At 68.8% G+C, this 57267-nt stretch carries 48 protein-coding genes and 2 pseudogenes (1 of these 50 only partly in view); 21 read left to right on the top strand and 29 right to left on the bottom strand.

Annotated features, from left to right (window positions below):
* A protein-coding gene (locus MMB92_RS18765; protein WP_006498434.1) for a PLP-dependent aminotransferase family protein crosses the window boundary here: on the bottom strand, nt 1-1016 show its 5' portion. Its footprint begins 409 nt before the window's first position; only the first 1016 of its 1425 coding nucleotides appear in the window; the start codon lies at nt 1014-1016; its stop codon lies beyond the left edge, outside the window.
* A 565-nt stretch (nt 1017-1581) separates the two neighbouring features.
* Here MMB92_RS18765 and MMB92_RS18760 point away from each other — a divergent pair.
* A complete protein-coding gene (locus tag MMB92_RS18760; protein WP_062885695.1) occupies nt 1582-3756 on the top strand; it encodes a DUF4132 domain-containing protein in 2175 nt (724 codons plus the stop codon).
* A gap of 15 nt (nt 3757-3771) precedes the next feature.
* Here MMB92_RS18760 and MMB92_RS18755 read toward each other — a convergent pair whose 3' ends face one another.
* The 9 genes from MMB92_RS18755 to MMB92_RS18715 form a co-directional block, all read right to left on the bottom strand.
* Nucleotides 3772-4683 carry a hypothetical protein gene (locus MMB92_RS18755; RefSeq protein WP_062885696.1) on the bottom strand — a complete coding sequence of 304 codons (912 nt, stop codon included), beginning with the start codon at nt 4681-4683 and terminating at the stop codon, nt 3772-3774.
* 86 nt (nt 4684-4769) lie between these two features.
* Complete coding sequence (locus MMB92_RS18750; RefSeq protein ID WP_006498438.1) at nt 4770-5093, bottom strand: TfoX/Sxy family protein; 324 nt, start codon at nt 5091-5093, stop codon at nt 4770-4772.
* Between the two features lie 56 nt (nt 5094-5149).
* Nucleotides 5150-6886: a site-specific integrase gene (locus MMB92_RS18745; RefSeq protein WP_058903705.1), complete on the bottom strand. Its 1737-nt coding sequence runs from the start codon at nt 6884-6886 to the stop codon at nt 5150-5152.
* Nucleotides 6887-7014: 128 nt separating this feature from the next.
* Complete coding sequence (locus tag MMB92_RS18740) at nt 7015-8283, bottom strand: nitrate/nitrite transporter (RefSeq protein WP_034203675.1); 1269 nt, start codon at nt 8281-8283, stop codon at nt 7015-7017.
* A 15-nt stretch (nt 8284-8298) separates the two neighbouring features.
* On the bottom strand, nt 8299-9087 hold the full coding sequence (locus MMB92_RS18735) for a peptidylprolyl isomerase (protein ID WP_062885697.1): 789 nt from the start codon (nt 9085-9087) through the stop codon (nt 8299-8301).
* A 9-nt stretch (nt 9088-9096) separates the two neighbouring features.
* Nucleotides 9097-9780 (bottom strand): respiratory nitrate reductase subunit gamma, encoded by a 684-nt coding sequence (gene narI, locus MMB92_RS18730; RefSeq protein ID WP_058903707.1) that lies wholly within the window; start codon nt 9778-9780, stop codon nt 9097-9099.
* Nucleotides 9781-9804: 24 nt separating this feature from the next.
* A complete protein-coding gene (narJ, locus tag MMB92_RS18725) occupies nt 9805-10509 on the bottom strand; it encodes a nitrate reductase molybdenum cofactor assembly chaperone (protein WP_060266503.1) in 705 nt (234 codons plus the stop codon).
* Complete coding sequence (narH, locus tag MMB92_RS18720) at nt 10506-12035, bottom strand: nitrate reductase subunit beta (protein ID WP_034203679.1); 1530 nt, start codon at nt 12033-12035, stop codon at nt 10506-10508. The genes narJ and narH overlap by 4 nt, the downstream gene beginning before the upstream one ends.
* Nucleotides 12032-15802, bottom strand: coding sequence for a nitrate reductase subunit alpha (locus tag MMB92_RS18715; protein WP_277562859.1), 3771 nt, complete (start codon nt 15800-15802; stop codon nt 12032-12034). Before MMB92_RS18715 ends, narH begins: the two co-directional genes overlap by 4 nt.
* 436 nt (nt 15803-16238) lie before the next feature.
* Between MMB92_RS18715 and MMB92_RS18710 the strand changes: the two genes are divergently transcribed.
* A complete protein-coding gene (locus tag MMB92_RS18710) occupies nt 16239-17417 on the top strand; it encodes a tetratricopeptide repeat protein (protein WP_212137290.1) in 1179 nt (392 codons plus the stop codon).
* A gap of 83 nt (nt 17418-17500) precedes the next feature.
* Here the strand turns inward: MMB92_RS18710 and MMB92_RS18705 are convergent, their stop codons facing one another.
* Both MMB92_RS18705 and MMB92_RS18700 read right to left on the bottom strand, forming a co-directional pair.
* Nucleotides 17501-17692 (bottom strand): DUF2964 family protein, encoded by a 192-nt coding sequence (locus MMB92_RS18705; RefSeq protein WP_006498440.1) that lies wholly within the window; start codon nt 17690-17692, stop codon nt 17501-17503.
* 13 nt (nt 17693-17705) lie between these two features.
* A complete protein-coding gene (locus MMB92_RS18700) occupies nt 17706-18185 on the bottom strand; it encodes a universal stress protein (protein WP_277562858.1) in 480 nt (159 codons plus the stop codon).
* A 296-nt stretch (nt 18186-18481) separates the two neighbouring features.
* On the opposite strand from MMB92_RS18700, the gene MMB92_RS18695 reads away from it, so the two are divergent.
* The 4 genes from MMB92_RS18695 (at nt 18482) to MMB92_RS18680 (ending at nt 23690) form a co-directional block, all read left to right on the top strand.
* Nucleotides 18482-19243, top strand: coding sequence for a fumarylacetoacetate hydrolase family protein (locus tag MMB92_RS18695; RefSeq protein ID WP_034203682.1), 762 nt, complete (start codon nt 18482-18484; stop codon nt 19241-19243).
* Nucleotides 19244-19274: 31 nt separating this feature from the next.
* Nucleotides 19275-20687 (top strand): hypothetical protein, encoded by a 1413-nt coding sequence (locus tag MMB92_RS18690; RefSeq protein ID WP_048986216.1) that lies wholly within the window; start codon nt 19275-19277, stop codon nt 20685-20687.
* 119 nt (nt 20688-20806) lie between these two features.
* Nucleotides 20807-22975: a hypothetical protein gene (locus MMB92_RS18685; protein ID WP_212246772.1), complete on the top strand. Its 2169-nt coding sequence runs from the start codon at nt 20807-20809 to the stop codon at nt 22973-22975.
* 7 nt (nt 22976-22982) lie between these two features.
* Nucleotides 22983-23690 carry a DUF3142 domain-containing protein gene (locus tag MMB92_RS18680; protein ID WP_034203685.1) on the top strand — a complete coding sequence of 236 codons (708 nt, stop codon included), beginning with the start codon at nt 22983-22985 and terminating at the stop codon, nt 23688-23690.
* 42 nt (nt 23691-23732) lie between these two features.
* Here the strand turns inward: MMB92_RS18680 and MMB92_RS18675 are convergent, their stop codons facing one another.
* Both MMB92_RS18675 and MMB92_RS18670 read right to left on the bottom strand, forming a co-directional pair.
* Nucleotides 23733-24107: a gamma-glutamylcyclotransferase family protein gene (locus tag MMB92_RS18675; RefSeq protein ID WP_006498446.1), complete on the bottom strand. Its 375-nt coding sequence runs from the start codon at nt 24105-24107 to the stop codon at nt 23733-23735.
* A gap of 57 nt (nt 24108-24164) precedes the next feature.
* Complete coding sequence (locus tag MMB92_RS18670; protein ID WP_006498447.1) at nt 24165-24815, bottom strand: LysE family translocator; 651 nt, start codon at nt 24813-24815, stop codon at nt 24165-24167.
* 165 nt (nt 24816-24980) lie between these two features.
* Here MMB92_RS18670 and MMB92_RS18665 point away from each other — a divergent pair, with 165 nt between their 5' ends.
* The gene (locus MMB92_RS18665; RefSeq protein ID WP_060211109.1) at nt 24981-25901 is read left to right on the top strand and encodes a LysR substrate-binding domain-containing protein; all 921 of its coding nucleotides are present in this window, start codon (nt 24981-24983) and stop codon (nt 25899-25901) included.
* A gap of 96 nt (nt 25902-25997) precedes the next feature.
* On the opposite strand, the gene MMB92_RS18660 is transcribed toward MMB92_RS18665, so the two are convergent.
* Together MMB92_RS18660 and MMB92_RS18655 are read right to left on the bottom strand one after the other, a co-directional pair.
* Complete coding sequence (locus MMB92_RS18660) at nt 25998-26834, bottom strand: alpha/beta hydrolase (protein ID WP_006498449.1); 837 nt, start codon at nt 26832-26834, stop codon at nt 25998-26000.
* A gap of 144 nt (nt 26835-26978) precedes the next feature.
* On the bottom strand, nt 26979-27812 hold the full coding sequence (locus MMB92_RS18655; RefSeq protein ID WP_006498450.1) for an oxidoreductase: 834 nt from the start codon (nt 27810-27812) through the stop codon (nt 26979-26981).
* Nucleotides 27813-27906: 94 nt separating this feature from the next.
* Here MMB92_RS18655 and MMB92_RS18650 point away from each other — a divergent pair, with 94 nt between their 5' ends.
* Nucleotides 27907-28878, top strand: coding sequence for an AraC family transcriptional regulator (locus tag MMB92_RS18650; protein WP_043205938.1), 972 nt, complete (start codon nt 27907-27909; stop codon nt 28876-28878).
* 48 nt (nt 28879-28926) lie between these two features.
* Here the strand turns inward: MMB92_RS18650 and MMB92_RS18645 are convergent, their stop codons facing one another.
* Together MMB92_RS18645 and MMB92_RS18640 are read right to left on the bottom strand one after the other, a co-directional pair.
* A complete protein-coding gene (locus MMB92_RS18645) occupies nt 28927-30132 on the bottom strand; it encodes an MFS transporter (RefSeq protein WP_060266478.1) in 1206 nt (401 codons plus the stop codon).
* Nucleotides 30129-30494, bottom strand: coding sequence for a RidA family protein (locus tag MMB92_RS18640; RefSeq protein WP_006498454.1), 366 nt, complete (start codon nt 30492-30494; stop codon nt 30129-30131). Before MMB92_RS18640 ends, MMB92_RS18645 begins: the two co-directional genes overlap by 4 nt.
* A 133-nt stretch (nt 30495-30627) precedes the next feature.
* Between MMB92_RS18640 and MMB92_RS18635 the strand changes: the two genes are divergently transcribed.
* Together MMB92_RS18635 and MMB92_RS18630 are read left to right on the top strand one after the other, a co-directional pair.
* Complete coding sequence (locus tag MMB92_RS18635; RefSeq protein WP_006498455.1) at nt 30628-31446, top strand: helix-turn-helix domain-containing protein; 819 nt, start codon at nt 30628-30630, stop codon at nt 31444-31446.
* A gap of 16 nt (nt 31447-31462) precedes the next feature.
* Complete coding sequence (locus MMB92_RS18630) at nt 31463-32323, top strand: PhzF family phenazine biosynthesis protein (protein ID WP_058903711.1); 861 nt, start codon at nt 31463-31465, stop codon at nt 32321-32323.
* 27 nt (nt 32324-32350) lie between these two features.
* Here the strand turns inward: MMB92_RS18630 and MMB92_RS18625 are convergent, their stop codons facing one another.
* Nucleotides 32351-33514 (bottom strand): aldose epimerase family protein, encoded by a 1164-nt coding sequence (locus tag MMB92_RS18625; protein WP_048986086.1) that lies wholly within the window; start codon nt 33512-33514, stop codon nt 32351-32353.
* Nucleotides 33515-33615: 101 nt separating this feature from the next.
* Nucleotides 33616-34521 carry an AraC family transcriptional regulator gene (locus MMB92_RS18620; protein WP_058903713.1) on the bottom strand — a complete coding sequence of 302 codons (906 nt, stop codon included), beginning with the start codon at nt 34519-34521 and terminating at the stop codon, nt 33616-33618.
* Between the two features lie 121 nt (nt 34522-34642).
* On the opposite strand from MMB92_RS18620, the gene MMB92_RS18615 reads away from it, so the two are divergent.
* On the top strand, nt 34643-35551 hold the full coding sequence (locus MMB92_RS18615; protein WP_006498460.1) for a LysR family transcriptional regulator: 909 nt from the start codon (nt 34643-34645) through the stop codon (nt 35549-35551).
* Between the two features lie 47 nt (nt 35552-35598).
* On the opposite strand, the gene MMB92_RS18610 is transcribed toward MMB92_RS18615, so the two are convergent.
* The 5 genes and pseudogenes from MMB92_RS18610 to MMB92_RS18590 all read right to left on the bottom strand — a co-directional run bounded on the left by MMB92_RS18610 (nt 35599) and on the right by MMB92_RS18590 (nt 40851).
* Nucleotides 35599-37080: a mechanosensitive ion channel family protein gene (locus tag MMB92_RS18610; RefSeq protein WP_034204048.1), complete on the bottom strand. Its 1482-nt coding sequence runs from the start codon at nt 37078-37080 to the stop codon at nt 35599-35601.
* Nucleotides 37081-37191: 111 nt separating this feature from the next.
* Nucleotides 37192-37617, bottom strand: a complete 426-nt coding sequence (locus MMB92_RS18605) for a DoxX family protein (protein ID WP_060266515.1) — start codon at nt 37615-37617, stop codon at nt 37192-37194.
* Between the two features lie 230 nt (nt 37618-37847).
* Nucleotides 37848-39653: a winged helix-turn-helix domain-containing protein gene (locus tag MMB92_RS18600; RefSeq protein ID WP_059721766.1), complete on the bottom strand. Its 1806-nt coding sequence runs from the start codon at nt 39651-39653 to the stop codon at nt 37848-37850.
* 531 nt (nt 39654-40184) lie between these two features.
* Nucleotides 40185-40355 (bottom strand): annotated as a pseudogene (locus MMB92_RS18595) (alpha/beta hydrolase); the annotation flags it as partial.
* A 64-nt stretch (nt 40356-40419) separates the two neighbouring features.
* Nucleotides 40420-40851, bottom strand: coding sequence for a DUF3331 domain-containing protein (locus MMB92_RS18590; RefSeq protein WP_006498468.1), 432 nt, complete (start codon nt 40849-40851; stop codon nt 40420-40422).
* A gap of 366 nt (nt 40852-41217) precedes the next feature.
* Between MMB92_RS18590 and MMB92_RS18585 the strand changes: the two genes are divergently transcribed.
* A complete protein-coding gene (locus MMB92_RS18585) occupies nt 41218-42198 on the top strand; it encodes an alpha/beta hydrolase (RefSeq protein ID WP_077057074.1) in 981 nt (326 codons plus the stop codon).
* Between the two features lie 91 nt (nt 42199-42289).
* Here the strand turns inward: MMB92_RS18585 and MMB92_RS18580 are convergent, their stop codons facing one another.
* Nucleotides 42290-43870: an MFS transporter gene (locus MMB92_RS18580; RefSeq protein WP_084752746.1), complete on the bottom strand. Its 1581-nt coding sequence runs from the start codon at nt 43868-43870 to the stop codon at nt 42290-42292.
* 83 nt (nt 43871-43953) lie between these two features.
* On the opposite strand from MMB92_RS18580, the gene MMB92_RS18575 reads away from it, so the two are divergent.
* Both MMB92_RS18575 and MMB92_RS18570 read left to right on the top strand, forming a co-directional pair.
* Nucleotides 43954-44982 (top strand): HlyD family secretion protein, encoded by a 1029-nt coding sequence (locus MMB92_RS18575; RefSeq protein ID WP_277562857.1) that lies wholly within the window; start codon nt 43954-43956, stop codon nt 44980-44982.
* The gene (locus tag MMB92_RS18570) at nt 44979-46415 is read left to right on the top strand and encodes an efflux transporter outer membrane subunit (RefSeq protein ID WP_125333473.1); all 1437 of its coding nucleotides are present in this window, start codon (nt 44979-44981) and stop codon (nt 46413-46415) included. Before MMB92_RS18575 ends, MMB92_RS18570 begins: the two co-directional genes overlap by 4 nt.
* A gap of 25 nt (nt 46416-46440) precedes the next feature.
* On the opposite strand, the gene MMB92_RS18565 is transcribed toward MMB92_RS18570, so the two are convergent.
* Nucleotides 46441-47712 carry an NAD(P)/FAD-dependent oxidoreductase gene (locus MMB92_RS18565; protein ID WP_034203698.1) on the bottom strand — a complete coding sequence of 424 codons (1272 nt, stop codon included), beginning with the start codon at nt 47710-47712 and terminating at the stop codon, nt 46441-46443.
* 219 nt (nt 47713-47931) lie between these two features.
* Here MMB92_RS18565 and MMB92_RS18560 point away from each other — a divergent pair, with 219 nt between their 5' ends.
* The 7 genes from MMB92_RS18560 to MMB92_RS18530 all read left to right on the top strand — a co-directional run bounded on the left by MMB92_RS18560 (nt 47932) and on the right by MMB92_RS18530 (nt 56196).
* Nucleotides 47932-48204, top strand: a complete 273-nt coding sequence (locus MMB92_RS18560; protein WP_034204050.1) for a UBP-type zinc finger domain-containing protein — start codon at nt 47932-47934, stop codon at nt 48202-48204.
* 336 nt (nt 48205-48540) lie between these two features.
* Nucleotides 48541-49827, top strand: a complete 1287-nt coding sequence (locus tag MMB92_RS18555) for a cytochrome c (RefSeq protein ID WP_277562856.1) — start codon at nt 48541-48543, stop codon at nt 49825-49827.
* A complete protein-coding gene (locus MMB92_RS18550; RefSeq protein WP_277562855.1) occupies nt 49824-50324 on the top strand; it encodes a (2Fe-2S)-binding protein in 501 nt (166 codons plus the stop codon). The genes MMB92_RS18555 and MMB92_RS18550 overlap by 4 nt, the downstream gene beginning before the upstream one ends.
* Nucleotides 50324-52585, top strand: coding sequence for a molybdopterin cofactor-binding domain-containing protein (locus tag MMB92_RS18545; RefSeq protein WP_062885708.1), 2262 nt, complete (start codon nt 50324-50326; stop codon nt 52583-52585). The genes MMB92_RS18550 and MMB92_RS18545 overlap by 1 nt, the downstream gene beginning before the upstream one ends.
* 103 nt (nt 52586-52688) lie before the next feature.
* Nucleotides 52689-53606: a LysR family transcriptional regulator gene (locus MMB92_RS18540; RefSeq protein WP_006481367.1), complete on the top strand. Its 918-nt coding sequence runs from the start codon at nt 52689-52691 to the stop codon at nt 53604-53606.
* A gap of 181 nt (nt 53607-53787) precedes the next feature.
* Nucleotides 53788-55005 (top strand): MFS transporter, encoded by a 1218-nt coding sequence (locus tag MMB92_RS18535; RefSeq protein WP_277562854.1) that lies wholly within the window; start codon nt 53788-53790, stop codon nt 55003-55005.
* Nucleotides 55006-55083: 78 nt separating this feature from the next.
* Entirely contained in the window at nt 55084-56196 is a 1113-nt protein-coding gene (locus MMB92_RS18530) for an alkene reductase (RefSeq protein ID WP_034203702.1), read from the top strand.
* 73 nt (nt 56197-56269) lie between these two features.
* Here the strand turns inward: MMB92_RS18530 and MMB92_RS18525 are convergent, their stop codons facing one another.
* On the bottom strand, nt 56270-56944 hold the full coding sequence (locus tag MMB92_RS18525; protein ID WP_058903721.1) for a hypothetical protein: 675 nt from the start codon (nt 56942-56944) through the stop codon (nt 56270-56272).
* 86 nt (nt 56945-57030) lie between these two features.
* A pseudogene (locus tag MMB92_RS18520) lies at nt 57031-57267 on the bottom strand (amidohydrolase); the annotation flags it as partial.

Genomic DNA, 57267 nt, shown 5'->3' with positions numbered 1-57267 from the left:
TTCTCGACCTGATCGCGATAGCGGCCCGGTAGCGCCCAGCCGATCCGGTATGCAGCCGTCAGGCTCTTCGAGAACGACGAACAATGCAGCACGATCCCGGTCCGGTCGTAGGACTTCAGCGAACTCGGATGCGTATCGCCGAAATACAGTTCGTTATACACACCGTTCTCGATGATCGGCATCCCTGACTTGGTTGCGAACTCAACCAGTTCGCGCTTGCGCTCGTCCGGCATCTGGAAACCCAGCGGGTTCTGGAAGTTCGGCATCACCATGCACGCGGCGATCGGCTGCGACTTCGCGATCGCGGCCAGCGCAGCGATGTCGATCCCGTATTCCGGATGCGTGGCCACCTCGATCGCCTTCATCCCCATCCGTTCGATCGCGTGCAGCATCGCGTAGAACGTCGGCGATTCCACCGCGATCGTGTCCCCCGGCTTCGCGACCGCCTGCAGGCACAGGTTGATCGCCTCCGTCGCGCCGACCGTCACGATGATCTCGTTCGGGTCCACCGACATCCCGTTTTCCAGGTAGCGGCGCGCGATCTGCCGGATCAGCCTCGGATGGCCCGGCGGCAGCCCGTCGGTCACGCCCCACAGCGACTTGTCGCGGCCGGCCGCGTACGCGTAGCGGTTCAGCTTCTCGAACGGAAACAGGCTCGGGTCCGGATACGGCGAGCCGAGCGGCACCGCGTCGTCCGTGCCGATCGAGCGCAGCGTCGACAGCACGAGCCGGCTCACGTCCACCGACGACGAGATCGCGATCGGCTTCGACGGCCGCAGCTCGCGCACCGGCGCGTGGCTGTCGTCGCGCCGCAGGTTCACGAAATAGCCCGACTGCGGCCGGCTTTCCAGCAGCCCGCGGCTTTCCAGCAGCAGATACGCATGCAGCACCGTCGTGATGCTGATCCGGTGCTGCTGGCTCGCCTGCCGCACCGACGGAATCCGGTCGCCGTGCCGGTACACGCCCTGGCGGATCAGGCGCTCGATATCGTCCGCGAGCTTTTCATAGAGTTTCATCGTGCGTCTCCCGCCGGCGCACGCCGCCCCGTCGCCCCACCGTGTGCGCCCGATACGCACGCGTTGCACGTGTTTCGCCCGCCGACCGGGCCGTCGTGATTCCTGATCTTTCCCTCCGGTTTTGCCTTTTCCATCGCACTGGCTCTCTCTTGAAGATGCGCCGCCAGGGGTCCGGACCAACTGGATCTGCGGCACTGTGCACTTGATGATCGGATCTTAAGAGAAGAACAGTTGGTGACGAGTACACACATCGAGCACGCGAACAAGAGTACAGTTCGGCGCGAATCGCGCATCGCGGGAAAACTGTACGTCTTATGAAATGGCCGGACGGTCGGTCGGCTGGCACGGCGCGGGTGAATCGGCCCGGGAGGCCCGCCGCACGGGCCTCCGCGCGCGCGGATCAATGGGGGTGCAATACTGTGCGCCCGCACGGTTTTTCACGATGAGAGCCAGACCATGCAGCACACGATCGAACCCGTAGCCGGCCTCGGCGGCGCGAGACGCGTCGCGCGACCGGCACAGAAGAAATCGCGCCAGAACGGTGCGGCCGACCGGGCACGTACGCATGGCTGATCGCGCCCTCGTAGCGCTACTCGTCGCGCGGCTGACCGACCCTGCCCCCCACGCGGGCGCCATCGACGAGCCGATCGACCTGTCGGCGCTCGACGCGCCTGCGCTAGGCACCGTGTGGCCGGCGCTGCGGCGCGTCGAGCACGAGATCCTCGTGCGCGACCAGGCGTTCGGCGACCCGCGCGCCGAATTCGCGCGCACGGTGCACCGGCAGATCGATGCGCTCGGCCTCGTGCCGCTCATCGACGCCGATGCGGCGCTCGAACTGTTCCGCGCCATTCCGGCCGGCGGGTGGAAACGCGCGCTCGAGGATCTGCCGTGCCTCGACGCGCTGCCGTCGCCCGCGCTGCAAGCCGAACTCGCGCGGATCGCCAGCGAACCGGAAGAAGGCGGATTGCGCGCGGCGTCGGCCTATGCCGCGTATGCGCTCGACTGGTTCGCGGGCCGCCGCGACTTCTCGGCGCGGCGCGCAGCCTGTGCGCAGGCGCTGGCCGATTCGCCGTTTCGCGTGCGCGAACTCGACGTGTTGCCCGAACTCGGAGCGGCCGCGCTACTCGCACTGGCTGCGACGAACGACGGCTATTTCGCGCCGAAGCGGCTGTGGCTCGACCTCAGCGATCCGGCCGTGACGCTCGCGGAAGAAGCCGCGTACGTCGCGTTCGCGCGCGACGCGCTGACCGAAGCGGCGCGACAGGTCGCCGCGCTGCATGCCGGCGCCGTGCCATACGAAGCCGATCGCGCGTTCACGACCGACGACGCGCAAGTGCTGTCCCGCGCCGCGCGCGTGGCCGCCTATCGCGACGAAGCATGGCTGCGCCCGCTGATCGGGCCGCTGCTGACGGGGGTATGCGTCGCGCCGACGGTCGCGAAAACCGCGCCGTCGCAATCGCTCGCCATCGCGCTCGGCCATGCGATCGAGACGATCCCGACGCCCGAGGGCGTGCGCGCGCTGCGCGACGCGCTGGCCGTCGTCCGTCACGCGGGCGTGCAGAAGAAACTCGCGCGCAACCTGAAGCCGGCCGAACGCGCACTCGGCGAGCGGCCGCGTACCGCGCTGCGGATGACGCTCGACGCGCAGCCCGACAAGAAGTCCCTCGCGATGCTCGCCACGTGCATGGAGACCGGCTTCTGGCAGCCGCTGACGCTCGGCCACGCCGAATGGCGCGAGCGGCTCGTCGATGCGCCGGCCGGCGCCGCGTTCTCGGCGCGGATGATCTGGCAGGCACGCCGTGGCGACGGCTCGACGCAATCGTTCACGCCCGATATCGCCAAGGGCAAGGTCGTACTGCGCGACGCGGCCGGCCGCGCATGCGAGATCGCCGACGACTGCGAGATCCGGCTATGGCACCCGTTGCTGGCCGACGCGGACGAGCGGCTCGCGTGGCAGCGCGCGATCGTCGGCCGGTCGCTGCGGCAACCGGTCAGGCAGGCGTTCCGCGAGTACTACGTGCCGAGCGACGACGACGCGTCGGCCAGCGATTCCGCGATGTTCGAAGGCCACGTGCTGTCGAGCCGGCCGCTGCTCGGCGTCGCACGCCGCGAAGGCTGGTCGATCCGTGCCTATGACGACGCGCTCGTCCGCGAATTCGGCGACGTGCGCGCGACCTTCCGCGTCGATGCGCGCCTCTATCCGGGTTCGGAAAGCCACGGTACGTCGCGCCGGCTGCACTTCGAACGCCGGCACGGCGCCCGCTGGCTGCCGCTGCCGATCGGCGAGATCGATCGGGTGGTGTTCTCGGAAGCGGCGCGCGCGGTCGACCTGCTCGTCAGCGTGTCCGCGTTCGCGCTCGACGACGATGCGACACGTGCGGCGACCGCTTCGCTCGCGGCGGACCCGGTCCGCCTGCGTGAGCTCGAAGCCGAACGCTGGCAGCGCCTGAACCGGTTGTCCGATCTGCCGCTGGGCGTGATGGCGCAGCATCGCAAACACGTGCTGTCGCTCGTGTTCGCCGAGCCGGTTGCGCAAGGAAAGATCACGATCGACGAACGCCACGTGCGCGTCGGCGCATGGTCGGTGCATTGCGCGACCGGCCGCGTGACGCGCGATGGCGAGCCGGTCGAACCGGCGATCGCGCCACCGCCGTCGCCGCTGCGCTCGGTGCCGTGGCTGCCTTACGACGAAGCGCTGCTGCAGCGGATCGTCGACGTCGTCGCGGGGTTGCTCGATTGACGGCGATGCAGGCGCCTACCGCGCCGTCTGCTGCCGCTGCACCTCCTGCGCTTTCATCTGCAGATACGCGCCGCGCTCCACCTCGTGCAGTTGCTGCGGATACTGCTCGGTCGCGTCGAACCAGCGCGCGAGGCGCTGGTCGAGCGGCTTGTCGAGCGTCGCGAGATAGGTGTCGATCGCGAGGTAGTAACGCATCGTGTTGCGCTCCAGCAGCCCGCGCACGCCGCCGATGTACTGCGGCTGCGCGGCCGACGCGGCGCCGACGGTCGTGAACCCGACCTTGTCGCTGCCGACCGTCGCGAGGTAGGTCTTCATCGCCATCCGGCCGACCGTGCCGAACCCGTATGAATACGTGAGGTGCAGGAACGTGCGCGACGCGCCGACCGGCACGGCTTCGAGCGCGATCCGGTAATCTTTCGTGCCCATCGGGCCGCTGTCGGCGGTCAGGTCGACCTGGAAATAGTCGGGCGTCGCGGCCGCCACGCGATAGCGGAACTGCACGCGATAGGTATCCGGCAACTTTTGCTGGATCTTGCGGCCGAGGTTCACGTCGAGCACCGGGCCGTTGGCGCCGCTCGATGCGTGACAGTACTTGGTGTTCAGGTGCAGGATCAGCACCGCGCACCAGTTCGCGGGGCCTTGCGCGGGATCGTTGAGCTGGCCGTTCACGACCGCGAACGGATAATCGACGACCGCGTAGATGTCGCCCTTCAGCGACGACGACGCTTCCGACGATTCGAGGACCACGGGCCGGTGAAACGCGTTGTCCTTCAGTTGCGCGCCGAGGCTGCGGTAGCGGTCGAGCAGCGCGGCCGCGCCGTTCGCGCCCTCCGCGCCGAACGACAGCGCGCTCCAGCCTGCACACAGGGCTGCGACGAGCGCGCGCCAGGCACGGCGCGTGCCGCGCGAAGCTGCGGATGTCTCCATGTTGATACTCCCGGGCGCACGGTGGCCGCGCGCATGTGTCACAGAATACGCCTGCCGGCCGCGCGGCGTGGCAGGCGGCGCGATCGTCATCGGCTGCGCTTCACCGGCAGCGGCACTTGCGCGGCGGTGATCCGGATCAGCGTCGACAGCCATTCGCGATCGTCCCAGCGATCGCCAGCAATGACGAGATGCGGCTTCGCGCTCGGATACGGCGGGGCTTCGTCGCACACGCCGAGATACGCGCGGCCTTCAGGCGTCGGCTTGACGAACAGCCGGTCGTCGCAGACGAGCGCGACCATCCTGCCGTCGCAATAGATGCCGTATTCGCCGAACATCTTGCGCGCCGAGACCGTACCGGCCGCCGCGATCTGCTCGACGATGAAATCGACCGTGCTCTGGCTCGATGCCATCCGAATCTCCAGGACCGAAAAATCGTCTGACCTGCGTCGACGCCGCGCCGTTCAACTCATTTGTCGATACCGAACGCGCTCGACATCTGCCGCGCCCGCTTCACGTCGTCCCCATGCAGGTAGATCGACGTCGTCGAGATCGACGCATGCCGCAGGTTGTCGCGCACCGTCGTCAGCTCCGCGCCGCGCGCCAGCGCGTGCGTCGCATGCGTATGCCGCATCCAGTGCGGGCTTGCCTGGCGCAGCTTGTGCGCGAGCGCCGGGTGGTCGGCCTCGACGCGCTCGGCCGTCTGCGCGAAGAAACGCTGCATCACCTTCCACAGCCGCACGCTCGTGATCGCGGCCGCGTCGTCTTCCGCGAGGCTCGGAATCAGCGGCGTATCGGGCCGCCAGCGCGCCGGCGTGACCGGCAGACGGCGCGCGACCAGATAGCGATCGAGCGCCGTGCGCGCGAGCGGCGGCAGCGCGACGCGGGCGGCCTTGCTGCCCTTGCCGATCACCTTCAGCCACGCGTCGCCGTGCGCGTCCGTCTCGATGTCGCCGAGCGTCGCGCCGACCAGTTCGCTCGCGCGCAGCCCCGTCGCGTAGCCGAAATCGAGAATGAAGCGCAGCCGTTGCGCGGCGGCCGGCGTCCAGCCCGACTGCGGCGCGCCCTTGAGCGGGCGCGTCTGGAACTCGAGCCCGTCGGCGATCGTGCGGACCAGCAGCCACTCGCCTTCGGTGAACGCGTGCGACGTATCGAGTGCGGTCGCGCCGCGCGTGTCGCGCACCTTCACGCCGGCGAACGGATTCGCGAGCAGGTAGCGCTGTTCGATCAGCCAGCGGAACAGCGCGCCGAGCACCGACAGCGTGTACGCGGCCGAGCGCGCGGACAGCGCGCCCGAGAACGGCCGCCAGTCGGGCGCGCCGCGCGGCCGCACGGGCCCGACCCAGCGTTCGTGCGGCGTCGGCCGCCGGATGAACGCGCGATACGCGAGCGCGTCCTCGGTCGTCAGCGACGACAGCGCGCGGCCGCGTTCGACGATCGCCCACAGGATCAGCCGCTCGGCCTCCTTCCGGTACGCGCGCCGCGTCGCGGCCGATTCGTGCAGCGACAGCCACGCGTGCACGGCCGCGTAATCGTTGTCCGCGTCGAGCGTGCTGGTCGCGCGCGGCGCGCGGAACGTGCCGGCCGAGCCGTCGACTTCGTGCGGCAGCTTCAGATGCTCCCACGGCACGATGCTGCCGCGCGGCGTCGCGGCGATCAGCGCACGCGCGCGTTCGGTCAGGTCCGGATGCGCGGCGAAGAACGCCTCGACGCGCCGCGCGCTGGCCATGCCGAGGCCCGCGATCGCCCGCCACCACTGGCGCCGGCGCGGAATCCGCACCGTCAGGTCGGCGAGCGTCGCGATCCCGTGCGCACGCAATGCAACGACCGCGCGCGTCGGCAGCCACAGGCCGACGTTGTCGCTGATCTGCGGGACCGGCGCGCGCGCATGACGCAGCACGCCGATCGCGTCGGTTGCGGCTTTCGCCTCCCGTAAACGCTCACCGTCCGGATGGCCGAGCCGTGCCGCGAGATCGGCGCGGCCCACCTGCCGCGCGACGCGCACGAGGCGGCGGCGAATGGCGCCGATCACGCCGCGCGCCGACCGCCCGTCGCCGAGCCGGTCGGGCAGGTAGCGCTCGACGGCCTGGCGCACGGTCATGCCCGCGTACCACGCACGCAGGGCAGCCAGTTCGTCGGCATCGGGAAAGCCTGCGGGCGCAGGCGCGGAATCGGGGGAAAGCGGTGACGTGAGGCGCGGTTTCATGGGCGCCAGTTTGACAGAAGCGTGCGCGGCCGGATACGTCGCGCGCGCCATCCCGGACGGGACACTGCGCCAGCGCGCCCCGGCCCCTCCCGGCATCGCGCCAGCGCATCGGATCGGTCGAACCGACCTCAGCCCTTGACGACGGGCGTGCGTCGCACTTCCGACAGGTAGATCAGGATCAGCGACACCCACACGATCCCGTACAGGAACATGAAGCACGTCGTGCGCACGCGCAGCAGGTCGAGCAGCATGCCGAACAGGATCGGCAGCAGGAAGCCGCCGAGCCCGCCCGCGAGCCCGACGATGCCCGTGACGACGCCCATGTTGTCCGCGAAGTCGTCGGCGACGTACTTGAAGGTCGACGCCATCCCGAGCGCGAACACCGCGCCGAGCACGAAAGTCAGCGCGACGAAGCCCGCCGCCGGCATCGCGACGTTCAGCGTCGCGGTGCCGTCGATCGTGTGGATCACGAAGTCGGTCGCCGGATACGACAGCAGGAACAGCGCGATCCACGCGACCCACAGCCCCCACCACGTGACCGCATGCGCGCCGAAGCGGTCGGACAGCGCGCCGCCGAGCGCGCGCAGCACGGAGCCCGGCAGCGAGAAGCCGGCCGCGAACGCGGACGCCATCACGAGCGACATCCCGTATTCGCTCTTCAGGTACTGCGGGATCCACAGCGACAGCGCGGTGAAACCGCCGAACGTGATCGAGTAGTACTGGCAGAGCCGCCATACGCGCGGGTCGCGCAGCACCTTGAACGAATCGAGCATCGACCCGCCGCGCTTGCCCGCCCCCGGATCGGGCGCCGACGCGAACCAGAAGATCAGCGCGGTGACGAGCAGCGCGACCGCATAGATGCGCGGCACGACGCGCCAGCCGTACGCGTCGAGCAGCAGCGGCGTGACGAACAGGTTGACGGCCGCGCCGCATGTGCCCGCGCCGAACACGCCCATTGCGAGCCCGCGCCGCTGCGGCGGGAAAAAGCGCGCGACATACGGCGTGCCGACCGCGAACGACGCACCGACGCAGCCGAGAAACAGCCCGATCAGCAGGAACTGCCACAGCTGCGTCGCGTAGCTGACCACATAGACGGGCACCGCGCACACGACCAGCAGCACCGTCATCACGATGCGGCCGCCGAAGCGGTCGGTCCACGTGCCGAGCGGCAAGCGCATCAGCGCGCCGGTCAGCACCGGCGTCGACGTGAGCAGCCCGAACTCCGTGCTGTTCAGTCCGAGATCGGTGCGCAACTGCACGCCGAGCACGCCGAACATCATCCACACGACGAAACACACCATGAACGCGAGCGTGCTCGCGGCCAGCACCGACCACGCACGCAGCGGCACGGCCGGCGCGTTCACGACCGGCCCCGCATTACCTTGTTGAGTTGCCATATGCAAAACCCCGTTTCATTGGACCAGCGGCCCGTTCGCACCGTCGAATTCGATGCCTTCGACGCATGCGCCGCCCGCGAGAATCGCCACGTACTGCCGCATCGCCTGCCGCCGCACGCGCGCCGCCAGGTATGCGGCAATCTGGTCGGCGGCCGCTTCGAACGGCACCGCGTCGCCCGGCACGCGGCGCTCGATGCGCACGATGTGGAAGCCGAAGCGCGTGTTGACGAGTGTCGGCAGCACGCCGATGCCGTCGGTGTCGAACAGCGCCGCCTCGAGTTCCGGCACCGTGTCGCCGCGCAGCAGTTGCCCGAGGCTGCCGCCCATTTCCGCCGACGGGCAATTCGACGACGCGCGCGCGACCGCTTCGAACGTATCGGGAGCGGCCACCACGTCGGCGAGCGCCTGTTCCGCGCGCTGCCGCAGCGGCGCGAGCGGCATGCGATCCGTCATCGCGAACAGCACGTGGCTCGCATGGACGACGTCGTTGCGCCGAAAGCGCACCGGATGCCGCGCGTAATAGCGCTCGCACGCCGCGCGATCGGGATCGGGCACGTGCGTGAGCTCGCGTTCGAGCAATGCGTCGACGGCCGCATCGTCGAGCGGCGCACGTTCGTCGAGCAACGCGAGCGCCACCGCGCGCTGCCGCAGCAGTTCGCGTACCGCAAGCGCACGCCTCGCCGCATCGAGCGGATCGCGCGCGGCGCCGCGGTGCTCGGCTTCGGCAGCGATCGCCGCGGCGTCGATCCCGACGCCGTTGATCGTCAGCGGCGCCGTTGCGACTTCGGAGAGAACGTCGTTCATGCGGCCTCCTCAGCGCTTGCGCACGAGCTGGTAAGGACGGATCAGGTACGCGACCGACGCGATCCCGCTCCAGACGTGCACCATCCGTGTGAACGGCGACACGAGGAAGATCGTGAAGCCGAGCAGGATGTGCAGCCGGTACGTGAGCGGCACGCCGACGAGCAGGCTCGCGATGTCCGGGCGGAACGTGACGACGCCCTTCACGTAGTCGGTCAGCTGTTCGAACATCACGCCGTCCATGTGGCGCGTCGACAGCACGACCGTGCCGAGCCCGAGCGCGAGCTGCACCCACAGCATCAGCACGATCACGATGTCGGACGTGCGGCTGTTCCCGCGGACGCGCGGGTCGCCGAGGCGGCGCCCGATCAGGATCGTCAGCCCGATGATCGCCGCGACGCCGGCCGCGCCGCCCGCCACCATCGCGACCAACTGGTGCCCGGATGCCGACAGGAACGGCGACACGAGCCAGTGCGGCGCGAGGAAGCCGCCGAAGTGCCCGAGCACGACGACCAGCACGCCCCAGTGGAACAGGTTGCTGCCGAGCCGCAGCATGCCGTGGCGCAGCAGCTGCGACGAATCGCTTTTCCACGTGTACTGCTCGCGGTCGAAGCGGATCAGGCTGCCGACCAGCAGTACGGCGAGGCAGATGTACGGGTAGATCCCGAACAGGAACTGATGCAGGTAAGCGTTCATGTCTTTCCCCAGTTGGGCCCGCGCTTACGCGCCGCGGGCCGGCCGCTTGTCATGGAAGCGCACCGTCTGCTCCGCGCGCGCCGGTGTTGCCGCGCCGACGAAGCGCACGGCCTCGTCCGCATACGACGCGTCGAGCGCGCGGTAGTCGTCGGCGCTCGGCCGCTCGGCGGCCACGTCGTCGTCGGCCGCCTCCGGCGCGTCGGCGGGTGCGAGGCCGGCCATCGGCAGCAACGCCCCGACGACGAAGCTGTAGTGGCTGCCGCGCTGCGAAAGCTGCCCGGCCAGCGCACGCAGGATCTCGCCGGTTTCGGCGAGCAGCTTGCAGGCATCGGGTGCCGGCAGCCGCGACAGGTATTCGAGAAACACGGGCAGGTAGTCGGGCAGCTCGCCCGGGTTCAGGAACAGCCCGTGCCGCTCGTACATCTGCAGCAGGTCGACCATCGCCTGCCCGCGGTCGCGCGATTCGCCGTGCACGTGCTCGAACAGGTACAGCGACGTCGCGCGGCCGCGATCGAACAGCCCGACGTAGTTCTCCTGCAGCGTCAGCAGATCGCGCTCGCGCACGTACGCAAAAAACCGGTCGAGGCCCGCGCGCACCGCTTTCGGCAAACGCGAGCGCTCGCGCAGGTGCGTGTCGATCGAATCGAGCGCGGCGACCAGCGATTCGTCGGGATAGTCGAGCAGCGCGGCGAGCGCCGCATAGGTCGGATCGGATGCGGTGCTCGTCATCGGGAAGCCTCGTGAATCGGAATCGTCTTGTTGCCCTTCCTCGGGCCGAACAGGCTCGCGCCGGAACGGCCGTCCGAGCAGCCGTTGCCGAACGAGAAGCCGCACGACGCGCGCAGGTCGTACGCGTTCTCCGCGTATTCGCGGTGCGTGGTCGGGATCACGAAGCGATCCTCGTGGTTCGCGATCGCGAGATAGCGGTACATCTCCTCGACCTGCGCGAGCGACAGCCCAACCTGGTCGAGCACGCCGCGTGCGTCGACGCCGTCCACGTGGCGCGCGCGCATGAACGCGCGCATCGCGAGCAGCCGTTCGAGCGCGAGCTTCACGGGCGCCTCGTCGCCGGCCGTCAGCAGGTTCGCGAGATAACGCAGCGGAATGCGCAGCGATTCGACGTCCGGCAGGTAACCGTTCATGCCGAGATCGCCGCTGTTGGCCGCCGCGTTGATCGGCGACAGCGGCGGCACGTACCACACCATCGGCAGCGTCCGGTATTCCGGATGCAGCGGGAACGCGATCTTCCAGTCGATCGCCATCTTGTAGGTCGGCGAACGCCGCGCGGCCTCGATCCACGCGGCCGGCACGCCGTCGCGCTCGGCCTGCGCGATCACGGCCGGATCGTCCGGGTCGAGGAACAGCGACAGTTGCGCCTCGTACAGGTCCTTCTCGTTCTCCGCGCCGGCCGCGTCGCCGATCCGGTCCGCGTCGTACAGCAGCACGCCGAGATAGCGGATGCGGCCCACGCAGGTTTCCGAGCACACGGTCGGCTGGCCGGCCTCGATACGCGGATAGCAGAAGATGCACTTCTCGGCCTTGCCGCTCTGCCAGTTGTAGTAGATCTTCTTGTACGGGCAGCCCGACACGCACATGCGCCAGCCGCGGCACTTGTCCTGGTCGATCAGCACGATGCCGTCTTCCTCGCGCTTGTAGATCGAGCCCGACGGGCACGACGCGACGCACGCCGGGTTCAGGCAGTGCTCGCACAGGCGCGGCAGGTACATCATGAAGGTGTGCTCGAACTGCCCGTAGATGTCCTTCTGCACGTTCTCGAAGTTGGTGTCCTTCGCGCGCTTTTCGAACTCGCCGCCGAGGATTTCCTCCCAGTTCGGGCCCCACTCGATCTTCTCGAGCCGCTGGCCGCTGATCACGGAACGCGGCCGGGCAACCGGCATCGCACGCGTGTTGCCGGCTTCCTGCAGATGCGCGTAGTCGAACGTGAACGGCTCGTAGTAGTCGTCGATCTCGGGCAGATGCGGGTTCGCGAAGATCTGCGCGAGCAGCCGCCACTTGCTGCCCAGACGCGGCTCGATCTTGCCGTCGGCACGCCGCTGCCAGCCGCCGCGCCAGCGGTCCTGGTTCTCCCAGTCCTTCGGATAGCCGATGCCCGGCTTCGTTTCGACGTTGTTGAACCACGCGTATTCCATCCCTTCGCGGCTCGTCCATACGTTCTTGCAGGTCACCGAGCAGGTATGGCACCCGATGCACTTGTCGAGGTTCAGCACCATCGCGATCTGTGCGCGTATTTTCATGACGTTTCTCCGGCCCGTACTGCGTGCGTGGTGGGGTCGACCGCGGTCTCTTCGCCATCGAGCCAGTCGATCTTGCTCATCTTGCGCACGATCAGGAACTCGTCGCGATTCGAGCCGACCGTGCCGTAGTAGTTGAAGCCGTACGCGAGTTGCGCGTAGCCGCCGATCATGTGCGTCGGCTTCAACGCGATGCGCGTGACCGAGTTGTGGATGCCGCCGCGCGTGCCGGTGATCTCCGAGCCCGGCGCGTTCACGATCTTCTCCTGCGCGTGATACATCATCACCATCCCGGACGGAATCCGCTGGCTGACGACGGCCCGCGCGCACAACGCGCCGTTCGAGTTGTAGCACTCGATCCAGTCGTTATCGACCACGCCGATCGCTTTCGCGTCGTCCTCCGATATCCACACGATCGGGCCGCCGCGCGACAGCGTCAGCATCAACAGGTTATCGGTGTACGTGCTGTGAATGCCCCACTTCTGGTGCGGCGTCAGGAAATTCAGTACACGCTCGGGGTTGCCGTTCGAGCGCTTGCCGACCATGTGTTCGTAGCTGCCCGTATCGATCGGCGGCTTGTACGCACACAGCGATTCGCCGAACGCGCGCATCCACGCGTGATCCTGATAGAGCTGCTGGCGGCCGGTCATCGTGCGCCACGGCACGAGTTCGTGCACGTTCACGTAGCCGGCGTTGTACGACACATGCTCCGATTCGATCCCGCTCCACGTCGGCGACGAGATGATCTTGCGCGGCTGCGCCTGAATGTCGCGAAAGCGGATCTTCTCGTCCGCGCGCGCGGCGGCCAGGTGCGTGTGATCGATGCCGGTGATGCCGGACAGCGCACGCCATGCCTTCACCGCCACTTCGCCGTTGGTCTCGGGCGCGAGCGCGAGGATCACCTCGGCCGCATCGAGCGCCGTGTCGATGCGCGGACGCCCTTGCGCGGCGCCGTCGGCGACCGTGTAGTTGAGCTCGCCGAGCAGCTTCACTTCGTCCTGCGTGTTCCAGCCGATGCCCTTGCCGCCGTTGCCGAGCATGTCCATCAACGGCCCGAGCGACGTGAAGCGTGCATACGTATTCGGATAGTCGCGCTCGACGACGGTCACGTTCGGCATCGTGCGGCCCGGCACCGGTTCACATTCGCCGCGCTTCCAGTCCTGCACGTCGAACGGCTGCGCGAGTTCGCCCGGCGTATCGTGCGCGATCGGCGCGAGCACGACGTCGCGCTCGACGCCCAGATGCCCGTCGCACAGCTCGGAGAAGCGCTTCGCGATCCCCTTGAAGATCTCCCAGTCGCTCTTCGATTCCCATGCGGGGTCAACCGCCGCCGACAGCGGATGGATGAACGGGTGCATGTCGGACGTGTTCATGTCGTCCTTCTCGTACCAGGTCGCGGTCGGGAGCACGACGTCCGAATACATGCAGGTCGTCGACATCCGGAAGTCGAGCGTCACGAGCAGGTCGAGCTTGCCGCGCGGCGCTTCGTCGTGCCAAGTCACTTCCTCGGGGCGCCGGCCGCCGGTCGCACCGAGATCCTCGCCCTGCACGCCGTGGGTCGTGCCGAGCAGGTGCTTCAGGAAATACTCGTGACCCTTGCCCGACGAGCCGAGCAGGTTCGAGCGCCACACGAACAGGTTGCGCGGGAAATTGCCGGGCGCGTCGGGATCCTCGCTCGCCAGCTTCAGCGTGCCGGCCTTCAATTGCTGCGCGACGTCCGCGCCGGCGTGTGCGGGATCGGCAAGCGCCGCGCCGACCTTCAGCGGGTTCGTCGCGAGCTGCGGCGCGGACGGCAGCCAGCCCATCCGCTCCGCGCGCACGTTGTAGTCGATCGGCGCGCCGTGGAATTGCGACTTGTCCGCGAGCGGCGACAGCAGCGTGGCCGGGTCCATCGGGTCGTAGCGCCACTGGTCGGTATGCGCGTAGAAGAACGACGTCGCATTCATCTGGCGTGGCGGGCGGCTCCAGTCGAGCGCGCCCGACAACGCGGTCCAGCCCGTCTGCGGCCGCAGCTTTTCCTGGCCCACGTAGTGCGACCAGCCACCGCCCGGCTTGCCGATGCAGCCGCACATGATCAGCATGTTCATGATCGCGCGGTACGACATGTCCATGTGGAACCAGTGGTTGATCCCCGCGCCGATGATCACCATCGACTTGCCCTGCGTCTTGTGCGCGTTCTCCGCGAACTGCCGCGCGACCGAAATCACGTCCGCGCGCTTCACGCCGGTGATCGCTTCCTGCCAGGCCGGCGTGTACGGCAGGTCGTCGTCGTAGCTCGCAGCCACGTCGCGGCCGCCGAGCCCCTGGTCGAGCCCGTAGTTCGCGACGAACAGGTCGTAGACGGTCGCGACCAGCATCTCGCCGTTGCGCGTCGCGATGCGCCGCACGCCGATCCGGCGCGACAGCGCGGACGCGTGCTGCGTCGCGTTGAAGTGCGCGTGCGGCTGGTTGCCGAAATACGGGAACAGCACGTCGACCACGTCGTCGTGCGCGGCCGTGCACGACAGCCGCGGCGACAGCGCCGCGCCCTTCGACGTCTCGCCGCGCAGGTTCCACTTGCCCTTGTCGGCGTCGTCCTGCTGGCCCCAGCGGAAGCCGACCGAGCCGACCGGCACGACGAATTCGCCGTTCGCGTCGTCGATCATCACGGTCTTCCACTCCGGATGCGTGGCTTCGTCGAGCGCGTCGTCGAAGTCGGATGCGCGCACGAGGCGCTCCGGCACGTAGCCGTCGCCGTGCGGCACGAGGCGCACGAGGCACGGCATGTCGGTGTAGCGCTTGCAGTAGTCGGCGAAGTAGTCGCTTTTTCCTGCCAGATGAAATTCCTTCAGGATCACATGCCCCATCGCGAGCGCCAGCGCCGCATCGGTGCCCTGCTTCGGGTGCAGCCACAGGTCACCGAACTTCGCGCCTTCCGAGTAATCGGGGAACACCGACACGACCTTGGTGCCGCGATAGCGCGCCTCGACGAGGAAATGCGCGTCAGGCGTGCGCGTCTGCGGGACATTGGAGCCCCACATCATGATGAACGTCGAGTTGTACCAGTCGGCCGATTCCGGCACGTCGGTCTGCTCCCCCCAGGTCTGCGGCGACGCGGGCGGCAGGTCGCAGTACCAGTCGTAGAAGCTCAGGCACACGCCGCCGATCAGCGACAGGTAGCGGGAACCGGCCGCGTACGACACCATCGACATCGCCGGGATCGGCGAGAAGCCGACCACGCGATCGGGGCCGTGCCGCTCGACCGTGTGCACGTTTGCGGCCGCAACGATCTCGTTGACCTCGCTCCAGCTGGAACGCACGAAGCCGCCGAGCCCGCGCCGGCGCTGGTACGAGCGGCGTGCATCGTCGTCCTCGACGATCGATCGCCATGCTTCGACGGGGCCGAGCGTGCGGCGGCGTTCGCGCCACAGCTTCACGAGCGCGCTGCGCACCATCGGATGCTTGAGACGGTTCGCGCTGTACAGATACCACGAGTACGACGCGCCGCGCGAGCAGCCGCGCGGCTCATGGTTCGGCATGTCGGGACGCGTGCGCGGGTAGTCGGTCTGCTGGGTTTCCCAGGTGACGATCCCGCCTTTCACATAGACCTTCCACGAGCACGAACCCGTGCAGTTCACGCCGTGGGTCGAGCGGACGATCTTGTCGTGTTGCCAGCGCATCCGGTAACCGTCTTCCCATTTGCGGTCTTCGTCGGTGACGGCGCCATGGCCGTCGGAAAAGCGTGGCCTCGTGGTGGAGAAATAACGCAATCTATCCAGGAAATGGCTCATGGGGATCTCGTTTTTCCGGTCTTTCGGCAGACCCTGATTGTTTAAGGACGTGAAATACCGGTTGCAAAGGACGACCGAATGTCGATCGTTTCGCCCTGCTCACCGTGTCGAACCCATTGTCAGACGGATGGACATATCACGACTTGATACAAATCACGAAATCATTCACCCACCCGCAACAACGAAACCCACCGGGGGATCGGTTCGAGCCGCAGCAGCCTGCTATGCTGCGCACTGCATTCCCGCACCACCCGCCCGGCGCTTCAATGCACCGACGCACGCGGGATTCGCATTGATTTGCACGGGACGATTCGACCCAATCGATTGGAATTCGCCCGCCGTCGCCCGTCGTTTTTCTGGGACGGCACGGGTCGTTCCGTGCATTTCCGGCCGTCGCACGATAAAACCACGACCTACAAGAAAGAACTGCAATTCCATGACACCCCGACTTCTCGCCGCGCTCATCGTCGCGACCTTGAATTGCGCCGCGCTGCCGGCCGCCCACGCCCGCACCTATGTCCCGCCGACGGCGTCGCTCGGCAAAGGGGCTTACGTTCACCAGTTCGTGCTGCGCGATCCAGCCACGCATCGGCCGCTGCCGAATGCGCGCTATCGGCTGTTCCTGCCGGGCCAGGTGATCGCGGGGCTGCCCGCCAAGCCGGATCAGCACGACAGCGTGATTTTCGGCACGACGGATGCGGCCGGGCGCACGGCCAAGGTCCGCCTGCCGACACGCCATCCTCAGAAGCAGTGGGTGTTCAACGCGGTCGTCGGCGACGGCGAGCTGGGCGAATCGTTCCGGCTGGTCGACCCGGGCGGCAAGGCGATGCTCGGCCACGTCCCGTACATACTGGACGTCGACAGCGAATATCTGGCGTGCGGGTATTCGGATGCGAACGGCTACACCTACTACGCGCAGTCGCGCACGCCGAGGAACGTCGATCTTTACGTCGGCACGCTGGCCGGCTCGGCCGATATCGACTGGTGCGCGGGCCCGGGCCTGGCCATCGCGAACAGCGCGAACACCCCCGGCGCACCGGACCTGTATACGCAGTACCTCGGCACCCTGGTCGCCAACGGCGAGCGGATCAGCAATGGCTTGCGGCGGCAGATCGTCGCGAAGCTGCTGTCGCTCGCGATCGCCGAACGCGACGCGAGCCGCGTGACCGCCGTGCTCGACCTGGACAGGATTCCCGACGACCGCCTGAACGACATCGGCTATCGGCTCGCCGATGCGGGCGTCGCGGTCGAGCGCGGGCTCGCGATGATCGACGCGCATCTCGCGCAAGCGCCGAACGATGCGTATGCGCTCGACAGCAAGGGCTGGGCGCTGTATCGCCTCGGCCGCCACGACGACGCGCTCGTGTGGTTCGACCGCTCGATCGCGATCTTCGCGAAGGACGACGACAGCGACGCACGCGAAGCCCGTGCGACCGGGTTGGCGCACAAGGGCGAAGTGCTGTGGAAGCTGGGACGCCAGGATGAAGCGCGCGATGCGTTCGCGCAGGCAGGGAAGCTTCAGCCGAACAACACCGCGCTGGCGGAAACGTTGAAGCGGCTGATGATTCAGATCGTGCAGGACGGCGTGCAGGCGCCGGCGACGACGAGCGATTAGGCGACATCGCCGGCGAGGCAACGGCTACCGCGGGCCGTCGTCAAACCATGGCCGGACGTGCGCCGCCCCTTCGCCCGTGGCGGTCACTCCTCGCCTTTCGGCCCCGGGTTCAGCATCACGACGAAGCCCGCCACGCCGACGATCAACGCGATGGCGCCGCCGCGCAGCGCCGACGTGGCATCGAACAGCAGGCCCGTCACGACGGCCATCATCCCGGCGAGCGACACGAACACGGCGATCGCCGCGACGACGATGCGGTACTGGCGACGTATCATCGCGCGCGCCGCGTCATGCCGCGGCCGCGGTGGCCGGCTCGCCGGCGTCGTCGCCGCGAATCAGCAGCACCGGGCACTTCGAGCCGCGCACGAAACGCTCGGCGACGCTGCCGAGCAGCACGCGCCGGATGCCGCGCCGCCCGTGCGTGCCGACCACTGCGAGATCGATCCCGTGCTCCTTCACGTAGCGTTGCAGGCGTTCCGCGATGTCCTCGCCGATGCTCTCGGTCTCGACGAGTTCGCCTTCGCCCTTCGCGCCGGCCAACGCGATGATCTGTTCGGCTTCGCGCAGCACCTTGCGCCCGTCGTCGCGGATTTCCTCGACGAGCGCGTGCGGATCGACACGGCCCACGTACGTGAACAGCACCGACTTGTCGACCACATACACGACGCTGACGTGCGCATCGCCCGCCAGCGCCACCTTCACGGCTTCGGCAAGCGCCTGTTTCGACGAAGCGCTGCCGTCGACGGCCACCATGATTTTCTCGTACATGCGAACCTCGCTGGGGTGAGCTGCCGCGCACCCTGTCGCGCGCGGCCATGTCACCATCATCGGCCGACGGCAGGTTCGGATGTTGACGGCGGTCAAGCCGCGGCGGCGATCACGCATGCGACAAAACGGCACGACGGGAAGCGGGAAGCCTGCGTTCTCGGCCAACCGAAACCGGACCGGCAACGCATGAGCCGACGGGCTTTCGAGCGGCCATCGCGCCGAAGGCGCTATCATCGACGATGCGACTTTCGTCCGGCCCTTTTTTGCCGGCCCCACTTTCAACTCGCTCAACCGACATGACAACGACTATCGAACGCGTGGACGGCGCCGCCCAGCATCTCGTCGCCGCCCGCCATGCCGGCTCGCCCGGCCCGCTGTTGCCCGATGCACTGCGCCCCGACGACATCGACACCGCGCTCGCGATCCAGCAGCGCGTCGCCGACCTGCTCGGCGAACCCGTCGGCGGCTGGAAATGCGCACTGCCGCCGCCCGATCGCGTGATCCTCGCGCCGATCTTCGCGTCGACGATCCGCGAAGCCGATGCGCCGTACCGCGTCGTCGGCGGCCCGATCGTGCGGATCGAACCGGAAATCGCGTTCGTGCTCGATCGCGATCTGCCCGAGCGCGAGCAGCCGTACGACGAAAGCGACGTGCGCGCCGCGATCCGCGAAGTGCGCATCGTGCTCGAAGTGCTCGGCTGCCGCTATGCGGAGCCGACGCGCGCGTCGAAGTTCGAGCTGCTGGCCGACGGGCAATTCAACCAGGGGCTGTGCGTCGGCCCGGTCGTGCCCGACGGGCTGAACGTGCCGCTCGCGACGCTGGCGCTGTCGTTCGACGGCGCGCTGAACCGCACGATCGACGGCCGCCATCCGGACGGCGATCCGCTCAAGCCGCTGGTGTGGCTCGTCAATTTCCTCGCGTCGCGCGGCGACGCGGTGCGCGCCGGCCAGATCGTGACGACGGGTTCGTACGCGGGTGCGATCGAGGTGCCGCTCGGCGACGCGCTGACGGTCCGCTTCGGCGAGCTCGGCAGCCTGTCGGTGACGTTGACGGCGTGACGGGTCACGTCTCTTTCACGCCCAACCCGCCATGTCGCTGACACCGCTTCCCGCCCTGCTCGACGCCACCCTGCGCACCGTCGCGCGCCGTTACCGGCTGCCGCCGCTCGAACGCGCGTCGTCGCTGACCGACGCGACGAACCCGGCCACCGCGCTGGCGATCGTGATCGAGGAAGCGCGCAGGGTGCGGGCGGATGGCCACGCGCCCGGCGCGGACTTGCGGCAGCGCTTCATCGATGCGCTCGCGCGGATGATCCGCGACGCGATGGACCCGTCATCCGGCGATCCGTCGTTTCAGGCGTCGGTGCTGCGTCACGATGCGCCGAACGTACGCGAATACGCGTCGTTGTCCGCGCACGCCGAGCAGGACCGGCGCGCGCTCCACTCCGCCGTCAATGCGATCGCGCATCCGGCCAAGCTCGAACGCAGCGCGCAGGCCTGGCAACGCGACGGCCTCGCGCGCCTGCATGCGGCCGCGACCGCGGCATCGTGGGCCGAACTGCATGCCGCGCTCGCGCAACTGCTCGCGCTGCCCGAGATGGCGACCGACGCGGCGTTCGAGCAGGACATCGTGAAGCTCAAGGACGGCCCCGCGCTCGAACGCATGCTGCGGCTCGACGCGCTGGCCGCGGACGAGGACGTCCGTCGATATCGCGCGCTGTGGGTCCGCCAGGGTCCGCTCGTCGGCAGCACGGTCGCCGTCGCGCAGGGCGCCGCGTCCCAGCAGCGCGGCGCCGCCGTCGAAGCACTGGCGGCGCAGGCGCTCGACGCACTGGCGCGCCGGCTCGACGCGGTGGACGCGCAGCGCACCTACCGCGTGGTCACGTCGATGCGCGTGCCTTCGTCGATCCCGGGCCGGCACGACCGCGCGAAAACCGAATGGGACGCGATTCTGCTCGAACGCGCGCGCGGCAGCGACCCGGCGTCCCCGTGGAACGTGCGCTTCCTCGTCGAAGCGAAGGCCTCCGCGGATGCCGCGACGACCGACCTGCCGCGGCTGCTGCGCGGCCTGACCCTGCTCGCGCAGGCAGCGCCCGACACGGTCTATGCATTCGAGACGCATCAGGGCACGGTGCACGTGCACGGCGCATCGCTGCACGCGTTGACGACCGACGAAACGACGCTGCCACGCGAAGTGCTGTATTGCTGCGACGCGTCCGCGGACGCGACGCCGCGTCTGCTGGGCGCCGCGAGCCGGATGCAGTTGCTGTCCGCGCAGGCGAGCCTCGAATACGCGAGTGCGCTCGCGCAGCAGCCGGATGCCGATCCGGATGGCCTCGGCGTCATCTGGCATGCGCTGCTGACCCTGCCGCAATGGCAGGCCGTGCTGCATCAGTACCCGTCGTTGCGGCAGGTCCGCGAATTGATGGTGGCGATCGACGACTTGCGCGCCGCGATCGAAGACATCGACGAAGGCGGCATCGCCAGCAGCGTGTGCGCGTGATGCGCGAGCAGGGCCGCCGCTCGACGGGCGTGTGCGCGCCGTGAGGTACGATACGCGCCGGGGCAAAGCGCCCCCCTGAGAGACCCGGCCGTCGCGGCCCCCTACCCAGCACAACAAAAATGCGAAGAAACCCGACGCTGCACCGCAACCTGTTCGCCGCGCTGGCGGCCAGCCTGCTCTGGATGCCGGCCGCCCACGCCAGCGGCGACGACGGCTGCTACGTACCGAACACGCTCCGGCAGACTTCCTACTCGTGCGGCAACATACCGATGCTGACGCCCGCCAACGACACGCGCATCAACGCGATGCTGATGATGGTCGACAGCGCCAAGGTCGCGCAGGTGTTTCCGGACCCGAGGACCATCCCCGCGAAAGAGCGGATCAACCAGATCGTCGTGCCGTTCCCGATGGATTTCTCCGGCTGGATCTACATCGGTCAGAAGGAGCCCGACAAGGCCGGCGGCGCAGCGGATGCCGATGCGTCGTCGAGCCGGTACGCCGACGGCGAAGGCAGCATCTGCCGCAGCATGAGCGCGGGCGCGGCAGCGTTCGACGACGCGTTGGGCGGCGCAGGCGGCCTGCCCGCGGACGAAGCCGCCCGCCTGCGCGCGGCACGCGCCGACATCGCGCAGAAGACCTGCACCGCGGGCGGCGCGGGCGCCGCGTGGACGAAGCCGCCGGTCAAGTCGCCGCTCGGCCAGCAGTTCGCCGCGTACCTCGACGGCACGAACGCGTTCTACCGCGCCGACTTCCTCACCGCGACGCGGGCCTTCGCGAACGCATCGCACAGCGCGGACCCGTGGCTGAAGGAAACCGGCCTCTACATGGCCGGCCGCGCGCAGCTGAACGCCGCGCAGGCCAACGTATTCGACAACGACGGCCCGACGCCGTCGCGCGCACGCGTGACGAAGGTCTCGCTCGACGCGGCGAACACGGTATTCCGGACCTACCTGAAGGTGTATCCGAAGGGGCGCTATGCGGTTTCCGCGACCGGGCTGCTGCGGCGTGTCGCGTGGCTCGGCGGGAACGTCACGCAGCAGGCCGACCTGTACGGCCACGCGCTCGCGCGCTGGTCGCCGGCCACGTCGAACGTGCCGCTGATGCAGTTGGCGAACGAACTCGACAGCAAGCTGCTGTTCGGGTCGGAATTCGACGCGAGCCAGATCCAGTCGCCGACCGTGCTCGCCACCGTCGACCTGCTGCGCATGCGCGCGTCCGACAGCAGCGACGCGAGCCGCAAGCCGATGACGCTGGACGAGCTGCAGGCGCAGAAGCCGCGCTTCGCGAACGCGCCCGCGCTCTACGGCTACCTGCTCGCGACCTGGTACGTCCAGATCGGGCACAAGCCGGATGCCGCCCTCGAGTTGCTGCCGCAAGCGCCCGCCGCGCCGCTCGACTACTTCGGCCTGAGCCAGCAGGCGCTGCGCGGGTTCGCGCTGGAAGACAGCGGCCAGAACGACAAGGCCCGCCAGCTGTGGCGCGACCTGATCCCGCTCGCGAAATTCCGCTTCCAGCGCGAAATGCTGGAACTCGCGCTCGCGATCAACCTGGAGCAGGCCGGGCTCGTCAACGACGCGTTTGCCGACGATTCGCTCGTGCAGAACGCGGCGATCCGCGCGGTGCTGCTGCAGCGCGCGGCCAATGCCGACCTGCTGCGCGCGCAGGCGCAAAACCAGGCGACCGGCGGCGCGCTGCGCGACACCGCGCTGTACACGCTGCTGTACAAGGAGCTCACGCGTTCGCACTACGCGGACTTCCTCGCCGATACCGCGCTGGTGTCCGGCACGCCCGCCGATCCGTTGAAGCCGTTCGTCGCAGCCGGCGCGAAAAACGAGGACGGCTACACGTGCCTGTCGGCGCGCGACATCGCCGCGACGCTGCAGCAGAACCCCGCAGACCCGAAAGGGCTGAACTGCCTCGCGGATTTCGTGCGCCTGCATCCGCCCGCGGCCGGCATCGAAAGCGATCCGGTGCCGCCATGGGTCCGCAATGCGTCGAGCACGGCCGCCACGCGCGTGCCGCCGACGCTCGGTGCGGCGCCGTCGCAGTTCGCGGGCAAGCCGTACGAGCGGATGTCGAGCTACGTGACGGTGATGGCCGATACGCAGGCGAACCCGAACGATCGCGCGTACGCGTTCTACCGCGCGATCAAGTGCTATGCGCCGGCCGGCGCGAACGAATGCGGCGGCAAGGAAGTGTCGAAGAGCACGCGCAAGCGCTGGTTCGACACGCTGAAGACCGCCTATCCGGGCAGCCCGTGGGCGCAGAAGCTCCGCTACTACTGGTAAGCGGCGCATGAAGCGCATCGCGGGCATCGCGCTGCTGCTGGCCGCGCGCGTCGCGCTGGCCGGCACCGTCGACGCCGCGCGGTACGACGCGTTCTGGCTGTGGGCGGGCGTGAAGCCGCAGGCGGTCGTGCACGGCGCGCGCGCCGTCTATGTGCTGCAAGGGCAGATCGAAGCGTCGCCGCGGGACGAGTCGCAGGTGCGCGTGATCGCGCAGGGCGTCGCGCTGCCGCCCGCGCCCGACGCGCGCGTGTGGCTCGTCTATCGTGCGCATACGCTGCGCTGGACGCCGCGCGTCACGCAGATCATGCTCGCGCAGCTCGCGCGCTGGCGTGCGTCGGGCCGCACGATCGCCGGCATCCAGATCGACTTCGATGCGGGGACGCGCCACCTGCAGGATTACCTCGCGTTCCTGCGCACGCTGCGCGACACCCTGCCCGCCGATTGCCGGCTGAGCATCACGGGGCTGCTCGACTGGAGCAGCCGCATCGATACCGACCAGGTCAACCAGCTCAAGGGCATCGTCGACGAGGTGGTCGTGCAGACGTACCAGGGCCGCCGCACGATTCCCGACTACGCGGCCTACCTGCCGCGCGTCGCGCGGCTGCAGCTGCCGTTTCGCATCGGCGTGATCCAGGGCGGCGAATGGGACGCGCCGCCGTACCTCGCAACGAATCCGTGGTTCCGCGGTTACGTCGTGTTCCTGCGCAACGGCTAGCGGCCGCACACGCGACGGCGTCGATCCGCCCGCGCAGCGGATTCAGTCGGCGCGCGGCGAACGCGCGTCCACGTACACCCATGCGGCGACACCCGATTCGAGCACGACGCGCTCGCGCCGATACGCATCGACTTCATAGTCGTCCGCGTGCTGCAGTTCGTCGCGGGTGATCGCGAACACGGTGCCCGTGACGCGGTCGCCCGTCTGCCCCGTATAGGTCACCACCGGATGATGGGTCCTCCCGCTCGTCGCGACCACGTCCGGATCGTCGATCCGCAGCATCGTCATCGCATAGCCGGGCATCGCGTCCGCGTGACCGTCGAGCTTGCGGCCGAACGTGGCGAGCTGCACCTGATCGAGCTGCAGCGTGCCATACGAGAAAAGGTGCTCGGAGAAAGCCGGGGCGGAACGGGACATGGTAGAACTCGATGAAAGAATCGGTGCCGACGAAGCGTAACGCAGATCGCCGATGCGCTACGCGGCGCCCGCGATCGTGCTGCCGAGCCCGGCGAGCGCAATCGCGAGCAGCGCAAGCGCCGACGAGGCCGAGATCCAGCGCTGCTTCCGATGAATCGCCGGATGGTTGATCGCGGCCATGTAGCCGGCGAGGATCGTGAAATCGACCGCGATCCACAACGCGGCGAGGATCGCGAGGCTCACGCGCGAATCGGGCGTGATGCCGACGAACTGCGGAAAGAACGCGACGAAGAACAGCAGGTCCTTCGGATTCGCGATGCCGACGAGGAAGCCGCGCACGACGCCGGGCAAACCGCGCGGCTGCGGTATCGGTTCGCCTGCCGCCGCGCCATCGCCATGCCGTGCGCGGTTGGCGCGCCATTCGCCGAGCAGCGTCCGGATCGCGAGCACCGCGATGAACAGGCACCCCGCGACATGCAGGCCGGCAAGCAGGCGAGCGCTGACCATCACGACGCCGAACACCATCAGCATCGCGCCCGCGATCATCACGAGGCTCGCGGCATTCGCGCCCACCGCGGTCAGCACGCCCTGGCGGAATCCGCGCCGCGCGACGGTGCCCGTCACGAGCATGACGACCGGGCCGGGCGTCGCGACGAGCAGCACGATCGCGGCCAGATAGGCGAACAGCAGCGGGTAATGGAGTGTCATGAAAAAAAGTTGTTCGATGAGTCGAGAAGCACGCCCGTCACGATGGCATCATGGAGACCCGATGGATCGAAAAGCGCGGTTTCTGGCAGTATCACGCGCCCGGGCCGCCGACCGAAAACGGAAAATCCTGTCCGATGACATGAGTTTTATTCATACTCGAAACCCATGAAGGCCAAACCGCTTCCCCCCGTCTATGCGTTGCGCGCGTTCGAGAGCGCCGCCCGCACCGGCTCGTTCACGCTGGCCGCCGAGGAACTGAGCCTGACGCAAAGCGCGGTCAGCAAGCACGTGAAGACGCTGGAGGCCTACTTCGGCCGGAAGCTGTTCGTCCGGCGCGGGCCGAAAATGACCGTGACGGCGGAAGCCCACATCTTCGCGGCCGGCCTCAGGCGCGGCTTCCGGCAGGTCGAGGAAGCGTGCATGCTGTTCCGCACGCAACGCGACGTGCTGCGGCTCAAGGCGCCGTCCACGCTGACGATGCGCTGGCTGCTCGACGCGCTGGCGGCGTTTCGCGGCACGCGGCCGGCGTTCGAGGTGCAGATCGCGAGCGTGTGGATGGACGTCGATACCGTCGATTTCTTCAGCGAATCCTACGATTGCGCGATCCTGCTCGGCGCGGGCAGGTTCGGCGAGAGCACGCATTGCGTGAAGCTGTTCGACGAATGGCTGATTCCGGTGTGCTCGCGGGCCACCGCCACGGTCGCGCGCGCGAATCCCTCCGCGTGCGAGCTGATCCACCCGTCGCCCGACCGGCGCGACTGGCGCCGCTGGCTCAACGGCAGCGGTCACGATCTGGACCTGGACATCACGCGCGGGCAGGTGTTCGACATGCTCGAACAGGGCATCGCGGCGGCCATCGCCGGCCACGGCCTGTCGATCGGCGATCTCGCGCTGTGTGCGACGGCCATCGACGAGAAGCAGCTCGTGCTGCCGTTCAAGACGGCCGTCAGCACCGGCGATGCGTATTACCTCGTGTGGCCGGAAGATTCCGCCAAGGTCGCGCAGGTACGCGAACTGCACGCGTTCCTGGCCGGCCGGATGCCGCGTCTCGCGCATCCGGGCGTTCGTTTCGTCGGTCCGGGGTGAAGCAGATGGCGGGCGATCCGTCCTTTTCCACGCGCGTCCGGATCGCCCGCCTTCGATCGCGGCACCGCCCGCCGCGGCGGGCCGGCGCCGCCGTCATTACGCCCGTACGAACGCGAGCAGGTCGGCGTTGAGCACGTCGGCGTTGACCGTCAGCATCCCGTGCGAATAGCCCGGGTAGGTCTTCAGCGTGCCGTTCTTCAGCAGCTTGACCGACTTCAGCGCGGAATCCGCGATCGGCACGATCTGGTCGTCCTCGCCGTGCAGCACGAGCGTCGGGACGGAGATCGACTTCAGGTCTTCGGTCTGGTCCGTTTCCGAAAACGCCTTGATGCCGTCGTAATGCGCCTTCGCGCTGCCTTCCATCCCCTGCCGCCACCAGTTGCGGATCACGCCCTGGTGCACGGTCGCGCCTTCGCGGTTGAACCCGTAGAACGGGCCGCTCGGCACGTCGAGGAAGAACTGCGCGCGGTTGTCGGCGAGCGCTTTGCGAAAACCGTCGAACACGTCGAGCGGCAGGCCTTCGGGGTTCGAATCGGTTTTCAGCATCAGCGGCGGCACCGCGCTGACCAGCACCGCCTTCGCGACGCGGCCAGCCGGCTCGCCGTGCTTCGCGACGTAGCGCGCCACCTCGCCGCCGCCCGTCGAGTGACCGATATGCACCGCATTGCGCAGATCGAGCGCTTCGACGACCGCGAACGCGTCCGCCGCGTAATGATCCATGTCGTGGCCGTCCCAGACTTGCGCCGAGCGGCCATGGCCGCGGCGATCGTGCGCGATCACGCGATAGCCGTGCTGGACGAAGAACAGCAGCTGCGCATCCCAGTCGTCGCTGGACAGCGGCCAGCCGTGGTGGAACATGACGGGCTGCGCGTCTTTCGGACCCCAATCCTTGTAGAAAATCTCGACGTTGTCCTTCGTGGTGACGTATGGCATCGCGATGCTCCTGTGAGGTGGATGAACGTGGCGAACGGGCCGGTTGCCATTATCGGCCATTATTGTGAAACCACGATGCCATCGTGCAATGCAACGGCCGATCATCCACCGGCAGGAAACGAACGACACGGCGCGCGTCAGCCGTCAGCCGTCCGTCGACACCGTCACGGCTTCCCACGCGCGGATCTCGTCGTCCAGCGCCGCCAGCTTGTTGCGCACGAGCCGCAGCGCATCGCTGCCGAGCAGCAGATGCGCGGGCGGATGGTCCGCCGCGATCACGGCGAGCATCGCCCGCGCGGCCTTCGCCGGATCGCCCGGTTGTTTGCCGCTTTTTTCCTCGCGCGCGCGGCGGATCGGATCGAACAGCGCGTCGTAATCGGCAATCGAGCGCGGCGTGCGCGCCATCGAACGGCCGGCCCAGTCGGTGCGGAACGAACCCGGCGCGACGGCCGTCACCGCGATGCCGAACGGCGCCAGCTCCTTGCCGAGCGTCTCGGAAATGCCCTCCAGCGCGAACTTGCTGCCGCAGTAGTACGCGATGCCCGGCATCGTGATGTGGCCGCCCATCGACGTGATGTTCAGGATGCGGCCGCGCCGGCGTTCGCGCATGAACGGCACGACGGCCTTCATCATCGCGACCGCGCCGAACACGTTCACGTCGAACTGCCGGCGCAGCTCGTCGAGCGGCGCTTCCTCCAGGATCCCTTCGTGTCCGTAACCCGCATTGTTCACGAGCACGTCGACGGGCCCGACGTTCGCCTCGATGTCCGCGACGACGCCGTCGATGCGCGCGAAGTCGGTCACGTCGAGCACGCGCGCGACGGCCGCCTGCGCGGACAGCGCTTCGAAGTCGCGCGCCGCCTGCGCGCTGCGCACCGTGCCGACCACCGTGTGACCGGCGGCCAGTGCTTCCTGGGCCAGCGCACGGCCGAAACCGCTGCTGACGCCGGTAATGAGCATGATGTTGCCGGATGCCATCTGAGCTTCTCCCGAATGTCGATTGAAGCGTGCATACTAATCTGACGAACCACGCCGAATAAGCCCGATTCCGCTGATTTTCTTGCACAAAACTATGAGCATCTCGCCCGCCTCCGTTCGCTCTTCAGCGCTGCCGCCGCGCGACCGGAAACGCCTGGTGACACTGCTGCGCACGCTGGCGCCCGACGAAGGCTACAACCTGACCGCGCTGCCGAGCGTGCGCATCCTGCGCGCGAACCGCGCGCTGTCGCGCACGCCGGTGCTGTACGACCCGGGCATCGTGATCGTGTGCCAGGGATCGAAGCGCGGCTACTTCGGCGGCGAGCGCTATCTGTACGACGAACACCATTACCTGGCCGTCTCCGTGCCCGTCCCGTTCAGCATGGAAACCGACGCCACGCCCGAGCGCCCGCTGCTCGCGCTGTACCTGCACCTCGATTTCACGCTGGCCGCCGAACTCGCCGCGCAGATCGACCGCGCTGGCCGCGCGGAAACCGTGCAGGCGCCGAAGAGCATGATGTCGACGCCGATGGATCAAGCGATGCACGCGTCGGTGCTGCGGTTCGTCGAGGCGCTGCAGCGGCCGCTCGACGCCGCGGTGCTCGGCCCGGCGCTGCTTCGCGAGTTGTATTTCCGCGTGCTGACCGGCGCGCAAGGTGACGCGATGCGCAGCGCACTGGCGATGCGCGGGCAATTCGGCCGGATCGGACGATCGTTACGCATGATCCACGCCGATTACGCGCGGCCGCTCGACGTGTCGCAACTGGCCAACGAAGCCGGCATGAGCGTGCCGAGCTTTCACAGTCACTTCAAGGCGGTCACGCAGGTGTCGCCGATGCAGTACCTGAAATCGACGCGCCTGCATCAGGCGCGGTTGTTGATGGTGCGCCAGGATCTGACGGCGGAGGCGGCCGGCTACGCGGTCGGCTATACGAGCCCGTCGCAGTTCAGCCGGGAATTCAAGCGCCTGTTCGGGTTGACGCCGGCGAAGGAAACACAGCGCATGCGCGCGAGCTTCGCGATTCCGCAAGCGTTCGACGATGCGGTGTTCGTGTCGTCGCATTGAGGTGGGCGCGAACATCCGGCCGATGACCGTCGCCGGTCCCGCACGCACTCAACCGGCGGACGTCGGTTCGCCCGAGGCATCGACGCTCACGCGTGCGGCCCCGACCCACCCGGCTGCCGCCAGGGCAACGGCCGCGACGAACATCATCGCACCCCACCCGATCCGTTCGACGAGCATGCCTGCCGCCACGGCGCCGCCCGCGCCGGCCGCGTAGTACAGCGTCAGGTACGCGGCGCTCAATGCACCGGCCCGCGCGGGCTGAATCGCCACGACCCGCGCCTGGTTCGCGACCTGGGCAGCGAAACAACCGGCATCGAACCACGCCAGCCCGACGCCCAGCCAGCCTGGATGTCCGAGGGCGACGCCAAGCAGCAACGTGGAAAGCGCGGCCACCGCGAGCCCCCAGCCGATCACCGCCCGATCGCCGAAGCGATCGGTGAGCTTGCCGGCCACGCGCGTCACACCCAGGCCGAGCACGCCGGCGAGACTGTATGCGCCGATCGCGGCCGCCCCCATGCTGTACGGCGGCGCGGCCAGACGGATCGCCAATCCGACCCAGACCAGATTGAACGCGAAGAACCACAGCATGCCGGCTCCGGTGCGGCGCCTCAATGCGGCGCTGTCGCGCAACAGCCGCGGAATCGCGCCGATCGTGGCTGCGTGGCCGGAACGCCGTTCGGGCCGACCGCCGGGCAACAGCACGCCACTGCCGACGGCCGCCAGCGCCACGCAGCCGGCCAGCGCGAGCAGCGCGCCCCGCCATCCGCACCACTGCGACAACGCGCCGCCGACGAAACGGCTCAGCAGGATGCCGGCGGAAATGCCCGCGGAAACCACGCCCATCGCCGCGCCCCGCCGACGCGGCTCCGCATGCTTGCCGACCACCGCGCTGCATTGCGCCGCGACCGTGGTGGCGGCCCCCACCAGCACGAAGCAGGCGTCGAGCGCGAGCGGCGTCGACGACAGCGACGCGCACGCGAGCAACACCGCGAGCCCCCCCATTTGCGCCGGAATGAGCGTGCGCGGACCCAACCGGTCGACCAGCGGCACCAGCAGCGCCAGGCCGGCCAGATAGCCGAGCATCGTCACGGACGCGAGGGTCGCCATCCGCGCAGCCGACACGCCGAAATCGCCGGCAATGGCCGACAGCGACGGCTGCAGCGCATAGCCGTTGGCGATCGCGACGCCCGCCGCGAGCGCCAGCATCGCGATCGCGGTGCGGGACAGGTAGGCGGGCGGGCCGGCGACCGTCATGCGGCGGTCCGCACCGCGATCGCCTCGACCTCGACGCGAATCTCAGGATCGACGAACGGCAACGCATGGACCAGCGAGAATGCCGGCCGGATCTCGCCGTATATCTCGCCGTGCGCACGTGCGGCGTCTTCCCAATGGTCGAAATCCGCGACCACCAGCCGGCTCTGGACGACATCCGACAGCGCGAATCCGCTGTCCGCGAGGACCTTGCCGAGCGTCGCCAACGCATCGCGCGTCTGCGCATACACGTCGTCGCCTTTGCCGGCCGTCCCCGATACGTAGATCGTGTTGTCGACGACCACGGCACGCGAATAGCCCACCTTCGGCTCCCACGGGGAGCCGGTACTGATCCGTTGACGCATCTCGATGATCCTTCTCGGTAAGGTTGGGAAATCTCGCTTACTACTTCAGTAGTAAGTTGAATCGATTCTATACTACTTCGGTAGTTAATCAAGCATCCCCTGAAGCGCGTCACGGCAATCCGAATCCATCCACATGAACGACAACGCGGAACTGATCACGTCACTGATCCGGCTTGGCTTCACGCAATACGAGGCGCAGGCGTACGCGGCGCTCGTCGGCCAAGCCGCGCTGACGGGTGCGGAAGTCGGCCGGCGCGCCGGCATGCCGCCATCGAAGGTCTACGAGACCCTGGGCCGCCTCGAGGCGCGCGGCGCGGTGCTCGTGAACCGCTCCGAACCGGTCCGCTATGCGGCCGTGCCGCACCGGTCGCTGCTGGAAGAACTGCGCACGCGCTTCAACGCGGATCTCGAGCTCGCAGCGGACGCGCTCGACCGGTTGCCGGTGCGGCAAGAGCCGGGGCTAGTCTGGTCGTTGAGCGGGCGGGAGGCGATCGTCAGCGCCTTCGCGCGCGTGATCGACCATGCGAAGACGGCGATCTTCGCGGGTGTCTGGGACGAAGAAATCGACGATCTCGGGCCGCTGCTCGAAGCAGCCGCGGCGCGCGGCGTGGATACGCACGTGGCGATCTACGGCAATCGCACGCTCAACGGCCCGCGCTGCTACGACATGGCCAAATGCGGCGCCAGCGCGCGACTTCGGCTGTCGGGGCGGAGGCTGGCCGTCGCGATCGCGGACGACACCGAGGCCGTGGTCGCGGAATTCGGCGATCAGTCGCCCGACCATGCGACGTTGACGACCAATCCGGTCATCGCGCTGCTCGCGGTCGAGTACATCAAGGCCGACGTGAGCGGCCGCGTATTGATCGACGCCATGAGTCCGGCGGAATACCGGAAAGTACTGAAGCATCCCGACATGCAGGCGATGCTTGCGCCGCTCGACAAGCCGAGCTGACCCGTACGAGATATCGATGCCCTCCTACACCTTCCGTCTGTTGAACGTCTTCGCCGAATCGACGTTCGGCGGCAACCCGCTTTGCGTATTCGACGATGCGCGCGGCATGGACGATGCGACCATGCAGGCGCTGGCCGTGCAGTTCAACCTGTCGGAGACGACCTTCGTGCTGCCGTCCGAACGCGCGCATGCACGCGTTCGCATCTTCACGCCCGGCTACGAGATGGCGTTTGCCGGCCATCCGACGCTCGGCACCGCGCACGTCGTGCGCGAGCGGCTGAATGCCGACGACGCGCTCACGCTCGAATTCAAGGCCGGCGTCGTCGACGTCACGGCGCGCGACGACGTGTGGACCTTCACCGCGCCGCATTCAGGCATGCCGAACACGGCGCCGTGCGCGTTGTCCGCTGCGCAGGTCGCGGCGCTGCTCGGGCTCGCCGAGGACGATCTGCTCGCGCCGCCGCTGTGGGTCAATACCGGTGCCGACCAGTTGCTGGTCGCGCTCAAGGACCCGGCCGCCGTGCGGCGTGCACAACCCGACAGCGCGCACCTCGACATCTGGCCCCAGAGCAGTCTCGGCCGCAAGACCGCGTATGTGTTCGCGTTCGACGACGCACGCCCGGAAACGGTCGTGTCCCGCTATTTCTTCGTGAAGCAGGGCGGCGGCGTGTCGGAAGATCCGGGCACCGGTTCGGCCTGCGCGAACCTGGGCGGCTGGCTGCTGGCCGGAGGGCACGACCTGCCGGCCGCGTTTCGGGTCGAACAGGGCGAAGCCGTCGGCCGCCCTTGCCTGCTGCACCTGTCGGTCAATGCCGCGGGCGAAATCGGCGTCGGCGGGCGCGTGATCGAAATCGGGCGCGGCGTGATCAACGTTTGACGAACGCGATGCGGCCGACGCCGACGCTCACCGCGCGCCCACCCGCCACACCGTCACTTCGTGCAGCGTCTCGCCGGGCTTCAGGACCGTCGACGGAAACGCCGGACGATTCGGCGAATCGGGAAAATGCTCGGCTTCCAGCGCGAACGCATCGGTTTGCCGGTAGATCGTCCCGCCCTTGCCCGCGACGCTGCCGTTCAACCCGTTGGCCGTATAGAACTGCAGCCCCGGCTGCGTCGTGTACAGCTCGAGGAAACGCCCCGACGCCGGGTCGTAGGCGCGCGCGGCAAACGCGGGGGCCGACTGGCCGCCCTGGTCGAGCACCCAGTTCTGGTCGTAGCCATGCGCGATCGCGAGCTGCGGATGTGCATCGCGCACATGCGCGCCGATCGGCGTCAACTGGCGCAAGTCCATCGGCGTGCCTGCGACGCTCGCCAGTTGCCCGGTCGGAATCGACGTATCGTCGGTCGGCGTGAAACGCGATGCGGCGATCTCGATCAGTTGCCGCTCGACGCTGCCGCCCGCCTGCCCGGCCAGATTGAAGTAGCTGTGGTTGGTCAGGTTGACGACCGTGTCCTTGTCCGTCGTGGCGCGATAGTCGATGCGGATCTGGTTGTCGCGGGTCAGCGTGTAGGTCACGTCGGTCGTCAACGTGCCGGGGAAGCCGTTCTCGCCGTCGGGGCTCACGTAGCGCAGCGTGACGCTCGAACCGGTCGCGTCGCTGTGCGTGCCGGTAACCGTCCAGACCTTCGCATCGAAACTGTCGGGGCCGCCGTGCAGCGTGTTCGGCCCGTCGTTGACCGGCAGCTTCCACGTCTTGCCGCCGAGCGTGAAACGCCCGCCCGCGATGCGGTTCGCATACCGGCCGATCAGCGCGCCGAAATGGATGTTGCCGTTGTGTGCCTCGTAGTCGCGCAGCGAATCGAAGCCGAGCACGATGTCGGCCGCGTGGCCGGTTCGGTCGGGCACGTCGAGGGCGGTCACGATGCCGCCGTACGTGATGACTTTCAGCGTCACGCCGTGCCGGTTCGCGAGCGTGTACTGGCTCACCGCCTGCCCGGTCGCGGTCGTGCCGTAATCCGCGCGGCTGATCGAGACGTCGGGCGCAGCCGATGCAACGGCTGCGTGCAGCGCGAACGTTGCGAACACACCTATCGCGAGCATCGGTTGTCGCGGCCAGCGTCGTTTCATGGAAATCTCTCCAAAGTAGTGCGGCCCGTGCGGCCGCGCAAGTTGCATGCCTGCACGTCGCCGCGCTTGCCATGCCGCGCCCCGCATCCGCGTCGCGACGATCACGTATGGTCCGCGCGCCACCGGCGAGGCGTGACACCGGTCAAGCGCGTGAAGGTGCGCGAGAAATGGCTCTGATCGGCGAAGCCGCATGCAACGGCGATCATGCTCAACGGCATGTTCGGGTCACGCATCCATTCCTTCGCCCGTTCGACGCGCTGCACGATGAGCCAGCGATGCGGCGGCAGCCCGGTCGTTCGATGAAACGCCTTGACGAAATGACCGCGAGACAGCCCGCACGCGCTCGCCACGTCGGCCAGGCCGATGTTGCCGTCGAGGTGCGCGAGCAGCAACTCCTTCGCGCGGCGCGCCTGCGACGGCGTGAGCTTGCCGTCCGACCTTTCCCGCCGTTCGCCGACGCCGCCGTAACGATGCGCGACGTGCGCCTGAAACGCCAGCCCCACGTGATCGATGAAGATCTGCGACGCTTCGCCCGGCCGGGCCAGCGCAGGCAGCAGCGCGTGTCCGAGCGCATGGATGACCGAATCGTGGGTGCTCAGATGCGGCGGCAGGTAAAGCTGCGGCCGCTGCCGGCCGCCGAGCTCGTCGACGGTTTCCTCGAGCGTGTGGCGCGGCAGATGAAAATGCAGGCAATCGAACGCACCTTGGAGATCGGCCACCCAGCGACGGTCGAGATCGTAGATCGACACGGTTCCCGCGTCATACGGAACGAACGGTGCGGGGCGGCCGTCGAGCCACAGATCCTGCTCGCCGAACGGTTGCAACTGCAGCACGATCAGATCCGTATTCTCGAGTTCATAGGGCGCGGTCAACCCCATGTTCCTGCGCAATGTCTTGAGCCGGACGATACCGATTTGCCCGTTCGGCAACGCTTGCGTGACGACGGTCTGCCTGACGTCGGCCGGGATGAAATCGGACGATGCGGTGTCCGGCTGAGGGGCGCTCATGGGGCGATGCGGGAAGGTGAATGACGAGGCTTGTCACTCTAGCAAATCGCGGCGACGCACGCTGCTCGCGCCGCACCCCGCACTGGTATGATGCGCCAGCCACCCCCTACCGGAATTCGCGATGAAGCTGTCATTCGAAGCGCTCGAAGCCCTGGACGCGATCGACCGCACCGGCACCTTTGCCGAAGCAGCGGAACTGCTGCATCGTGTCCCGTCCGCGCTCACCTACCTGGTGCAGAAACTCGAAAGCGATCTCGGCGTGGCGCTGTTCGACCGCAGCGGACGGCGCGCGAAGCTCACGCATGCGGGCCGCATCGTCGTCGAGGAAGGCCGGCGCCTGCTGCGGGCGGCCGAGCAGCTCGAAATGAAGGCGCTGCGCGCGCAACAGGGCTGGGAAACGGAAGTCCGCGTCTGTATCGACGAAATCTTGCCGTTCGACGCGCTGTGGCCGTACGTCCACCGGTTCTACGCGCTCGGGATGGACACGCGGTTGCGGCTGTCGACCGAAGTGCTCGGCGGCGCGTGGGATGCGCTGATTTCGCGGCGGGCGGATCTCGTCGTCGGCGCGGCGGGCGAACCGCCGGAATTGCCGGGCATCGTCGCACGGCCGATCGGCTCGCTGAAACACGTGTTCGCGGTCGCGCCGTCCCATCCGCTCGCGTCGCTGCCCGAACCGCTGGCGATGGCGTCGGTCGTCCAGTATCGCGGCGCGGTGATCAGCGATACGTCGCGCGAACTGCAGCCGCAGTCGGTAGCGATCGATGCGGGCCAGCCGTATCTCGCGGTACCGACGCTGGCCGCGAAGCTGGAAGCGCAATGCGAAGGGCTCGCGGTCGGCACGCTGCCGGAATGCATCGCGGCGCGCGCGATCGCCGACGGCAAGCTCGTCGCACGCCAGGTGACCGGCATGCGCGATACCACGCACTGCTATCTCGCGTGGCGCGGCGACGAGGCGGGCCGCGCGCTGCACTGGTGGGTCGAGCAACTCGACCAGCCGGATCTCGTCGATCGTTTCACGACGCCGGACTGACACGCCCGTTCGCGGGCCGCCAGCGCCCCTCGCGATCCGGCCCGGCGTCAGCCGAGCGAATCGTGCAGCCGCTTCATTTCCTTCTCGAGCCACCCGATCAGGCTGAACCCCGCGTGCGCTTTCTCGACCGGCGGAATCATCACCCGTTCCTCGGTCGCGATATGGTCGGTGAGCGACTCGCACATCAGCCTGCCGAGCGCCGGCTTCCTCGCGATCAGTGCCGACAGATCCTCGCTGCGAAGCTGATGCACGGTCATCGCGGTGACCGCGTGCACGGTCGCATGCAGCCGCGTGCCGGCGAGCACGACCGACTGCCCGATCGCATCGCCCGGCGCCATGCGCCGGACTTCGACATCGCCGGAAGCGCCCGGCACGAACACCGCCGCGACGCCCGATTCGACGATCGTCAGCACGCGCGACTCCGCATTCGACGCATAGATCACGTCGCCCTTGCCGAACGAACGCGCAACCAGCGCATCGGCCAGCACGGCCAGATCGTCGTCGTCCACGCGCGCGAACAATTCGACCGCGCGCAACAGCAGTAGCCGACGCGATACCGGCTGCCCTAGCGATGTCGATACGGACGCCGGCGCAGAGCCTGCTAGCGGCCGCCATGCGACGCCCGCCGCGGCCAGATGCCGATGCGCGAGATCGTAGAGCGCGTTGCGCACGGTAATTTTCTTCTGCAGTGCGTCGACGTAGCAGACGAGTTCGTACTGGATCGCGTTCGCGCGGAACGCCTTCACGACGGCGATCGGCGCGGGGCGCGCGAGCACGTCGAGCGAACTCGCCGCGGCCCGCTCCAGCGCGCCGACGGCCACCGCCGGCCGCACCGCGGGATCGAGGTCGAGCGCGAGCGTCACGCCGTGCAGGCCCGCGGGTTCGCTGAGATTCACGATCGTCGCGCGCGCCGCGGTGCTGTTCGGCACGACGACCAGGTTGCCGAGGCTGTCGATCAGCTTCGTCGCACGCCAGTTGCTCTCGACGATGCGCCCTTCGAGCTCGCCGATCGAGACCGTATCGTCGAGCCGGAACGGTTGCGTGGTATTCAGCACGAGCCCGGAGAACACGTCGTTCAGCGTGTTCTGGAGCGCGAGGCCGAGTATCACCGCCACGGCCCCGGAGGTCGCGACCAGGCCGCTCAACGGCAGGCCGAGCACGTAGCCGAGCGCGGCCACCGCGGCCGCGCCGAACACGATGGCTTCGGCGAGGTCGTGAAACAGCCGCTGGTTGCGCCACGCACGCGGCAGCAGCAGATGATTGAGCAGCAGACTGAACACGATCGCGCACTGGAGCCACCAGGCGATGCAGATGGCCTGGACCGCGATCCGGTCGAGCCAGGCGAGCGACGCGGGCACGGCGAGCGGGCTCACGCCGGTCGCGAACAGCACCGCGGTCAACGCGGCGAACGCCGCGCAGCGCCGGATGGCGCGCGCCGCGGAGCGACCGCGCCCGAACAGCCGCCACGCGGCGAGATCGGCCAGCACGATCGGCGCGCCGTAGATCGCCGTATCGGAGAAATTCAACATGTCGGAACGCACGCGCGGCGCGCGAAAGGATGGGCGCGGCAGCACGTACGTCGCCGCGCGGACGGAATCGTCAGGCACATGGCGTGCGGGCCGCCGACGCACTGGCCGCCGCTAGGCGCGCCGGCGCATGACGCCCGGCAACGGCAGTGGCAACACGTAGCGGCCGGCACCCGCGATCGCGATCGTGCCGAACAGGATCAGCAGCATCCACGCGAACTGCGCTTCGCGCAGCGGCCAGTCCGGGTGGACGAACACCAGCGCGACGAGCGTGACGATCATCACCGGCAGCGCCGCCAGCCTCGGATACAGACCGACGATCACGAAGACCGGGCACACGACCTCCGCGAAGATCGCGAACAGGATCGACAGCGTGCGGCCGAGATGGAACGGATCTTCGATCGCCGCGGCTTCGGCCGTGTAATGCACGATCTTCGGCAAGCCGTGCACGACGAGCAACAGCACGCTGGCGGCGACGCGCAGGAACAGCAGGCCGAGATCGGTCGCGTGACGGGAAAGGTCGGATTGATCAGGTTTCATGCGGCGGTTCGTCGGTTGAACGGGATGCGCGGCGACGCGTGCGCCGGGTGTTTCGCCGCGCCGACGTTCAGTGGGATCGCGCGATGTCGGCGAGCGCAGGCGGTCGATGCGCACGCGTGCCGACGGGGTGTCGGCACGCGCCGTTCTGGCAATCTACGCGCGCCGCCTGCCGCCGTCCTGTATCCGGGCTGAATCGTTCTGAAACATCGGGGACGCGCACGAACCCGGCGTCACGACTCGCGCGACGGCAGTTCGGCCTCGGCCGCATCGAATCCGAGTGCGTGCACCTCCGACCACGCGTCGTGCACGACCTGCGTCGACCCTGCGGTATGCGCGAGCGCCGCCGCATACGCGGCCAGCACCCGCACGCGCGCATCGTCGGACACCCCGGTTGCATCCGCGTCACGCATCGCATCGAGCGCGACGCGCGCGCGCTCGCGACATTCGTCGACGAGCGACAGATCGAACAGGCACGGCACCGCGACGGCCGTGAGCGCGATGCCGAGCGCCGCGTCGCCCTGCGCCGAAAATGCCCAGTCGAGCGCGACACGCAGATTGCCGAGCTCGCGGCGGACCGCATCGAGCCGGGTCGCGCCCTCCGGCCCGCTGCCCGGCGCGTCGCCATCGTGGGCCGCGCGCCGGAACAACGCGAGGAAGTAGGTCGCGTGCGCGCGCGCCGCAGCCGCGCCCTCGCCGTGACTGTCGAGTTGCTGTTGCGCGTAGGCCCGCGTGGTCGTCAACAGCCGGTAGCGCGGCACGCCGTGCGCGGTCTCGAGGATCACCAGCGATTTCGACACGAGGCCGGCGATCGTCTCGAGCAGCTCGGCGCCGGCCGGCCCGTTGGCACCGACGACCTCGCGCACGGCCTCGATCGAGAAGCCGTCGCGAAACACGCCGAGCCATCGCAGCAGCAGGCGCTCGGCGTCCCCGAGCAACCGGTAGCTCCAGTCGTACATCGCCTGCAGCGTCTGGTGACGGGGCAACGCGGTGCGAAAACCGCCGGTCAGCAACCGAAAGTGATCGTCGAGATGGGCGGCCAGCACGTCGATGCCCAGCACGGCGGCGCGCGCCGCCGCCAGTTCGATCGCGAGCGGCAGGCCGTCGAGGCGACGGCAGACCGACGCCATCAACGCCAGGCTGCGCGCGTCGAGCGGAAAACGCGGATCGGCCGCACGTGCCCGCGCCGCGAACAACTGCACCGCGCTGGCGTTCATCGCCTCGCCGTCGCCGCCCCCTTCGTCGGGGACGTCGAGCGGCGGCACCGGGCACACGCGCTCGCCGTGGATGCGCAGCGATTCGCGGCTCGTCGCGAGCACGCACAGCCCGTCGTCCGCATCGGTGAGCGCGCTCGCGATCTGCGCGGCGGCGTCGAGCAGGTGCTCGCAATTGTCGAGCACGAGCAGCATCCGGCGACGCGCGACGCTGGCGAGCACTGCTTCGAGGGTCAGCGACCCGGTCGGCTGCGTGATGCCGAACGCGCCCGCCAGCGCGTCCGGGACGAAGCGCGGACACGCGACGGTCGCGAGCGAAACGAATACGGTGCCTTCCGGAAAGCGTGCGTCGGCGCGCGCCGCCGCTTCGATCGCGACGCGCGTCTTGCCGATGCCGCCCGCGCCGACCAGCGTCACGACGCGCGCGCCCTGCAGGGCGGCCAGCACGTCGGCGACCGTCTGTTCGCGGCCGAACAGCGTGCTCGGCGCCGCAGACGGCCGCCACATCGCGGGACGCACGGGCGCGTCGCCGTCGTCCTGCCCGACGACCAACCGATAGCCGCGGCCCGGCACCGTGACGATCAGGTTGCGGTCGTCGGCCAGCGCCTTGCGCAGCGACGCGATGTGCACCTGCAGGTTGTTTTCCTCCACCACGGTGTGCGGCCATACCCGCTGCATGATGTCGTCTTTCGATACCAGCGCACCATTCGCCCGAATCAACAGCTCGAGAATTTCGAATGCGCGGCTGCCGATGCGCAGCAGCTTGCCGTTCGAACGAATTTCACGTCTGTCGAGAAAAACGTGAAGTGTTCCAATCCGGATCATGAGAATTTCTTGAGGGTGACATTCAACGGCGCCCCACTGAAATCGGGTGCCGGTTCGGCATCAATGCTACGGTATTTGCATGGTCGAATGATTCAAATTATCAGAATGAACGGCTCGAATTTTTTGAAATGACGAAAAATTCCGCCGCACGGTGCTGTTTTGCACTCCAGCACTGAAATGCGGCGCGATCACGCACGTTTCATGTGCAAATGGTGCATGCGTCCATGAATGCGATTCCGATATATCAGACGAAATGTTTGCCGGACGGAGATATGCGGCGCATTTTCTTTTCGATTCGAACGGCCGGTTTATTTTCGGGTTGCTCTATTGCGCCGGCCGAATATCCGTCGACGTATTGGCATGCGCTTCTGGCTCGCTTCCGGCGCGATTCGCCGCGCGGAACCGGCATCGCGAAGCTCAGCCCTGCGCGAACGCCAGCAATTCGTCGTTCAGCCTGGTCGCGTACGTCACAGCGCATGCGGGCCGCCTTCATAGACGCTCAGCGTCGAATTCGGAACGAGTTTCGCGGTCGCCGCGTCGGTCGTACGCGATGCCGCGCAGGCCGTGCGACGCCAGATGATGCATCTGCACGTCCCACATGTCGGCATTCAGCGGCCAGCCATGAATGAACACGACCGGGCGGCCGCTGCCCCAGTCCTTGTAGTGGATCGACACGCCGTCGCGGGTGGCGAACGTGCTCATGAAGGTTCCTTTCGAGTAGGGAAGCCGCGCCCATGGACGCGGCCGAAGCGTGCGGCGCGGCGCGTCATGCCCGGGACTGCCGGGTAACGAACTGCTCGAGCGCCGTCGCGAGCACCATCTCGCGGCAGTTCGCGGGGCGTTTCTCGCCGCGCCACTGGGGTTTGTAGATCGCGTCGCCGACCCGGATCGGTTGCCCGGTGAGCGCGCAGCGCGCCAGCCTGCGCGCCTTCGCGCTGATCCAGCGTTGTTCGTCGTAGCGGCAACGCGTCGGATCGCTCCACGACACCAGCATCGACGAATCGGTCTGCCGCTCGACGGCGACGATCGCGCTGCGGCGGCGCACGTCGCCGCTCGACGGCACCGGCGCATCGTTCCGATGCGGGCGACGCGAGCCGTCCGTCTCTCGCGTACGCGGCAGCGGCGGCATCCGGCTCCCCGTGGCAGGTAGCGGTCCGAGCGACGTGATCATGTGCTCCCAGCGATTGAAGGCGTCCATGGCGGCTTATTCAGGCAGGTGACGGGCGGCGCGGGTCGTCGGCCCCGTTCGCGTGGCGCGCGACGTGTGCCGACGACCCGATGCTGACGATAGCCGCCGTGCGCTGAAGAGTCCCGGTCGCGGGCTTAATTTTTCTGCAGTGCGGCAAATCCGTTGGGGGCGCCGCGGCGTTCAAGAGAATTCAGCCGGATTTCAGTACGGCGCGCACCACGCCGGATTACGCTCCCGACGGCATTCGTTCGTCCGCGCGCCACCATCGACGCGCGACGGCGCACGCCGGCCGGCTGCCGGGCGGGATGGCCACGGCCAGCCGCCACCGATCCACCATCCCGTGCGGCCTCGCCGCCGCATACCTCAGGAGTCCACATGCATCCCGAACAGACCGACGCCGTTTCGTCGGCCCGCCGCCGCGACATGCTGCTTGCCGGTGCCACGGCCGTTGCCGCAGTCGCGCTGCCCGCGATGGCGGCCGCGGCCGGCGCGCCTTCGCGCAGCCCTTCTTCAGCCCACTCAGGAGCGCACACGATGAACACGATCACCACTCAGGACGGCACGCAGATCTACTTCAAGGATTGGGGCAGCGGCCGCCCGGTCGTGTTCTCGCACGGCTGGCCGCTGTGCGCGGACGCGTGGGACGCGCAGATGCTGTTCCTCGTGCAGCACGGCTATCGCGTGATCGCGCACGACCGCCGCGGCCACGGCCGTTCGAGCCAGCCGTCGCGCGGCAACGACATGAACACGTACGCGGACGATCTCGCCGCGCTGCTCGACGCGCTCGACGTGCGCGAAGCCGCGCTCGTCGGCCACTCCACCGGCGGCGGCGAAGTCGCGCGCTACATCGGCCGCCATGGCACGAAACGCGTGTCGAAGGCGGTGCTGATCGGCGCGGTGCCGCCGCAGATGGTCAAGTCGCCGACCAATCCGGGCGGCTTGCCGATGGAAGTGTTCGACGGCATCCGCAAGAACGTCGCGGAGAACCGCTCGCAGTTCTACAAGGATCTGGCCGTGCCGTTCTTCGGCTTCAACCGGCCGAACGCGAAGGTGTCGCAGGGCACGATCGACGCATTCTGGTCGCAGGGCATGATGGGCGGCATCCATGGCCAGTACCTGTGCGTGAAGGAGTTCTCGGAAATCGACTACACCGACGACCTCAAGAAGATCGACGTGCCGACGCTCGTGCTGCACGGCGACGACGACCAGATCGTGCCGATCGACGATTCGGCCCGGCTGTCGTCGAAGCTCGTGAAGCACGCGGTGCTGAAGGTGATCGAAGGCGGCTCGCACGGCATGTGCGTCGTGAACGCCGATCGCATCAACGCCGAGTTGCTTGCGTTCCTGCAGGCGTAAGCGCGCGGTCCGTCGCGGCGGCGCGCATGCCGCCGCGACGGACGCGCCGTTCAGGACTTTTCAGGAAATTTCAGACCGTCCGGTGCCACACTTACGGCGCCCGCACCGGGCGCAACAGGATGCCGAGCAGCGCGCCGGCGAGCGCGAACGCCATCGCCACCCGGAAGTTGTCGGCCAGCGCGAGCGTCGTGGCCTGCACGCGCACCGCGCGATCGACGAGCGCATAGGCCGCCTGGTTGCCGGTCGCGAACGTGGCGCCATGCGCGACCAGCGACCCCGCGCCGGCTCGCAGCCGTTCGAGCGTTTCGGGATCCGACAGCGACACATGCAGACCGACGAGATTCGAATGGGTAGCCTCCCTGATCCGCTGAATCACCGCGATCGACGTCGTGCCGAGCTGCCCGCTGAGCAGGCGCGTCGCCTGCACGACCGCGCCGAACGTCAACGCATGCTCGGCCGTCACGTGCTTGCCGAAGAAGAAGATGACCGACGTGAGCGCCATCGTCTGACCGAGTGCCTGCAGCAACTGCGACGGGATGAAGTCGGGCTCGGCCCACACCGGCGTGAGCCGCGACCCGAGCGCGAACGCGATCGCCACCATCGCGAAGCCGGCGACGATCAGCCGGCGCGGATCGACCCGCTGCAGCAACAGCGCGACGCACGGCGCGAACAGCAGTTGCGGGATCGCGATCCAGCGCAGCGTGTCGCCGATCTGCAACGGCCGCAGGCCGTACGTGCTGGCGAGGAACAGCGACGGGATGAAGCTCGTGTTGAGCACGGTGAAGCGCACGAGCCCGACGAGCACGATCAGCAGCGCGATGTTGGGCCGCGCGAGGTACCCGAGGTCAATGCCCGCGCGCGGCGACGCGAGTTCGTGGATCAGGAACGCGGCGATCATCAGGATGCCGGCGGCCAGCAGCGCGACGATCAGCGGCGACTGCAACCAGAACAGCCGCTCGCCCTGGTCGAGCGCGATGCACAGGCACGCGAAGCCGCCCGCGCCGAGCAGCATCCCGCGCGCATCGATGCCGGACGCGAAGCGCTTGATCGGCTCGTCGGCGAGCGACAGCATCAGGCACGCGATGAACGGCACGGTCAACGCCGCGTTCTGCCAGAACAGCCAGCGCCAGCTCAGATGTTCGCTGTACCAGCCTTCGAGCGTGGCCGACAGGTTCAGCGACATCTCGAGATTCATCGCATACGCGGCGATGCCGAACGGAATCAGCCGCGGCGGCAGCGTGCGCACGACGAAGCCGACCGTCAGCGGCACGAACACGCCGGACGCGAGCCCCGCGATCGCCTGGCACACGATGAACGCGCCGAATTGCGTGCACAGCGGCAGCACGCTTTCCGCGCCGAGAAACACCACGGCGCCCGCGACCAGCACGCGGCGCGTGCCGAACATGAAGGCCGCCGCGATCGCGAGCGGCCCGACGAACATCTGCGACGCGGTAAACGCGGTGTTGATCCACGCACCTTCGTCGAAGCCGATGCCCAGCGCGCCGCGCACGTCGGCCAGCCCGAGCGACGTGATGCGCGACGTCAGCGTCGCGATGATCGCGCCGAGCAGCACGGCCGCGATCGCGGCGATCGACCGAAACGTCGGAATGTCGGAGGCCGGGCCTGCGGCCGGCGCCGGCGCGGCACTGCCGGTGGCGAACGTCGTGTTCATCGTCGAGCGGCTCCCGCCTGTCAAGCTGGCGCAAGCATAACGCGGTGCGTCGAATCCTGCCCGTACGACGGAGTTTGCCGATCATGACCCCACCCTCTCCCGCACCGTCGCCCGCTGCGCCCGCGCGTTCCCGGCGATTGGCCGTCGTCGCGATCGCCGTGATCGCGCTGCTGCTCGTCGCATTGCTCGTGTACGAGTTCGACGCACGCGATCGCGGCACCGACGACGCGTACGTGACCGGCCATCTGCACGTGATCTCGCCGCGCGTCACCGGCACGGTCGAGCGTGTGCTCGTCGACGACAACCAGTTCGTGCATGCGGGCGACGCGCTCGTGCAGATCGACCGGCGCGACTTCGACGTGCGCGTCGCGGCGCAACGCGCCCGCGTCGCCCAGGCACATGCCGATGCGAGCCGCGCACGCGCGCTGATCGAGCAGGCGGACGCGGCGCTCGTGTCGGCGCACGCCGATGCCGAAAAGGCCGAGCTCGATTACGCCCGTGCACGCGAACTGACCCGCGAGACGCCGCGCGGCCTGTCGAAGCAGGAATTCGATGCGGCCGATGCCGCACGCAAGTCCGCCCGCGCGCGCGTCTGGGCGGCCGATGCGCGGCGGCGCAGCGCGCTCGCCGCCGCTCAGGCCGCCGCTGCCGCGTCGAGCCAGAACGACGCCGAGTTGCGCGACGCGCTGCTGCAACTCGGCTACACGGCGGTCGTCGCGCCGTCGGACGGCTACGTCGGCAAGAAGACCGTCGAGACCGGCGAGCATGTCGCGCCCGGCCAGGCGCTGCTCACGCTGGTCGAGCCGCATCCGTGGATCATCGCCAATTTCCGCGAGACGCAGCTACGGCACGTGCGTGCCGGCGACGCCGTGCAACTGCGCTTCGATGCGCTGCCGCAGCGCGCGTTCACCGGCCGCATCGACAGCCTGTCGCCCGCGACCGGCGCGCAGTTCGCGCTGCTGCCGCCCGACAACGCGACCGGCAATTTCACGAAGGTCACGCAGCGCGTCCCCGTGAAGATCCTGCTCGACGGCCCGGCCGCGACGGAGCCGCGCATCCGGCCCGGGCTGTCGGTCGTCGTCACGCTGCAACCCGGCAGCGAATCGCGATGACGCGCGTCTTCGCCCTGCTCGCCGCGAGCCTGCTGGCCGCGTGCTCGATCGCACCGCAGCCGCTCGCGCCCGTCCCGGTCGGACACGACGGGTTCCGCCATGCCGATCCGGCGACCGATGCGCGCGCGCCGTCGCTCGCCGCGTGGCCCGTGTGGTTCGGCGACCCGCAGCTCGGCCGCCTCGTCGACGCCGCGCTCGCGCACAACCCCGACATCCGCGCGGCGGCCGCGCGCGTCGACCAGGCGCAGGCGCTGCTCGGTGTGCGCGAGGCCGCGCTGGCGCCGACCGTGCGCGTCGACCCGTCGTTCAGCCGCACGCGAGTGTCCGGCACGGTCGACAACGCGCTGCCGAAGCGCACGATGCACAACTGGTCGGTTCCCGTCGCCGCGAGTTATGAAGTCGATCTATGGGGCCGCTTGCGGGGCGATGCCGACGTCAGCGAACAGAACCTGCTGCAGACGGCGGCCGACCGCGATGCGGTGCGTCTGCGGGTGGCGACCGAAGTGGCCGTCGACTATCTGACGCTGCGCTACGTCGACGACGATCTCGTGACGCTCACGCGCGCGATCGGGCTGCGGCGCACCGCGCTCGACGTGATCGCCGCCCGCGTGCGGGCCGGCGCGGCGAGCGATCTCGACGGGCTGCGCGCAGCGGCCGATCTCGATACCGCGCATGCCGATCTCGCGGAAAGCCGCCGGCTGCGCGAGAACCTCGTCGACGCCATTGCAGTGCTGACCGGCGTGTCGCCGACCGCGTTCGACGTCGACGCGGGCGCCGTGCCCGTGCAGGTGCCGGAGGTGCCGGCCGGGCTGCCGTCCGCGCTGCTCGCCCAACGCCCGGACGTATTCGCGGCGGCGCGGCGCGCCGATGCGGCATCGCTCGAACTGGGGATCGCGCGCACCGCGTGGCTGCCGACGCTGACGCTGACCGCCGACGGCGGTTTCGCCACCCGCGACCTGCGCTCGTTTCTCGACCGCAACAGCTCGCTGTGGAGTCTCGGCGCGAACGTCGCGCTGACGCTGTTCGACGGCGGCAAGCGCGATGCCGCGGTGGCCGCCGCGCGAGCCGGCACGAACGTCGCCGACGCCAACTATCGCGCGACCGCGATCGGTGCGTTGCGCGACGTGCAGGATGCGCTCAACGACATCGCCGCGCAAAAGGAGCGGATCGTGCGCTACGACAGCGCGGCGCGCGCGACGGACGCGGCGGCGCGGCTATCGCTGAGCCGCTACGCGCACGGTTACGTCAGCTACCTGGAAGTCATCGACGCCGATCGCGACGCACTGAATGCGCGGCGCCAGCTGATTCACAGCCGGCAGGCGCTGGCCGTCGCGACGGTGAGCCTCGTGCGTGCGCTGGGCGGCGGGTGGACACCGTCGGCGCGCGCCGGCCGGGGCGGGCTGCATGACGCGACGCAAGCCGACGCGCGATGACGGCATCGAACGGCCCGCGAGCGCGTCAGGCAAGCGCGAGGCGATGCGCATCCTCGCCGAGAAACCGGTGCACGAAGGTCACGGCCATCGCGCCTTCGCCGACCGCCGACGCGACGCGCTTGACCGATCCCGATCGCACGTCGCCTGCCGCGAACGATCCCGGCACGCTGGTTTCCAGATGGTACGGCCGACGCTCGAGCGGCCACACGCGCTCGAACGCCGGACAATCGTACAGATCGCCGCCGGTCACCAGATAGCCGTCCGGATTGCGAATGATGTCGGTGTCCTTCGCCCAGTCGGTATTCGGTGCGCCGCCGATGCACACGAACAGGCGCGTGGCCGGCAACCGTTCGCGCGTGCCGTCCGCCGAGCGAAGCTCGATCGCGTCGAGCCAGCCGTCGCCGTGCAGCGCGGCGACGCTCGACCGGTAGCGGACCTCGATGTTCGGCGTGCGTTCGATCCGGTCGATCAGGTAGCGCGACAGCGTGTCGGCGAGCGACGCGCCGCGCACGAGCATCGTCACCTGGCGCGCATGCCGCGAGAAATTCATCGCGGCCTGGCCGGCCGAATTGCCGCCGCCGACGATGAACACCTGCTCGCCCGCGCACATCGGCGCTTCGCTCGACCCGGCGCCGTAGAACAGCCCCGCATTGAGAAACGCCGGTTCCTCCGGCAGCCCGAGGCTGCGATATTCGATGCCGGTCGCGCAGATGTTCGCGCGTGCGACCAGAATCGACCCGTCGGCGAGCTCGACGCGAATCTTGCCGTCGACGAATGTCGCATGCACGCCCTCGCGCATCGTCAGCAGCTCGACGCCGAACTTCACCGCCTGCTCGCGGGCGCGCTCCGCGAGCTCCGCGCCCGGAATGCCGTCGGGGAAGCCCATGTAGTTCTCGATCAGCGAACTCGTGCCGGCCTGCCCGCCGATCGCGCCGCGCTCGATCACGACCGCACGCAGCCCCTCGGACGCCGCGTAGACCGCCGCGGACAGCCCGGCCGGCCCCGCGCCGTAGATCGATACGTCGTATTCGACGAAACGCGGGCGCGCGACCCAGCCGAGCCGCGCGGCGATCTCGGCCAGGGTCGGCTGGTACAGGCGCGAGCCGTCCGGAAAGATCACGACCGGCAGCCGGATGTCGCGCAGCGGCGCGATGCCGAGCACTTGCGCGCAGTCGGCGTCGGATGTCAGCTCGCACCAGTCGTACGCGATCATGCGCCGCTGCAGGAAATCGCGGATCGCATACGCGTCCCTGCTGCGCGGCAAGCCGACGATCCGCACGTGTTGCGGTTGATCCATGAGCGCCTCCCGATGATGTCGATGTCGGATGCGGCCCGGCCGGGCCGCGGCCGGACGCATTCGCGACTGTACGCCGCCGGCACGCACCGCGCGGGCCGCTTCATGACAATTAAGGTCCGGGTGCGCCGCGGCGCCGCACAATGTCGCGTATCCGTCCCGCTTGCGGCCTCGCGCCGGCCCGCCGCAAGCGTCGCTCCCGCGCCGGCATCGGAGCGCAAGATGGCCAACGCCTGTACGCATCTCGACGAAGCACGCGTGTTCGACACCAACAAGGACTACTGCGACGAATGCATCAGATCGGGCAGCCGCTGGGTGCATTTGCGGATGTGCCTGATCTGCGGGCACGTCGGCTGCTGCGACTCGTCGCCGAATCGCCACGCGAGCCGGCATTTCCGTGACACCGGCCACCGGCTCGTCCGCTCGATCGAGCCCGGCGAACGCTGGATCTGGTGCTACGCGGACGAAGTCGTCGCGGGCGAGGTTCCGTCGTAACGCGACGTGGGAGGCCGCCGTGACATGGCCTGCCCGTCATCCGGCGCCGGCGCCGAACCCCGGCCGATCCGGGGCCGGACACCGTTCAGAACGTTTCAGCGCCGCTTCAGGCAATGGAAGCGGCCTCTGCGTAGACTGCCTTCATGCGCTGCCGCGTACGACAGCGCATGCGCCCGTTATCGACTGCTGGAGTGACAACTTGATCCCCGCCGCCAATCACCGCCGCTCGGCAACACGCTCGCGGCCGCATCGGACGACCACGCACGGCCGACCCGCATCGCCCGGTGTCGCCGCGCCTCGCATGACTTGCGGCGCACCGCGCCGCATGGAGCGCGCATGAAGCACAAACGACTCTGGTTCGGCGCGGCCGGCATCGCGATCGTCGGTGTCGCGATCGCGATCGGCGTCATGGTGCGGCCGTCGATCGCGCCGATCGATCCGCCCGCCCCCGCCTCGTTCGATCCGCAGCTGGTGCGCGCCGGCGCGCGCGTCGTCGCGCTCGGCGACTGCATCGTGTGCCACACCGCGAAGGACGGCAAGCCGTTCGCGGGCGGGCTGCCGCTCGCGACGCCATTCGGCACGATCTATGCGACCAACATCACGCCGGACGCCGAAACGGGGATCGGCCGCTGGTCGCGCGACGCGTTCGCCCGGGCGCTGCGCACCGGCATCGGACGCAACGGGCAGCCGCTTTACCCGGCGTTTCCGTACATTCATTTCACGCGGATGTCGGACGACGACATCGCCGCCGCGTACGCGTACCTGATGACGCGTGAGCCGGTACACGCGACGGCGCCCGCCAACGACCTGGTCTTTCCGCTGAACTTCCGGCCGCTGGTCGCATTCTGGAACGTGCTGTTCCTGCGCGAAGGCGCGTATCAGCCGGACCCGGCGCAGTCCGCGCAATGGAACCGCGGCAGGATGCTCGTCGACGGGCTCGGCCACTGCGCGTCGTGCCATTCGCCGCTAAACGCGATCGGCGGCGAGCAGCGCGGCCGCGCGTTCGACGGCGGCATCGTCGACGGCTGGGAAGCACCACCGCTCAATGCGCTCGGCCAGGCCGCGCGGCCGTGGACGCAGGCGCAGCTCGTCACCTACCTGCGCACCGGCCGCGCGCGCGAGCACGGCGCGGCGGCCGGGCCGATGCTGCCGGTCACGCGCGACCTCGCGACGGTGCCGGTGGAGGACGTCGAGGCGATCGCCACTTACATCCTGTCGATCCAGAAGCCGGCGCATGCGCGTGCGGCCGCCGCCGCGAACGCGGTCGAACGCGCCGCGACGACGCCGGCCGCGCAACGGGGCGCGACGCTGTTCCAGGCGTCGTGCGCGCAGTGCCACGGGCCGGCCGCGCCGATGCAGTCGATCGGCGAGCGGCCGACGCTTTCGTTCAGCACGGCGGTCAACGCCGATACGCCGCGCAACGCGATCCAAATGATGTTCAACGGCATCGGCTGGCACGGCGAGGACACGCTCAACTACATGCCGTCGTTCATCGACCAGTACGACGACGCGCAGATCGCCGATCTCGCCGCGTACGTGCGCGAGACCTATACCGACCGTCCCGCGTGGTCCGCCGTCGACGCGATGGCCGCGAAGCTCAGAAAAGAGGACACCGTACGATGATTACCCTCACCGTCAACGGCGTGCGGCACACGCTGGACATCGATCCGTCCACGCCGCTGCTGTACGCGCTGCGCAACGACCTGTACCTGCACGGCGCGAAATTCGGCTGCGGCCTCGGACAATGCGGCGCCTGCACCGTGATCGTCGACGGCAAGCCGACCTTCTCGTGCCTGATGCCGGTGGCCGCGGTCGGCGCGCGCAGCGTGCGCACCATCGAAAGCCTCGGCACCGCCGAGCATCCGGGCCCGCTGCAGCGCGCGTTCATCGAGCATCAGGCCGCGCAGTGCGGCTACTGCATCGCCGGGATGATCATGCGCGCGCAGGCGCTGCTCGAACGCAACCCGAAGCCGACCGAACAGGAACTGCGCACGCACATGGAACCGAACCTGTGCCGCTGCGGCACGCACATGCGGATTCTCGCGGCGGTGCGCTCGGTCGCGGGGCTGCCGCCCCCCGAACCGGCTTCCGCTCCCGTCACGATCAGCAAGGGGCTCTGATGAATTCCCACGACGACATCGACGAAGGCCGCCGGCATTTCATCGTCTCCGGCGCGCTGTTCGTCGCGTTCAGTCTCGCGCCCGCGTCGCGCGCGGCCGCGCAGCTGGTGATCGCCGACGAAGGCGCGGCCGTGCACGTGGCGAAAGCCACGCAGGCGCTCGCCGGCAGCCTGAAGACCAATCCGCTGCTCGACGCGTGGGTCAAGATCACACCCGACGGCAAGGTCACCGTGTTTACCGGCAAGGTCGAGCTCGGCACCGGCGTGCGCACCGCGCTGCTGCAGGTGGCCGCCGAGGAACTCGACATGAAGCCGTCGCTGATCACGTTCCTGACCGCCGACACCGGCGCGTCGCCGGACGAAGGATTGACCGCCGGCAGCCACACGATGGCCGACAGCGGCTCCGCGCTGCTGAACGCGACCGCGCAGGTGCGCGCGCTGCTGGTGGAAGGCGCGGCGAAACGCTTCGGCGTCGATCCGCGCGTGCTGACGACCGCCGACGCGGTGATCAAGGCGCCCGACGGCCGCACGATGACCTACGGCGACGCGATCCGCACGGTCGACCTGCACCGCAATGCGGCGCCCACGTCGCCGCTGAAGAACCCGGCGACGTTTGCCGTGATCGGCACGTCGCTGCCGCGCGTCGACATCCCGAACAAGGTCACGGGCGGCGTCAGCTATGTACAGGACATGCAGCTGCCCGGCATGCTGCATGCACGCGTCGTGATGCCGCCGGTATACGACGCGACGCTGCTGTCGTTCGACGAAGCCGCGATCCTGAAGCTGCCCGGCGTCGTGCGGATCGTGCGCAACGGCAGCATGCTCGCGGTGGTCGCGCAGGGCGAGTGGCAGGCGGTGGTCGCGCAGCGCGCGCTCGCCGCCGGCTGCCGCTGGTCGCCGGGCCGCAAGCTGCCCGAGCGCGGCACCGTGCACGCGGATCTGAAACGGATCTCGACGCAGCGCATCGAGATCGCGAACACGCACGCGGCCACCGCGCCGGCCGTGAAGACGCTGAACGCGACGTTCCTGAAGAACTACCTGCTGCACGGGTCGATCGGGCCGTCGTGTTCGGTCGCGCATCTCGAGAACGGGATGATGACGGTGTGGACCCACTCGCAGGGCGTCTACCCGCTGCGCGACGCGCTCGCGGAGATGCTGTCGATGCCGAAGGCGAGCGTGCGCTGCATTCACACCGAGGGCTCCGGCTGCTATGGCCACAACGCGGCGGACGACGCGGCCGCGCATGCCGCGCTGATCGCCGCCGCGATGCCGGGCAAGCCGATTCGCGTGCAATGGATGCGCGAACAGGAACACACGTGGGATCACTTCACGCCCGCGATGGTGACCGAGGTCAGCGCGTCGCTCGACGCGAGCGGCCGCATCGTCGACTGGAACTATGCGTTGTGGAGCAGTTCGCACAACGAGCGGATCGTCAACGCCGGCCGGCTGCTGCCCGCGCGCATGCTGGAGCCGCCGTTCGTGCCCGCGCCGTCGACGCCGATGCTGCAGCCGGAGGGCGGCGGCGACCGTAACGCGATTCCGCTGTATACGCTGCCGAACCAGCACATCGTCAACAACTTCTCGCCGACGATGCCGCTGCAGACGTCCGCGATGCGCTCGCTCGGCGCGCACACCAACGTCTGGGCGATCGAGAGCTTCATGGACGAGCTCGCGCGCGCGGCCGGCGTCGATCCGGTCGAATTCCGGCTGCGTCACATGGAAGACCATCGCGCGCGGCAGGTGATCCAGCTCGCCGCGAAGCACTTCGGCTGGCCGCGGCCGCCGCGCGCGCGCAACCGCGGCGTCGGCTTCGCGTTCGGCAAGTACAAGAACCTGATGGCCTACGTCGCGATCGCGGTCGAGGTATCGGTCGTGCCGGAAACCGGCCAGGTGACGCTCGAACACGCGGAAGCCGCCGTCGACGCGGGCCAGATCGTGTCGCCGGACGGCATCCGCAACCAGATCGAGGGCGGCATCGTACAGGCCGCGAGCTGGACGCTGTACGAGGCGCTGAAGTACGACACGGAACGGATTCGCAGCTTCGACTGGAGCAGCTACCCGATCCTGCGCTTCTCGGCCGTACCGCGGAACGTGAAGGTCCATCTGGTCAATCGTCCCGGCGCGCCGTTTCTGGGCGCGGCCGAGGCGTCGATGGGGCCGACCGCCGGCGCGCTGGCCAACGCGATCTTCGACGCGACCGGGCAGCGCATGCGCGAAATGCCGTTCGCCGGCGACGCATTGAGAAAGCGCATCGACGCCTAGCGGGTCGGTCACGCCGCTGCGCGACACCCTATATCCGACACGAGACAAGACGGCGCCGGCACGCACCGGCGCCGCATGCCGACCGGCTGGAGAACCTCCGACGATGGATACCTTGCTTTCGATGCGCGTGTTCACGCGCATCGTCGAAACCGGCAGCTTCACGCGCGCCTCCGACACGACCGGCCTCACCACGCCGCGCGTGTCGGCGCTGCTGAGCGCACTCGAGCAGCATCTCGGCTGCCGGCTGCTGAACCGCACCACGCGGCGCATCTCGCTGACCGAGGACGGTCAGGCCTACTACGAACGTTCCGTCGCGGTGCTGCGCGAGATCGACGACATGGAGGCGTCGGTCTCGCAGGCCCGCAACGTGCCGCGCGGCCGGCTGAAGGTGAACCTGCCGCCCGCGATGGCCAAGCAGGTCGTGGTGCCCGCGCTGCCGGCGTTTCTCGACGCCCATCCGGACATCATGCTCGAACTTGGCGTAACCGACCGGCAGATCGACCTCGTCGGCGAAGGGGTCGACTGCGTGGTGCGCATCGGCGCGCTCGACGATTCGGGCATGATCGCGAAGCGGATCGGCAGCCTGACCACCTGTACGTGCGGCTCGCCCGCCTATTTCGCGCGGTGCGGCGAGCCGCAGACCGTCGACGATCTCGCACAGCACGTCGCGGTCAGTCACATCTCGGCCGACACCGGGCGGCCTCGCCCGTGGGATTACGTCGTCGACGGCGAGCCGCGCATCGTGCAGATGTGCGGCACGGTGGCCGTCAACGACGCGGACAACTACATCGAGTGCGGCGTCGCCGGCATCGGCCTGATCAAGACGTCGCTGTATCTCGTCGAGCCGTACCTGAAATCGGGCCGGCTGCGCGAGGTGCTGACCGATTTCAACGCGCCGGCCCGGCCGATCTCGGTGCTGTATCCGCCCAATCGCCACATCCCGGTCAAGCTGAAGGTGTTCGTCGACTGGCTCGCGGGCCTGTTCGAGCAGATTCCGACGCTGCAGGGCAAACGCGGCTGAACCCGCGCGGCGCGGCACCTTTGCGTGCCACGCAACGCTCGATTGCACGGCGTCCCGATTCCGGCTGGAGCGATTGATCACTAGTATCGACGGCAATGCGGTGCATCGTATCGCGGCCAGGCGACTTCCATGCCGGCGCGACGCTTCGGTGCCCGGCCTTTCCCTTTTCCAGGAGTCGACCATGTCAACGGATTCAACACTGCTCGCGCCGCCCGCGCACGGCGTCAAGCTCACGCAGGGGCTGATCCTGCTGTTCGCCTTCAGCTGCGGCGCCATCGTCGCGAACCTGTACTACGCGCAGCCGATCACCGAGCTCATCGCGCCGGGCCTGCACATGTCCGGCAACACGGCGAGCCTGATCGTGTCGCTGACGCAGATCGGCTACGCGCTCGGCCTGTTCTTCATCGTGCCGCTCGGCGACCTGCTCGAAAACCGCAAGCTGATGATCGTGACGGCCGTCGTGTCGATCGCGAGCCTCGCGGCGGCGGCGCTCGTGCGCACGCCTGGGCTCTTTCTCGCGATTTCGCTGCTGATCGGGTTCAGCTCGGTGGCCGTGCAGATCCTCGTGCCGCTCGCCGCGCACCTCGCGCCGGACCATTCGCGCGGCCGCGTCGTCGGTACGATCATGAGCGGGCTGCTGCTCGGCATCCTGCTGGCGCGGCCGCTGTCGAGCGTCGTGGCCGACGCGTTCGGCTGGCGCTTCGTGTTCGCGGCGGCGGCCGTGCTGATGACGCTGGTCACGGCCGTGCTCGCGCTGACGATTCCATCGCGCCAGCCCGATCATCGCGCGACCTATTTCGAACTGATCGGCTCGCTGCTGCACCTCGTTCGTACGATGCCGGTATTGCGCCACCGCGCGTTCTACCAGGGCCTGATGTTCGCGTCGTTCAGCCTGTTCTGGACCGCCGTGCCCGTCGAGCTGACCCGTCACTACGGGTTGTCGCAATCGGCGATCGGCCTGTTCGCGCTGGTCGGCGCGATCGGCGCGACCTCGGCGCCAGTGGCCGGGCGTCTGGCGGATGCCGGCCATACCGTGCGCGCGACGCTGATCGCGCTCGTCGCCGGCGCGCTCGCGTATGCGGTCGGGTTCGTGCACGGCACCGGCCTGTACGGGCTCGTCGTCACCGGCATCGTGCTCGACTTCGCGGTGCAGATGAACATGGTGCTCGGCCAGCGCGAAATCTACGCACTGCACGCGGCGAGCCGCAACCGGCTGAATGCGCTGTACATGACGAGCATCTTCGTCGGCGGCGCCGTCGGCTCCGCGCTCGCGAGCCCGCTGTACGCGCATGGCGGCTGGCCGCTCGTCGCCGCGGTGGCCGGCGCGTTCCCGCTCGTCGCGCTCGCGCACTACCTGCTCGTCGGGCGGCCGCACGCGCAACGCCACGCAGCGGGCTGAACCGCCGTCGTACGCCGAATCGATCCGTTCGCGGGGCGCGCCGCCGCCCCGCTCCCCGTCGAACCATAGGAGTCCATCATGTCTTCCCTGCTCAGTGCTTATGATCTGCGCGGCCTTGCGCTGCCGAACCGCGTCGTGATGGGGCCGATGACGCGCTCGCGCGCGCCGTCGCGCGGGCTGCCCACCGAACTGATGGCCGAGTACTACGCGCAGCGTGCGTCGGCCGGCCTGATCGTGACCGAAGCCACCAACGTCAGCCCGGCCTCCGCGGCATTCGAGCTGACGCCGGGACTGGTCGACGATGCGCAGGCCGCCGCCTGGAAAACCGTCACCGATGCCGTCCATGCGAATGGCGGGCGCATCTTCGCGCAGCTGTGGCACGGCGGGCGCGTCAGCTCGCTGACGCTGCTCGGCGGCGCCGCGCCGCTGTCGCCGTCCGGCGTGAACGACGACCTCGAACAGTTGCAGGTCTGGGCGCAGCTGCAGAACGGTTACTACACGAAGATTCATGCGACGCCGTCGCGCGCGATGACGACCGATGAAGTCGTCGCGACCGTCGACGAATTCCGGCAGGCCGCGGCACGCGCGATGGCCGCGGGCTTCGACGGCGTCGAAATCCACGCCGCCAACGGCTACCTGCCGCACCAGTTCCTGTCGTCGACGCTGAATCGCCGCGACGATCGCTACGGCGGATCGGTCGCGAACCGCGCGCGCTTTCTCGAGGACATCGTCGACGCGGTCGGCGGCGTGATGCCGCTGAGTCGCGTCGGCGTGCGCATCTCGCCGTATGCGAAATACAACAACGTGCGCGACGCCGATCCGGACGCGACGCTCGCGTACGTCGGCCGGATGCTCGACGCGGCGGGCGTCGCCTATCTGCACGCGGCCGACACCAACGGCTGGAGCGGCGAACCCGATCTGCCGCGCATCGTCGACCACGCGCGCCGGTCGTTCCACGGCACACTGATCGTCAACGGCGGCATTTCACCGGAGGCGGCGAGCGCGCTGATCGACGCGGGCGACGCCGATCTCGTCGCGTTTGCCCGCGCATATATCGCGAATCCGGATCTCGTCGAGCGCATCGCGGCCCGCGCATCGCTCGCGGAGCCGAAGACCATCGGCTGGTACGGCGGCGAGCGCGCCGGCTACGTCGACTACGCGCGGCACGACGCGGCGCAATCGCCCGCCTGACCCGCGCATGCCGGGCGCGGCGCCGCAGCGCGGCCGCCCGTGCGTCCGGCTGCCGCACGCCGGACCGGCGCCGTCACGTATCGTTCCACCGCGCGCCCAGCACGCGCCCGCAGAAATTCGGCCGCTGAAAGTCGGGGTCCGCGCGTTCGAGCACGTCCGCGCTCCAGGTGCCGAAGGTCGACTGCGGCCGATGCTCGACGCCGCGTGCGACCATGTCGAGATACGCTTCGCGAAAACCGCTGCCGCGCGGGTAAGCCGCGAGCAGCGCCGTGCGCTCATCGGCGGTATAGGCGTCGAAGTCGGTCGCCATCAGGTCCGTCGACACGGCGCACGCGAGGGCGCGCGCAAGCGGCGAAGCACGGGCGGCCACGCCCGGCGTCGTATGCAGCGCGACCGCGTGCCACACGTCGTCGCGCATGCGCCGCGAGCGGCGATGCCGCAGCAGCAACGCGTGTGCGGCATCCGCGCCGTCGAGCTCGTAGCGTTCGGTCGAACGGCAGTACGCCGGGCTCAATCCCATGTTTGCGTACATCGCGGCGACGTACAGTGCGTCGGCGTCGCACGCGTCGCCTGCACGCCGCGCGGCGAGCGAAGCGAACACGAACACGCGCGCCGCATGATCGGCGAGCGCGGCGGGCAACGACGCGCGGGCCGCGTCGGCGGCCTCGACCGTCACGGGCGTGCGCGGAATGCGCACGCCGGCCACTTCGTCGCCGGTGGCCGATGCGCGCGGATGCGCAGCATTCATCCTGTCTCCTTCATGCCCCGTGCACGGGGCGGAAAATCGTTCGATGCACGGCGGCGCCCGGCGCGCAGCGCACCGGTACGCACCGCTCAAAACGCGACGCAGCAGCGGCCGAAGGCTTCGCAGCGCTCGGCGGCCGCACTGGCCGTCGGATAGCGCGGTCGCGCGAAGCGACGCCCATCACCACGCGCACGGCACGCATCGACGCCGGGCGCCACGCACGCGTCGCCCGCCGCCGAGGCACGCGAACGGTCGCGCCCGTCGGCGCCCGCCGCGTCGGCGGCGCCGCCTGCGGCGACCGGCGACCACGCGGGGCTGACGGGCGG

This window comes from Burkholderia sp. IO2 (genome assembly GCF_029522185.1).
Taxonomy (GTDB): Bacteria; Pseudomonadota; Gammaproteobacteria; order Burkholderiales; family Burkholderiaceae; genus Burkholderia; species Burkholderia cenocepacia.
The sequence above is the reverse complement of the archived record's forward strand: the minus strand, read 5'-3'. Positions and strand labels throughout refer to the sequence as shown.

Bases quoted from the DNA above. Each gene is read 5' to 3' on its own strand.
- MMB92_RS18760 (WP_062885695.1), top strand. From the start codon at position 1,582: ATGGCTGATCGCGCCCTCGTAGCGCTACTCGTCGCGCGGCTGACCGAC.
- MMB92_RS18755 (WP_062885696.1), bottom strand. From the start codon at position 4,683: ATGGAGACATCCGCAGCTTCGCGCGGCACGCGCCGTGCCTGGCGCGCG.
- MMB92_RS18750 (WP_006498438.1), bottom strand. From the start codon at position 5,093: ATGGCATCGAGCCAGAGCACGGTCGATTTCATCGTCGAGCAGATCGCG.
- MMB92_RS18745 (WP_058903705.1), bottom strand. From the start codon at position 6,886: ATGAAACCGCGCCTCACGTCACCGCTTTCCCCCGATTCCGCGCCTGCG.
- MMB92_RS18740 (WP_034203675.1), bottom strand. From the start codon at position 8,283: ATGGCAACTCAACAAGGTAATGCGGGGCCGGTCGTGAACGCGCCGGCC.
- MMB92_RS18735 (WP_062885697.1), bottom strand. From the start codon at position 9,087: ATGAACGACGTTCTCTCCGAAGTCGCAACGGCGCCGCTGACGATCAAC.
- narI (WP_058903707.1), bottom strand. From the start codon at position 9,780: ATGAACGCTTACCTGCATCAGTTCCTGTTCGGGATCTACCCGTACATC.
- narJ (WP_060266503.1), bottom strand. From the start codon at position 10,509: ATGACGAGCACCGCATCCGATCCGACCTATGCGGCGCTCGCCGCGCTG.
- narH (WP_034203679.1), bottom strand. From the start codon at position 12,035: ATGAAAATACGCGCACAGATCGCGATGGTGCTGAACCTCGACAAGTGC.
- MMB92_RS18715 (WP_277562859.1), bottom strand. From the start codon at position 15,802: ATGAGCCATTTCCTGGATAGATTGCGTTATTTCTCCACCACGAGGCCA.
- MMB92_RS18710 (WP_212137290.1), top strand. From the start codon at position 16,239: ATGACACCCCGACTTCTCGCCGCGCTCATCGTCGCGACCTTGAATTGC.
- MMB92_RS18705 (WP_006498440.1), bottom strand. From the start codon at position 17,692: ATGATACGTCGCCAGTACCGCATCGTCGTCGCGGCGATCGCCGTGTTC.
- MMB92_RS18700 (WP_277562858.1), bottom strand. From the start codon at position 18,185: ATGTACGAGAAAATCATGGTGGCCGTCGACGGCAGCGCTTCGTCGAAA.
- MMB92_RS18695 (WP_034203682.1), top strand. From the start codon at position 18,482: ATGACAACGACTATCGAACGCGTGGACGGCGCCGCCCAGCATCTCGTC.
- MMB92_RS18690 (WP_048986216.1), top strand. From the start codon at position 19,275: ATGTCGCTGACACCGCTTCCCGCCCTGCTCGACGCCACCCTGCGCACC.
- MMB92_RS18685 (WP_212246772.1), top strand. From the start codon at position 20,807: ATGCGAAGAAACCCGACGCTGCACCGCAACCTGTTCGCCGCGCTGGCG.
- MMB92_RS18680 (WP_034203685.1), top strand. From the start codon at position 22,983: ATGAAGCGCATCGCGGGCATCGCGCTGCTGCTGGCCGCGCGCGTCGCG.
- MMB92_RS18675 (WP_006498446.1), bottom strand. From the start codon at position 24,107: ATGTCCCGTTCCGCCCCGGCTTTCTCCGAGCACCTTTTCTCGTATGGC.
- MMB92_RS18670 (WP_006498447.1), bottom strand. From the start codon at position 24,815: ATGACACTCCATTACCCGCTGCTGTTCGCCTATCTGGCCGCGATCGTG.
- MMB92_RS18665 (WP_060211109.1), top strand. From the start codon at position 24,981: ATGAAGGCCAAACCGCTTCCCCCCGTCTATGCGTTGCGCGCGTTCGAG.
- MMB92_RS18660 (WP_006498449.1), bottom strand. From the start codon at position 26,834: ATGCCATACGTCACCACGAAGGACAACGTCGAGATTTTCTACAAGGAT.
- MMB92_RS18655 (WP_006498450.1), bottom strand. From the start codon at position 27,812: ATGGCATCCGGCAACATCATGCTCATTACCGGCGTCAGCAGCGGTTTC.
- MMB92_RS18650 (WP_043205938.1), top strand. From the start codon at position 27,907: ATGAGCATCTCGCCCGCCTCCGTTCGCTCTTCAGCGCTGCCGCCGCGC.
- MMB92_RS18645 (WP_060266478.1), bottom strand. From the start codon at position 30,132: ATGACGGTCGCCGGCCCGCCCGCCTACCTGTCCCGCACCGCGATCGCG.
- MMB92_RS18640 (WP_006498454.1), bottom strand. From the start codon at position 30,494: ATGCGTCAACGGATCAGTACCGGCTCCCCGTGGGAGCCGAAGGTGGGC.
- MMB92_RS18635 (WP_006498455.1), top strand. From the start codon at position 30,628: ATGAACGACAACGCGGAACTGATCACGTCACTGATCCGGCTTGGCTTC.
- MMB92_RS18630 (WP_058903711.1), top strand. From the start codon at position 31,463: ATGCCCTCCTACACCTTCCGTCTGTTGAACGTCTTCGCCGAATCGACG.
- MMB92_RS18625 (WP_048986086.1), bottom strand. From the start codon at position 33,514: ATGAAACGACGCTGGCCGCGACAACCGATGCTCGCGATAGGTGTGTTC.
- MMB92_RS18620 (WP_058903713.1), bottom strand. From the start codon at position 34,521: ATGAGCGCCCCTCAGCCGGACACCGCATCGTCCGATTTCATCCCGGCC.
- MMB92_RS18615 (WP_006498460.1), top strand. From the start codon at position 34,643: ATGAAGCTGTCATTCGAAGCGCTCGAAGCCCTGGACGCGATCGACCGC.
- MMB92_RS18610 (WP_034204048.1), bottom strand. From the start codon at position 37,080: ATGTTGAATTTCTCCGATACGGCGATCTACGGCGCGCCGATCGTGCTG.
- MMB92_RS18605 (WP_060266515.1), bottom strand. From the start codon at position 37,617: ATGAAACCTGATCAATCCGACCTTTCCCGTCACGCGACCGATCTCGGC.
- MMB92_RS18600 (WP_059721766.1), bottom strand. From the start codon at position 39,653: ATGATCCGGATTGGAACACTTCACGTTTTTCTCGACAGACGTGAAATT.
- MMB92_RS18590 (WP_006498468.1), bottom strand. From the start codon at position 40,851: ATGGACGCCTTCAATCGCTGGGAGCACATGATCACGTCGCTCGGACCG.
- MMB92_RS18585 (WP_077057074.1), top strand. From the start codon at position 41,218: ATGCATCCCGAACAGACCGACGCCGTTTCGTCGGCCCGCCGCCGCGAC.
- MMB92_RS18580 (WP_084752746.1), bottom strand. From the start codon at position 43,870: ATGAACACGACGTTCGCCACCGGCAGTGCCGCGCCGGCGCCGGCCGCA.
- MMB92_RS18575 (WP_277562857.1), top strand. From the start codon at position 43,954: ATGACCCCACCCTCTCCCGCACCGTCGCCCGCTGCGCCCGCGCGTTCC.
- MMB92_RS18570 (WP_125333473.1), top strand. From the start codon at position 44,979: ATGACGCGCGTCTTCGCCCTGCTCGCCGCGAGCCTGCTGGCCGCGTGC.
- MMB92_RS18565 (WP_034203698.1), bottom strand. From the start codon at position 47,712: ATGGATCAACCGCAACACGTGCGGATCGTCGGCTTGCCGCGCAGCAGG.
- MMB92_RS18560 (WP_034204050.1), top strand. From the start codon at position 47,932: ATGGCCAACGCCTGTACGCATCTCGACGAAGCACGCGTGTTCGACACC.
- MMB92_RS18555 (WP_277562856.1), top strand. From the start codon at position 48,541: ATGAAGCACAAACGACTCTGGTTCGGCGCGGCCGGCATCGCGATCGTC.
- MMB92_RS18550 (WP_277562855.1), top strand. From the start codon at position 49,824: ATGATTACCCTCACCGTCAACGGCGTGCGGCACACGCTGGACATCGAT.
- MMB92_RS18545 (WP_062885708.1), top strand. From the start codon at position 50,324: ATGAATTCCCACGACGACATCGACGAAGGCCGCCGGCATTTCATCGTC.
- MMB92_RS18540 (WP_006481367.1), top strand. From the start codon at position 52,689: ATGGATACCTTGCTTTCGATGCGCGTGTTCACGCGCATCGTCGAAACC.
- MMB92_RS18535 (WP_277562854.1), top strand. From the start codon at position 53,788: ATGTCAACGGATTCAACACTGCTCGCGCCGCCCGCGCACGGCGTCAAG.
- MMB92_RS18530 (WP_034203702.1), top strand. From the start codon at position 55,084: ATGTCTTCCCTGCTCAGTGCTTATGATCTGCGCGGCCTTGCGCTGCCG.
- MMB92_RS18525 (WP_058903721.1), bottom strand. From the start codon at position 56,944: ATGAATGCTGCGCATCCGCGCGCATCGGCCACCGGCGACGAAGTGGCC.